Annotated in this window: 56 protein-coding genes (2 of these 56 only partly in view); 26 read left to right on the top strand and 30 right to left on the bottom strand. The window is 71.7% G+C overall.

The genetic code is table 11. From position 1 onward, the window contains the following. Positions 1–302, bottom strand: partial view of a Fur family transcriptional regulator gene (locus OG272_RS43755; protein ID WP_326574191.1) — the 5' portion only. It extends 121 nt beyond the left edge of the window; the window shows 302 of its 423 coding nt (coding positions 1–302); the start codon lies at positions 300–302; its stop codon lies off the left edge, out of view. Positions 303–695: 393 nt separating this feature from the next. On the opposite strand from OG272_RS43755, the gene OG272_RS43760 reads away from it, so the two are divergent. Continuing rightward, positions 696–1,412, top strand: a complete 717-nt coding sequence (locus OG272_RS43760) for a UdgX family uracil-DNA binding protein (RefSeq protein WP_327726524.1) — start codon at positions 696–698, stop codon at positions 1,410–1,412. A gap of 36 nt (positions 1,413–1,448) precedes the next feature. On the opposite strand, the gene OG272_RS43765 is transcribed toward OG272_RS43760, so the two are convergent. The 7 genes from OG272_RS43765 to rhaI all read right to left on the bottom strand — a co-directional run bounded on the left by OG272_RS43765 (position 1,449) and on the right by rhaI (position 10,363). Next, positions 1,449–2,243 (bottom strand): SAM-dependent methyltransferase, encoded by a 795-nt coding sequence (locus tag OG272_RS43765; RefSeq protein ID WP_326574189.1) that lies wholly within the window; start codon positions 2,241–2,243, stop codon positions 1,449–1,451. Positions 2,244–2,426: 183 nt separating this feature from the next. Beyond that, the gene (locus OG272_RS43770; RefSeq protein WP_327726523.1) at positions 2,427–3,080 is read right to left on the bottom strand and encodes a lactate utilization protein C; all 654 of its coding nucleotides are present in this window, start codon (positions 3,078–3,080) and stop codon (positions 2,427–2,429) included. Then, positions 3,077–4,642 carry a LutB/LldF family L-lactate oxidation iron-sulfur protein gene (locus OG272_RS43775; protein WP_405895846.1) on the bottom strand — a complete coding sequence of 522 codons (1,566 nt, stop codon included), beginning with the start codon at positions 4,640–4,642 and terminating at the stop codon, positions 3,077–3,079. Before OG272_RS43775 ends, OG272_RS43770 begins: the two co-directional genes overlap by 4 nt. After that, positions 4,639–5,394: a (Fe-S)-binding protein gene (locus OG272_RS43780; RefSeq protein ID WP_326585501.1), complete on the bottom strand. Its 756-nt coding sequence runs from the start codon at positions 5,392–5,394 to the stop codon at positions 4,639–4,641. The genes OG272_RS43775 and OG272_RS43780 overlap by 4 nt, the downstream gene beginning before the upstream one ends. A 148-nt stretch (positions 5,395–5,542) precedes the next feature. After that, a complete protein-coding gene (locus OG272_RS43785; RefSeq protein ID WP_327726521.1) occupies positions 5,543–6,991 on the bottom strand; it encodes a rhamnulokinase family protein in 1,449 nt (482 codons plus the stop codon). Positions 6,992–7,002: 11 nt separating this feature from the next. After that, complete coding sequence (locus tag OG272_RS43790) at positions 7,003–9,042, bottom strand: bifunctional aldolase/short-chain dehydrogenase (protein WP_405895847.1); 2,040 nt, start codon at positions 9,040–9,042, stop codon at positions 7,003–7,005. A gap of 160 nt (positions 9,043–9,202) precedes the next feature. Beyond that, positions 9,203–10,363 carry an L-rhamnose isomerase gene (rhaI, locus tag OG272_RS43795; RefSeq protein WP_326574184.1) on the bottom strand — a complete coding sequence of 387 codons (1,161 nt, stop codon included), beginning with the start codon at positions 10,361–10,363 and terminating at the stop codon, positions 9,203–9,205. Between the two features lie 259 nt (positions 10,364–10,622). Here rhaI and OG272_RS43800 point away from each other — a divergent pair, with 259 nt between their 5' ends. The 10 genes from OG272_RS43800 (at position 10,623) to OG272_RS43845 (ending at position 21,508) form a co-directional block, all read left to right on the top strand. After that, positions 10,623–12,140 (top strand): sugar ABC transporter ATP-binding protein, encoded by a 1,518-nt coding sequence (locus OG272_RS43800; protein WP_327726520.1) that lies wholly within the window; start codon positions 10,623–10,625, stop codon positions 12,138–12,140. Beyond that, entirely contained in the window at positions 12,137–13,177 is a 1,041-nt protein-coding gene (locus OG272_RS43805) for an ABC transporter permease (protein ID WP_326574182.1), read from the top strand. The genes OG272_RS43800 and OG272_RS43805 overlap by 4 nt, the downstream gene beginning before the upstream one ends. Then, positions 13,170–14,186, top strand: a complete 1,017-nt coding sequence (locus OG272_RS43810) for an ABC transporter permease (RefSeq protein ID WP_327726519.1) — start codon at positions 13,170–13,172, stop codon at positions 14,184–14,186. Before OG272_RS43805 ends, OG272_RS43810 begins: the two co-directional genes overlap by 8 nt. A gap of 119 nt (positions 14,187–14,305) precedes the next feature. After that, the gene (gene rhaS, locus OG272_RS43815) at positions 14,306–15,388 is read left to right on the top strand and encodes a rhamnose ABC transporter substrate-binding protein (RefSeq protein WP_326574180.1); all 1,083 of its coding nucleotides are present in this window, start codon (positions 14,306–14,308) and stop codon (positions 15,386–15,388) included. Between the two features lie 50 nt (positions 15,389–15,438). Continuing rightward, positions 15,439–15,759 (top strand): L-rhamnose mutarotase, encoded by a 321-nt coding sequence (locus OG272_RS43820; protein WP_326574179.1) that lies wholly within the window; start codon positions 15,439–15,441, stop codon positions 15,757–15,759. Between the two features lie 58 nt (positions 15,760–15,817). Further along, positions 15,818–17,248 carry a BNR repeat-containing protein gene (locus OG272_RS43825; RefSeq protein WP_326574178.1) on the top strand — a complete coding sequence of 477 codons (1,431 nt, stop codon included), beginning with the start codon at positions 15,818–15,820 and terminating at the stop codon, positions 17,246–17,248. A 111-nt stretch (positions 17,249–17,359) separates the two neighbouring features. Beyond that, complete coding sequence (locus OG272_RS43830) at positions 17,360–18,385, top strand: LacI family DNA-binding transcriptional regulator (protein ID WP_326574177.1); 1,026 nt, start codon at positions 17,360–17,362, stop codon at positions 18,383–18,385. Positions 18,386–18,497: 112 nt separating this feature from the next. Further along, positions 18,498–19,799 (top strand): alpha/beta fold hydrolase, encoded by a 1,302-nt coding sequence (locus OG272_RS43835; RefSeq protein ID WP_327726517.1) that lies wholly within the window; start codon positions 18,498–18,500, stop codon positions 19,797–19,799. 68 nt (positions 19,800–19,867) lie between these two features. Further along, entirely contained in the window at positions 19,868–20,620 is a 753-nt protein-coding gene (locus OG272_RS43840; RefSeq protein WP_326574175.1) for a PIG-L deacetylase family protein, read from the top strand. Positions 20,621–20,668: 48 nt separating this feature from the next. After that, positions 20,669–21,508 carry a pentapeptide repeat-containing protein gene (locus tag OG272_RS43845; RefSeq protein WP_405895848.1) on the top strand — a complete coding sequence of 280 codons (840 nt, stop codon included), beginning with the start codon at positions 20,669–20,671 and terminating at the stop codon, positions 21,506–21,508. Here OG272_RS43845 and OG272_RS43850 read toward each other — a convergent pair. Beyond that, positions 21,476–23,068, bottom strand: coding sequence for a cytochrome P450 (locus tag OG272_RS43850; protein ID WP_405895849.1), 1,593 nt, complete (start codon positions 23,066–23,068; stop codon positions 21,476–21,478). The genes OG272_RS43845 and OG272_RS43850 overlap by 33 nt on opposite strands. A 116-nt stretch (positions 23,069–23,184) precedes the next feature. On the opposite strand from OG272_RS43850, the gene OG272_RS43855 reads away from it, so the two are divergent. After that, complete coding sequence (locus OG272_RS43855; protein WP_326574172.1) at positions 23,185–23,793, top strand: TetR/AcrR family transcriptional regulator; 609 nt, start codon at positions 23,185–23,187, stop codon at positions 23,791–23,793. 132 nt (positions 23,794–23,925) lie between these two features. Then, positions 23,926–24,651, top strand: coding sequence for a DUF2470 domain-containing protein (locus OG272_RS43860; protein WP_326574171.1), 726 nt, complete (start codon positions 23,926–23,928; stop codon positions 24,649–24,651). On the opposite strand, the gene OG272_RS43865 is transcribed toward OG272_RS43860, so the two are convergent. The 4 genes from OG272_RS43865 to OG272_RS43880 form a co-directional block, all read right to left on the bottom strand. Beyond that, positions 24,619–25,872 carry a lactonase family protein gene (locus OG272_RS43865; protein ID WP_405895850.1) on the bottom strand — a complete coding sequence of 418 codons (1,254 nt, stop codon included), beginning with the start codon at positions 25,870–25,872 and terminating at the stop codon, positions 24,619–24,621. The two genes, OG272_RS43860 and OG272_RS43865, sit on opposite strands and share 33 nt — an antisense overlap. Positions 25,873–26,006: 134 nt before the next feature. After that, the gene (locus OG272_RS43870) at positions 26,007–27,170 is read right to left on the bottom strand and encodes a hypothetical protein (RefSeq protein WP_327726512.1); all 1,164 of its coding nucleotides are present in this window, start codon (positions 27,168–27,170) and stop codon (positions 26,007–26,009) included. Between the two features lie 35 nt (positions 27,171–27,205). Then, positions 27,206–28,477 (bottom strand): FUSC family protein, encoded by a 1,272-nt coding sequence (locus tag OG272_RS43875; RefSeq protein ID WP_327726511.1) that lies wholly within the window; start codon positions 28,475–28,477, stop codon positions 27,206–27,208. 170 nt (positions 28,478–28,647) lie between these two features. After that, positions 28,648–29,142, bottom strand: coding sequence for an FBP domain-containing protein (locus tag OG272_RS43880; protein WP_327726510.1), 495 nt, complete (start codon positions 29,140–29,142; stop codon positions 28,648–28,650). 165 nt (positions 29,143–29,307) lie between these two features. On the opposite strand from OG272_RS43880, the gene OG272_RS43885 reads away from it, so the two are divergent. The 3 genes from OG272_RS43885 (at position 29,308) to OG272_RS43895 (ending at position 30,997) form a co-directional block, all read left to right on the top strand. Beyond that, a complete protein-coding gene (locus OG272_RS43885; RefSeq protein WP_405895851.1) occupies positions 29,308–29,553 on the top strand; it encodes a hypothetical protein in 246 nt (81 codons plus the stop codon). A 107-nt stretch (positions 29,554–29,660) separates the two neighbouring features. Then, a complete protein-coding gene (locus OG272_RS43890) occupies positions 29,661–30,635 on the top strand; it encodes an aminoglycoside phosphotransferase family protein (protein ID WP_327732047.1) in 975 nt (324 codons plus the stop codon). 101 nt (positions 30,636–30,736) lie between these two features. Continuing rightward, entirely contained in the window at positions 30,737–30,997 is a 261-nt protein-coding gene (locus tag OG272_RS43895) for a hypothetical protein (RefSeq protein WP_326574166.1), read from the top strand. Positions 30,998–31,147: 150 nt separating this feature from the next. On the opposite strand, the gene OG272_RS43900 is transcribed toward OG272_RS43895, so the two are convergent. After that, complete coding sequence (locus tag OG272_RS43900; RefSeq protein ID WP_327726509.1) at positions 31,148–32,176, bottom strand: SDR family oxidoreductase; 1,029 nt, start codon at positions 32,174–32,176, stop codon at positions 31,148–31,150. A 162-nt stretch (positions 32,177–32,338) separates the two neighbouring features. Here OG272_RS43900 and OG272_RS43905 point away from each other — a divergent pair, with 162 nt between their 5' ends. Next, on the top strand, positions 32,339–32,995 hold the full coding sequence (locus OG272_RS43905; RefSeq protein WP_405895852.1) for a M15 family metallopeptidase: 657 nt from the start codon (positions 32,339–32,341) through the stop codon (positions 32,993–32,995). A gap of 339 nt (positions 32,996–33,334) precedes the next feature. Here OG272_RS43905 and OG272_RS43910 read toward each other — a convergent pair whose 3' ends face one another. Then, on the bottom strand, positions 33,335–34,000 hold the full coding sequence (locus OG272_RS43910; RefSeq protein ID WP_326574163.1) for an HAD family hydrolase: 666 nt from the start codon (positions 33,998–34,000) through the stop codon (positions 33,335–33,337). 134 nt (positions 34,001–34,134) lie between these two features. Beyond that, a complete protein-coding gene (locus OG272_RS43915; protein WP_405895853.1) occupies positions 34,135–35,187 on the bottom strand; it encodes a PHP domain-containing protein in 1,053 nt (350 codons plus the stop codon). A gap of 138 nt (positions 35,188–35,325) precedes the next feature. On the opposite strand from OG272_RS43915, the gene OG272_RS43920 reads away from it, so the two are divergent. Then, positions 35,326–35,562, top strand: a complete 237-nt coding sequence (locus OG272_RS43920) for a hypothetical protein (protein WP_326574161.1) — start codon at positions 35,326–35,328, stop codon at positions 35,560–35,562. On the opposite strand, the gene OG272_RS43925 is transcribed toward OG272_RS43920, so the two are convergent. Continuing rightward, positions 35,543–36,202 (bottom strand): VanZ family protein, encoded by a 660-nt coding sequence (locus tag OG272_RS43925; RefSeq protein WP_327726506.1) that lies wholly within the window; start codon positions 36,200–36,202, stop codon positions 35,543–35,545. The two genes, OG272_RS43920 and OG272_RS43925, sit on opposite strands and share 20 nt — an antisense overlap. Positions 36,203–36,497: 295 nt before the next feature. Then, positions 36,498–37,154: a DUF4230 domain-containing protein gene (locus tag OG272_RS43930; RefSeq protein ID WP_327726505.1), complete on the bottom strand. Its 657-nt coding sequence runs from the start codon at positions 37,152–37,154 to the stop codon at positions 36,498–36,500. Positions 37,155–37,350: 196 nt separating this feature from the next. Here OG272_RS43930 and OG272_RS43935 point away from each other — a divergent pair, with 196 nt between their 5' ends. After that, entirely contained in the window at positions 37,351–38,304 is a 954-nt protein-coding gene (locus tag OG272_RS43935) for a ribose-phosphate diphosphokinase (protein ID WP_405895854.1), read from the top strand. Positions 38,305–38,353: 49 nt separating this feature from the next. Here OG272_RS43935 and OG272_RS43940 read toward each other — a convergent pair whose 3' ends face one another. Beyond that, positions 38,354–38,737 (bottom strand): anti-sigma factor antagonist, encoded by a 384-nt coding sequence (locus OG272_RS43940; RefSeq protein ID WP_327726504.1) that lies wholly within the window; start codon positions 38,735–38,737, stop codon positions 38,354–38,356. A gap of 159 nt (positions 38,738–38,896) precedes the next feature. Beyond that, entirely contained in the window at positions 38,897–39,325 is a 429-nt protein-coding gene (locus OG272_RS43945) for a MarR family transcriptional regulator (RefSeq protein WP_326574156.1), read from the bottom strand. A gap of 105 nt (positions 39,326–39,430) precedes the next feature. Between OG272_RS43945 and OG272_RS43950 the strand changes: the two genes are divergently transcribed. The 3 genes from OG272_RS43950 to OG272_RS43960 all read left to right on the top strand — a co-directional run bounded on the left by OG272_RS43950 (position 39,431) and on the right by OG272_RS43960 (position 43,120). Then, a complete protein-coding gene (locus OG272_RS43950) occupies positions 39,431–40,888 on the top strand; it encodes an aldehyde dehydrogenase family protein (RefSeq protein ID WP_326574155.1) in 1,458 nt (485 codons plus the stop codon). 71 nt (positions 40,889–40,959) lie between these two features. Then, positions 40,960–42,069 carry an NAD(P)-dependent alcohol dehydrogenase gene (locus tag OG272_RS43955; RefSeq protein WP_326574154.1) on the top strand — a complete coding sequence of 370 codons (1,110 nt, stop codon included), beginning with the start codon at positions 40,960–40,962 and terminating at the stop codon, positions 42,067–42,069. A 175-nt stretch (positions 42,070–42,244) separates the two neighbouring features. Continuing rightward, the gene (locus tag OG272_RS43960) at positions 42,245–43,120 is read left to right on the top strand and encodes a hypothetical protein (protein WP_405895855.1); all 876 of its coding nucleotides are present in this window, start codon (positions 42,245–42,247) and stop codon (positions 43,118–43,120) included. Between the two features lie 13 nt (positions 43,121–43,133). On the opposite strand, the gene OG272_RS43965 is transcribed toward OG272_RS43960, so the two are convergent. After that, positions 43,134–43,724: a TetR/AcrR family transcriptional regulator gene (locus OG272_RS43965; protein WP_327726501.1), complete on the bottom strand. Its 591-nt coding sequence runs from the start codon at positions 43,722–43,724 to the stop codon at positions 43,134–43,136. Beyond that, positions 43,721–44,083 (bottom strand): DUF1304 domain-containing protein, encoded by a 363-nt coding sequence (locus OG272_RS43970; protein WP_327726500.1) that lies wholly within the window; start codon positions 44,081–44,083, stop codon positions 43,721–43,723. The genes OG272_RS43965 and OG272_RS43970 overlap by 4 nt, the downstream gene beginning before the upstream one ends. A 145-nt stretch (positions 44,084–44,228) precedes the next feature. Between OG272_RS43970 and OG272_RS43975 the strand changes: the two genes are divergently transcribed. Together OG272_RS43975 and OG272_RS43980 are read left to right on the top strand one after the other, a co-directional pair. After that, entirely contained in the window at positions 44,229–44,705 is a 477-nt protein-coding gene (locus OG272_RS43975) for a GNAT family N-acetyltransferase (RefSeq protein WP_405895856.1), read from the top strand. Between the two features lie 73 nt (positions 44,706–44,778). Continuing rightward, positions 44,779–45,171 carry a VOC family protein gene (locus OG272_RS43980; RefSeq protein WP_326574149.1) on the top strand — a complete coding sequence of 131 codons (393 nt, stop codon included), beginning with the start codon at positions 44,779–44,781 and terminating at the stop codon, positions 45,169–45,171. A gap of 75 nt (positions 45,172–45,246) precedes the next feature. Here OG272_RS43980 and OG272_RS43985 read toward each other — a convergent pair whose 3' ends face one another. Together OG272_RS43985 and OG272_RS43990 are read right to left on the bottom strand one after the other, a co-directional pair. Then, on the bottom strand, positions 45,247–45,543 hold the full coding sequence (locus OG272_RS43985; protein WP_326574148.1) for a DUF4235 domain-containing protein: 297 nt from the start codon (positions 45,541–45,543) through the stop codon (positions 45,247–45,249). A 35-nt stretch (positions 45,544–45,578) separates the two neighbouring features. Then, entirely contained in the window at positions 45,579–46,595 is a 1,017-nt protein-coding gene (locus OG272_RS43990; RefSeq protein ID WP_405895857.1) for a glutathione S-transferase family protein, read from the bottom strand. Between the two features lie 104 nt (positions 46,596–46,699). Here OG272_RS43990 and OG272_RS43995 point away from each other — a divergent pair, with 104 nt between their 5' ends. Further along, positions 46,700–47,749 carry a cation diffusion facilitator family transporter gene (locus tag OG272_RS43995; protein ID WP_327726498.1) on the top strand — a complete coding sequence of 350 codons (1,050 nt, stop codon included), beginning with the start codon at positions 46,700–46,702 and terminating at the stop codon, positions 47,747–47,749. A 99-nt stretch (positions 47,750–47,848) separates the two neighbouring features. Here the strand turns inward: OG272_RS43995 and OG272_RS44000 are convergent, their stop codons facing one another. The 3 genes from OG272_RS44000 to OG272_RS44010 all read right to left on the bottom strand — a co-directional run bounded on the left by OG272_RS44000 (position 47,849) and on the right by OG272_RS44010 (position 49,881). After that, positions 47,849–48,295 carry a nitroreductase family deazaflavin-dependent oxidoreductase gene (locus OG272_RS44000; RefSeq protein WP_326574145.1) on the bottom strand — a complete coding sequence of 149 codons (447 nt, stop codon included), beginning with the start codon at positions 48,293–48,295 and terminating at the stop codon, positions 47,849–47,851. A 106-nt stretch (positions 48,296–48,401) separates the two neighbouring features. Further along, positions 48,402–49,049 (bottom strand): LysE family transporter, encoded by a 648-nt coding sequence (locus OG272_RS44005; protein WP_327726497.1) that lies wholly within the window; start codon positions 49,047–49,049, stop codon positions 48,402–48,404. A 259-nt stretch (positions 49,050–49,308) separates the two neighbouring features. After that, entirely contained in the window at positions 49,309–49,881 is a 573-nt protein-coding gene (locus OG272_RS44010) for a MarR family winged helix-turn-helix transcriptional regulator (protein ID WP_405895858.1), read from the bottom strand. Between the two features lie 132 nt (positions 49,882–50,013). On the opposite strand from OG272_RS44010, the gene OG272_RS44015 reads away from it, so the two are divergent. Further along, positions 50,014–50,955: an LLM class flavin-dependent oxidoreductase gene (locus tag OG272_RS44015; protein WP_328505413.1), complete on the top strand. Its 942-nt coding sequence runs from the start codon at positions 50,014–50,016 to the stop codon at positions 50,953–50,955. 86 nt (positions 50,956–51,041) lie between these two features. On the opposite strand, the gene OG272_RS44020 is transcribed toward OG272_RS44015, so the two are convergent. The 3 genes from OG272_RS44020 to OG272_RS44030 form a co-directional block, all read right to left on the bottom strand. Next, positions 51,042–52,739 (bottom strand): amidohydrolase, encoded by a 1,698-nt coding sequence (locus tag OG272_RS44020; protein ID WP_405895859.1) that lies wholly within the window; start codon positions 52,737–52,739, stop codon positions 51,042–51,044. A gap of 157 nt (positions 52,740–52,896) precedes the next feature. Further along, the gene (locus OG272_RS44025; protein ID WP_326574140.1) at positions 52,897–53,889 is read right to left on the bottom strand and encodes an ABC transporter permease; all 993 of its coding nucleotides are present in this window, start codon (positions 53,887–53,889) and stop codon (positions 52,897–52,899) included. After that, a protein-coding gene (locus OG272_RS44030; RefSeq protein ID WP_405895860.1) for a sugar ABC transporter ATP-binding protein crosses the window boundary here: on the bottom strand, positions 53,886–55,086 show its 3' portion. It continues 785 nt past the right edge of the window; only the last 1,201 of its 1,986 coding nucleotides appear in the window; its start codon lies off the right edge, out of view; it ends in the stop codon at positions 53,886–53,888. Before OG272_RS44030 ends, OG272_RS44025 begins: the two co-directional genes overlap by 4 nt.

A 55,086-nucleotide genomic window follows, 5' to 3' on the forward strand; every position in this document is an offset into this window, starting at 1 on the left:
ACACCGCAGGAGCGGCACACGAGGTGATGGTGGTTGTCGCCCACACGGCCCTCGTACAGGGCCGGGCTGCCGGGTGGTTCGAGGCGGCGTACGAGTCCGGCACCGGTGAGCGCGCTGAGCGCCTCGTACACGGCCTGGAGCGATATGTGGCCCACACGATCGCGCACCCCTGAGGCGATCGCTTCGACGCCGAGGTGGTCGCCGTGCCGGACGGTTTCCAGCAGCGCCACGCGCGCGGCCGTCACCCGCAGGCCGGCACCGCGCAGCTCCTCGGCGGTGTTCGGAGGCTGGGATGCGGTCATGCGGACCAACCTACCCTCATAAACACGAACAGTTCAAGAAAACGAACCATCCAAGTTTGCCGTGCGACCCCGGCCACCGTCCGTCACCGCCGTACGAGCCCCATGGCGCCGCCCGTACGGCCTCCCACCTGGGACGATCTCCGCGCACATGCCCCGGGGCGCCGTCAATCCAGGGCGAGCAGGGCGACAGCGGGCGCGGACGGTATCCGCCGCCCGGCGGCACAGAGGTGGAGCGGTGCGGCCCAGAGGCGGAGCAGGGAGAGCGTGGCGAAGTGCGCCCGGCGGAGGAGGGGGTACCCGGGAACGAGCCCCGAGCCGGCCCCGGCGAAGCGCTCGGGTCAGGCTCCCCGTGAAGCCGCTCCGGGCAGGCTCCCGCGAAGGAGGTGGCCTCGGATGAGCCCCACGCAAGCACCCTCCCCGCGCCCGCGGGCCTACGACGGCCCGCGCCCGCGGGCCTACGACGCCGAGCCGTATCTCCCCGGCCGTGGCGGCCTCCCCGCCCACCGCCGGGCCGCGGCCGACTGCCGAGGCTGTCCGCTCCACGAGGACGCCACCCGGACGGTCTTCGGCAAGGGAGACGAGTCCGCGCGGCTCCTCCTCGTCGGTGAACAGCCGGGGGACCAGGAGGACAGACGGGGTGAGCCCTTCGTCGGCCCCGCCGGGCGGCTGTTGCGGCGGGCTCTGGAGGAGGCCGGGATCGACATGGACACGGCCTATGTGACCAACGCGGTCAAACACTTCAAGTTCACCCGGCCCCCGGGCGGGGGCACACGCCGTATCCACAAGGCCCCCGACCTGCGCGAGGTCGCCGCGTGCCGCCCCTGGCTGCTCGCCGAACTGCGCCTTGTCCGGCCCGAGATCGTGGTGGCCCTCGGCGCGACCGCCGGCAAGGCACTGCTCGGCAGCTCCTTCCGGGTCACCAAGGACCGCGGCGCGCTGCTGTCCATGCCCCCGGAGGGAGGCGGATTCCAGGGATCGCGGGGGCCGCACGTCGTGGCCACGCTCCACCCGTCCGCCGTTCTGCGCGCCGACGACCGCGAGGGCGCGTACGCGGGACTGGTGTCGGACCTGAAGGTGGCCGCGGAAGCTTTGGCCAAGAGTGAGCCGTAATTCCGGCGCCCTTCGACCCATGGTGACCCTCGACCCTTACGGCTTGCGTCCCACACCGCCGAAACTGTCCACTTCCCACGGCTCGTCGGAGCCGCCCCGCTCGGCCCGCCACTGGGCCACGGACACGAGCCCCGGCTCGCTCAGCTCCAGCCCGTCGAAGAACCGGATGAGCTGCTCGGGGGAGCGGTTGACGCGCGGGTTGTCGCTCGCCTCGTTCCAGTGCTCGACCATCACCCGCATCGCCTCGGGCCGGTACACCTCCGTGCTGTCGCCGAGCACGAGGTGACTGCCGGAGGGCAGGGCGTCGAGGAGCCGGGCGACCACGCCGTACGCGCTCTCGTCCGGCACATGGGCGGTGATGCCGAGCAGCATGAGGGCGACGGGACGGGTGAGGTCCAGCGTGTCGGCGGCGCGTTCGAGGATGGTGTCCGGGTCGCGCAGGTCGGCGGCGACGAAGGCGGTGGCGCCCTCGGGGGTGCTGGTGAGCAGAGCCTTGGCGTGGGCGAGGACGGTCGGGTCGTGGTCGACGTAGACGATGCGCGCGTCCCGGGCCGTGCGCTGGGCGACCTCGTGGGTGTTGTCCTCGGTGGGCAGCCCGGTGCCGATGTCGAGGAACTGGCGTAAGCCGGCCTCCTCGGTGAGGTGGGTGACCGTCCGGCGCAGGAAGGCCCGCTGGGCGCGGGCGATGTCGACGATCTGGGGGTTCACCCCGCGGATCTGGTCACCGACCCGCCGGTCGATCTCGTAGCAGTCCTTGCCGCCGAGCCAGTAGTTCCAGATCCGGGCCGAGTGCGGGATGGTGCTGTTGATGACCGGACGGTCAAGTGGCATGGAAACTCCCCGTGTTGACGCCTGTAGCAGCCACCCAACCTAGCAAGATCGCCATGTACTTGATCAGCGGACAGTCACGGGAACGACCGTCCACCGTCGAGATCCGGACGACCACGGCCTGGCCGCGCCGCCGGGCGGCCCCGGACGCGACGCCACGTCCAGGAGGCCCGGGCCCAGGGCCTTCTAGCCGCCGCTCCCGGTCACCAGCACCACCTCCAGGGTGCGCGGGCCGTGCACCCCCTCCACGCGGTCCAGTTCGATGTCGCTGGTGGCGGACGGCCCGGAGATCCAGGTCAACGGGCGTGTCGGATCGAGCAGTTCGAGGGCCTGCGGCACCGACGACACGACCTGTTCCGGTACGCGTACGACGCAGATGTGGTGGTCGGGCACGAGGGTGATCCGGCGGCGGCCCTGGTCGGGGGAGCCGTCGAGGACGATGGTGCCGGTCTCGGCGATGGCGAGGGCACAGGCGGTGACCACGCTGTCGACCCGGTCCAGCTCGTGCGCGGTGCTCGTGGCGCGGTCGTGCACGCGTGCCGCGTCGACCGCCTTGAGCCAGTACGGCGGCAGGCCGGGCGGGACCAGCACGGTCTGCGAACCCCGCCCGGCCAGGAGTCGCGTGAGCAGCTCCGGCAACTCCTCGTCCGCGCACCGGTGCACGATCGCCCGGTAGTCCGCCAGGTTCTCCGCCAGCAGTTCCACCGTCTCCGCCACGCTCCGCCCGCCGTGCTCACGGAGATAGTCCCGCTGAACGGCCTGCTGGTACGGCGTGTCGTCCCGTGGCACGTCGGCGAGGGCGCGCCGCACCCGGCCCAGGATCAGATCCCTGCTGCTCACTTGCCGGTGTCCTTTCCGCCGTTCGTGGATCCGGTCGTCCGTCCGCCGGTGGTTCCACCGCCGGTCGATCCTCTGCCGGTGGTTCCTCCGCCGTTCGTCCGTCCGCCGTTCGTCCGCTGCCACCAGTCCCGGAACGGCTCGGCCGGCAGCGCGGGAAGATCGCGGCTGGCGCTCCACGCCTTGCCGGGGCCCGGCAGCGTACGGGGGTGGAAGCGGCGGGTGCGGGACGCGAGCCGCTGCCCGGTGCGCAGCGCGCCGGGGTGGCTGAACGCCCAGCGGGCCGCGCGCATCGCCGCCCGCTCGGCGGCGTGCCCCTTCGCGGGCTTGAGCACGACCTTGTTGCCCTGCTCCGTCACCGGGCCGCCCTGCACGACCCGCTCCCGCAGATGCACCAGCACCTCCGGGATGTCGATGGCGACCGGGCACACCTCGTAGCAGGCACCGCACAGCGAGGACGCGTACGGCAGCGAGGCGTCGATCTCGCTTCCCGTGCCCCGGAGTTGGGGGCTGAGGATGGCGCCGATCGGGCCCGGGTACACCGAGCCGTACGCGTGGCCGCCCGCCCGCTCGTACACCGGGCAGACGTTGAGGCAGGCCGAGCAGCGGATGCAGCGCAGGGCCTGGCGGCCGACCTCGTCGGCGAGGGTGTCGGTGCGGCCGTTGTCGATGAGGACCAGGTGGAAGGTCTGCGGTCCGTCCTCGGCGGTCGTGCCCGTCCAGGTCGACGTGTACGGGTTCATCCGCTCGGCCGTGGAGGAGCGGGGGAGGGTCTGCAGGAACACCTCCAGGTCCTGCCAGGTCGGCACGATCTTCTCGATGCCGACGACGGAGATCAGGGTCTCGGGGAGGGTGAGGCACATCCGGCCGTTGCCCTCGGACTCCACGACCACCAGCGTGCCGGTCTCGGCGACCATGAAGTTGGCGCCCGAGACACCGACCTTGGCCCGCAGGAACTTCTCCCGCAGATGCAGCCGCGCCGCGTCCGCCAGCTCGGCGGGCGTGTCGGTCAGGCCCTCCGGGGCCGGGCGGCCCCACTCACCCATCTCGCGCGCGAAGATGTCGCGGATCTCGCCCCGGTTGCGGTGGATCGCCGGGACGAGGATGTGCGAGGGCCGGTCCTTGCCCAACTGCACGATGAGCTCGGCGAGATCGGTCTCGTAGGCATGGATGCCCTCGGCCTCCAGCGCCTCGTTCAGCCCGATCTCCTGCGTGGCCATCGACTTGACCTTGACGACCTCGCTCTCCCCGGTCGCCTTGACGAGATACGTCACGATCCGGTTGGCCTCGTCCGCGTCGGCGGCCCAGTGGACCGTGCCGCCCGCGGCCGTGACCGCCTCCTCCAACTGCACCAGATACCGGTCGAGATGGCGGAGCGTGTGGTCCTTGATCTGCTTTCCGGCGTCGCGCAGCGCGGCCCAGTCGGACACCTCCGCGACCGCGGCCGCGCGTTTGGCGCGGATGGTGTGGGTGGCGTGCCGCAGATTGCCGCGCAGGGTCGTGTTGTGCACGGCTTCGTGCGCGGCCTTCGGAAACGCCGGCATCCCGAGATACGTCCCGCTCATGCCGGCGGCTCCTCTTCCGTGCTCGCCAGGATCTCCGCGATGTGGACGGGCCGCACGGCGGTGCGCAGCCGCGTCATCGTGCCGCCGATGTGCATCAGGCACGAGTTGTCGGCCGCGCACAGCACCTCGGCGCCCGTCGACTCGGCGTTGCGCACCTTGTCGGCGCCCATGGCGGCCGAGACATCGGAGTTCTTCACGGCGAACGTGCCGCCGAAGCCACAGCACTCGTCGGCGCCGGGCAGCTCCACCAGCTCCAGCCCCTTCACGGCCTGGAGCAGTCGGCGCGGCCGGTCGCCCAGGCCGAGGCTCCGCAGCCCGTGGCAGGTCGGGTGGTACGTCACCTTGTGCGGGTAGTACGCGCCCACGTCGGTCACGCCCAGCACGTCCACCAGGAACTCGGTGAGCTCGTACGTCTTCGGCACGACCGGCGCCAGCGTCCGCGCCAGGGTGTCCCCCCGCCCCTCCGCCCGCGCCCGTTCGCCCATCCGCGGATACAGCTCCCGCACCATCGCCCCGCACGAGCCGGACGGCGTCACGATCGCCTCGTACTCCCGGAATACATCGGAGAACTGCCGGGCCAGTGGCTCGGCCTCCCGTCGGTACCCGGTGTTGTAGTGCGCCTGCCCGCAGCAGGTCTGACCCATCGGGAAGTCGACGTCGACACCCAGCCTGGTCAGCAGTTTCACCACGGCCCGGCCGGTGTCCGGATAGAGCGTGTCGTTGACACAGGTCAGGAACAGGGCGACACGCATCGCGGCTCCTCGGGGGTCGGTCATCGGATGAGTGCAGAGTACGACGTGAGCACGCCGAGGGCGAGGGGCTTCGCCCGCGGATCGGCGGGCTCGGGTGAACCCTTGCGCCGATCGCCGCCGGAAACGGCCCCGCCGGGGAGGACCCGGCTCACCGCTCGGTGAGCCGGGCCTCCGCCGCGCGCCAGGCCGCCGGGTCGCCCTGCGGCTCGTACCGCACCAGCGGCTGGGTGCGGGCGAGGAGCTGCCGCATCGAGGCCCGGTCGCCCACCAGGCCGTGGGTGCGGGCCTGGACGAGGACGTTGCCCAGGGCCGCCGCCTCCGCCGGTCCCGCCACCACCGGAAGCCCGCAGGCGTCGGCGGTGAGCTGGCAGAGCAGGGCGTTGCGGGTGCCGCCGCCGACGATGTGGACGACGTCCACGGGGTGATCGGCGAGGGCCTGGGCCTCGGTGACGGCCCGCCGGTGGGCGAGGGCCAGTGAGTCGAGGATGCAGCGGGTGATCTCGGCGGGCGTCCCCGGAACGGGCTGCCCCGACTCCCGGCACGCCTGCGCGATCCGCTCAGGCATCCGGCCGGGCGCCAGGAACGCCGCGTCCCCGGCGTCCACGACCGACCGCCGCGCGGGCACCGTCGCGGCGGCGCGCAGCAACTCGCCGAGATCCGGGTCCCCCCACTCCCGTACGCACTCCTGGAGCAGCCACAGCCCCATGATGTTCCGGAGGTAGCGGACCGTGCCGTCGAGCCCCAGTTCGTTGGTGAAGTTGGCCGCCCGGCTCGCCTCGGTCAGCACCGGGGCCTCCAGCTCCAGGCCGGCCAGCGACCAGGTGCCGGTGCAGATGTACGCGAACCGCTCCCCGGCCGCCGGGACGGCCGTCACCGCCGAAGCGGTGTCGTGCGACCCGACCGTCGTCACCGGCACCGGGCCCGTCAGCCCGGTCTCCTCCAGCACCTGCTCCTGGAGCAGCCCCGCAGGATCCCCGGGCCGCCGCAGCGGCGCGAACAGTTCCAGATCGATCCCGAGCCGCTCGGCCACGTCGGAGGCCCAGCCACGCGTCCGGGGGTCGATCAGCTGCGTCGTCGAGGCGTTGGTCAGCTCGGTGCCCTGCTCGCCGGTCAGCCAGTACGTCAGCAGATCGGGGATGAGCAACAACCGCTTGGCGTAGGCCAGTTGGGCGGACGAGCGGGCGGCGACCAGCTGGTACAGGGTGTTGAAGGGCGCGTACTGCAACCCGGTCGCCGCGTACAGCTCGGCGGCGGGCACCGTGGCCCACACCTTCTCCGCGACACCCTCGGTACGGGCGTCCCGGTAGTGCACCGGATTGCCCAGGAGGGCCCCGTCACCGTCGAGCAGCCCGTAGTCGACGGCCCAGCTGTCGATCCCGACGGAGTCGACCTGCCCGGCGGCCTTCAGCCCGTCCAGGACCCCCGCGTACAGCGAGAGCACGTCCCAGCGCAGCCCCTCGGGCGTCCGCACCGGCCGGTTCGGGAACCGGTGGGCCTCCACGAGCTCCAGCGAGTCCCGTCCCGCGCGGCCGACCATGACCCGCCCACTGGACGCACCGAGGTCGACCGCCGCGTACGACTTCACGGCCGTGCTCATCACAGTCCCGCTCATCGGAGGAAGGCGGCGGCCACGCCGGCGTCGACCGGGACGTGCAGACCGGTGGTGTGCGTCAGCTCCCCGCCCGTCAGCGCGAACACCGCGTTCGCCACGTGCTCCGGCAGCACCTCGCGCTTGAGGATGGTCCGCTGGGCGTAGAACTCGCCCAGCTTCTCCTCCTCGATCCCGTAGGTCGCCGCGCGCTGGGCACCCCAGCCGGCCGCGAAGATCCCCGAACCACGCACCACGCCGTCGGGGTTGACCCCGTTGACGCGGATGCCGTGCTCACCCAGCTCGGCGGCCAGCAGCCGCACCTGGTGCGCCTGGTCGGCCTTGGTGGCGGAGTAGGCGATGTTGTTGGGCCCGGCGAAGACGGCGTTCTTCGAGGCGATGTAGACGATGTCACCGCCCAGCCCCTGCGCGATCATCACCCGGGCCGCCTCACGCGACACGAGGAACGATCCACGGGCCATGATGTCGTGCTGCAGATCCCAGTCCTTCGCCGACGTCTCCAGCAGCGGCTTGGAGATCGAGATACCGGCGTTGTTGACGACGAGGTCGACCCCGCCGAAGGCCAGCGCGGCGGCCTTGAAGGCCGCACCGATCTGCTCCTCGTCCGTCACGTCGACGGTCACGGCGACGGCCTTGTCGGCCCCGCCCAGCTCCTCGGCGACGGCGGCGGCGTTCTCGGCGTTCAGATCGGCGACGACGACACAGGCCCCCTCGGCGACCAGCCGATGGGCGATGGCCTTCCCGATCCCGCTGCCCGCACCCGTGACGAGCGCGACCCGCGTGGCGAGCGGCTTCGGCCTGGGCATCCGCTGGAGCTTGGCCTCCTCCAGCGCCCAGTACTCGATACGGAACTTCTCCGACTCCTCGATCGGCGCGTACGTCGACACCGCCTCGGCGCCCCGCATCACGTTGATCGCGTTGACGTAGAACTCGCCGGCCACCCGCGCGGTCTGCTTGTCCTTGCCGAAGCTGAACATGCCCACGCCGGGGATCAGCACGATCGCCGGGTCGGCGCCGCGCATCGCGGGGGAGTCGGGGTCGGCGTGCCGCCGGTAGTAGGCGGCGTACTCCTCCCGGTACTCGGCGTGCAGTTCCTTGAGCCGGGCGATCGCGGCGTCGAGATCGGCGGTCGGCGGAAGATCCAGCACCAGCGGCCGGACCTTCGTACGAAGGAAGTGGTCGGGGCACGAGGTCCCCAGGGCGGCGAGCCGCGGGTGCTCCGCACTCGCCAGGAAGTCGAGGACGACCTCCGCGTCGGTGAAGTGCCCGACCTGCGGCTTGTCCTGCGAGGCGATCGCCCGGACGTGCGGCGCCAGCGCGGCGGCCCGCTCCCGGCGCTCCGTGGCGGCGAGCGCGGCGTACCCCTCGACGGCGGGCCCGAACGGCTCGGCCTTCCCGCGCTCGACGAGGAACTGCTCGGCCGTACGAATGATGTGCAGCGAGTTCTTCTCGCACTCCTCGGCGGTGTCACCCCAGGCGGTGATCCCGTGCCCACCCAGCACACACCCGATGGCCTGCGGGTTCTCCCGCTTGATCGCCGCGATGTCCAGCCCCAGCTGGAACCCCGGCCGCCGCCACGGCACCCACACCACACTGTCCCCGAAACACTCGGCGGTCAGCTTCTCCCCGTCGGCCGCACAGGCGAGCGCGATTCCGGAGTCGGGGTGCAGATGGTCGACATGGGCGGAGTCCACCAGCCCGTGCATGGCGGTGTCGATCGACGGCGCCGCCCCGCCCTTCCCGTGCAGGCAGTAGTCGAACGCGGCCACCATCTCGTCCTCGCGCTCGACACCCGGGTACACGTCGACGAGCGCCCGCATCCGGTCGAGCCGCAGCACGGCCAGCCCCGCCTCGGTGAGCGTCCCGAGGTCGCCGCCGGACCCCTTCACCCACATCAGTTCCACGTCACCCCCGGTGACGGGATCGGTGTCCGTCCCCTTGGCGGACGTGTTACCACCGGCGTAGTTGGTGTTACGCGGATCGGCACCGAGCCGACGGGACCGGGCGAGAAGGGCAGCGGCTTCGGGATGGGTTGCCATACGAGATCAATCCTTACAGTGACGTTTGTACGAAGGGGGACTGCGGCGCCCCGTCAGGGGCGCGGGGAACTGCGCGACCAGCCACGAACCGGCCCGCAGCCCGCGACCGGCGGAATCCGGCAGGCGAGAGGCGGCAATCGGCTTCAGCCCAGCGCAGCGGTCACGCCCCCCACCCCGCCTGCTCTCCACCGACCCGCTCCTCGACGATCTTCGAGGCCCACCCGGACCGGCGGTACGCCCCCATGGGGTCCGCGTCCAACCCCATCTCCTCGCGCACCTCACGAAGCAGCGGCCGTACATCCGTGTTGTACGCGTCCATCACCACGGCGTTGGCCTCGAGTACGTCCCCGGCCCGCTGGGCGGAGCGCAGCGCGTCGCCGTCGACGAGCAGCGCCTTCGCCGTGGCCTCCTGCACGTTCATCACCGACCGGATGATCGCCGGGATCTTCGCCTCGATGTTGTGGCACTGGTCGAGCATGAACGCGACCTCGGGGGTGAACCCACCCCCACGCACGACCTCGTACATGATCCGGAACAGCTGGAACGGGTCGGCCGCGCCCACCATCAGGTCGTCGTCGGCGTAGAACCGCGAGTTGAAGTCGAACGCGCCGAGCTTCCCCTCCCGCAGGAGCGTCGCCACGATGAACTCGATGTTCGTCCCCGGCGCGTGATGCCCGGTGTCGACGACCACCTGCGCCTTCTCGCCCAGCTTCAGGCAGTGGGCGTAGGCGGTACCCCAGTCCGGCACATCGGTCGTGTAGAACGCCGGCTCGAAGAACTTGTACTCCAGCAGCATCCGCTGCTCGTCCCCGAGCCGCTCGTACACCTCGGCGAGCCCTTCGGCCAGCCGGTCCTGCCGCTCACGTATGTCGTCCTGGCCGGGATAGTTCGTACCGTCCGCGAACCACAGCTTCAGGTCCCGGGACCCGGTCGCGTCCATGATGTCGACGCACTCCAGCAGATGATCGACGGCCTTGCGCCGGATCGCCGCGTCCGGGTGGCAGATGCTGCCCAGCTTGTAGTCGTCGTCCTGGAAGGTGTTGGAGTTGATCGCGCCGAGCTTCACACCCCGCTGCTCGGCGTGCTTGGCGAGCGCCGCGTAGTCGTCGACCTTGTCCCAGGGGATGTGCAGGGCCACGGTCGGGGCCACGCCGGTGAACTCGTGGACCTTGCCGGCGTCGTCCAGCTTCTCCCAGGGATTGCGCGGAACCCCCTGTTGGGCGAACACCTTGAAGCGGGTTCCGGAGTTTCCGTACGCCCACGACGGCGTCTCGACGGCCTGGGTCTTGAGGGCGGCCTTCACCGCGGCGAGCTCGGTCACGTCAGGGCTCCTACCGACTTCGATGTCTGAAACGATTCAGTACCGGAAACTATGAGCGGCTCGCCGGACTGTCAACCCCCCAGGTCAACACCGTTCTCCGTGACCCGGTCGTGACCTCAACGGTCGAAAGAATTTCGACCGAAACCCATTGACGTGACCTGCGACTGGTGCCTAACGTCCCGGCAACCCAGTTGAAACCTTTCACGGCGCAGTGAGGCAGCTTCTCCGCTAGCCACCGGCCGTCGTCGAGGAGCCCCCAATGACCCACCGGTCCGACACGGGTCCGGCCCCCGTTCTCGCATTGAAGGGCATTTCCAAGTCCTTCGGCGCCGTACGCGCCCTGCGGGACGTGTCCCTCGAACTGTTCCCGGGCGAGGTGCACGCACTCGCCGGGGAGAACGGCGCGGGCAAGTCGACCCTGATCAAGAGCCTCGCAGGGGTGCACCGACCGGACTCCGGTCAGCTGCTCCTCGACGGCGACCCCACGGTCTTCCACGGCCCGGCCGACGCCCGGGACGCGGGCATCGCCGTCATCTACCAGGAGCCCACGCTCTTCCCCGACCTGTCGATCGCCGAGAACATCTTCATGGGCCGCCAGCCCCGGCGCGCCCTCGGCCGTATCGACCACAAGGCCACCCACACGGCGACCCTCGCGCTGATGCAGCGGCTCGGTGTCGAACTCGACCCCGACCGCCCGGCGCGCGGCCTGTCCATCGCCGACCAGCAGATCGTCGAGATCGCCAAGGCGCTCTCCTTCGACGCCCGCGTCCTGATCATGGACGAGCCGACGGCGGCCCTCACCGGCAGCGAGGTGGCCCGGCTCTTCGGCGTCGTCCGCACGCTGCGCGAGCAGGGCTCCGCCGTCCTCTTCATCTCGCACCGGCTGGAGGAGATCTTCCAGATCTGCCAGCGGGTCACCACCCTCCGTGACGGCGCCTGGATCTCCAGCGAACCGATCGACGGCATGACCGAGGACGACCTGGTCCGCCGCATGGTCGGCCGCGACCTGGAGGAGCTGTACCCGAAGCAGGAGGTCGAGCCGGGCGACGTCGCGCTGAGCGTGCGCCGACTGACCCGCGAGGGCGTCTTCACCGATGTCTCCTTCGAGGTCCGCCGCGGCGAGATCGTCGGCCTGGCCGGCCTCGTCGGCGCCGGCCGTACGGAGGTGGCGCGGGCCGTCTTCGGCATCGACCGCTGGGACGCGGGCGAGGTCGACATCGACGGGAAGGCGCTCACCAACGGCGCCCCCTCCACCGCGATGGCCGCTGGGCTCGCCCTGGTCCCCGAGGACCGCCGCGCCCAGGGCCTGGTGATGGACATGTCCATCGAACGGAACATCGGCCTCACCGGACTCCGTACGACCGTCAGGGCCGGGCTGATGGACCGGGGCGCCGAGCGCAGCCGCTCCCTCGACTGGGCCGTCAAGCTCCAGGTCAAGTACGCCCGGATCGCCGACACCGTCAACACCCTGTCCGGCGGCAACCAGCAGAAGGTCGTCCTCGCCAAGTGGCTCGCCACCGGGCCGAAGGTGCTGATCGTCGACGAGCCCACCCGGGGCATCGACGTCGGTACGAAGGCCGAGGTGCACCGCCTCCTCAGCGAGCTCGCCGCCGACGGCGTGGCCGTGCTGATGATCTCCTCCGACCTGCCCGAGATCCTCGGTATGGCCGACCGCGTGCTCGTGATGCACGAGGGCCGGCTCACCGCCGAGATCCCTCGCTCCGAAGCCACCGAGGAATCCGTGATGGCCGCAGCCACCGGGAGGGCCGCCGCATGACGGTGACCACCCCTCAGAACACCCCCGTCGCCGAGGTGCCCAAGTCCAGCGGCACCCGGCTCGTGGACCGCGTCTTCAAGATGCGTGAACTCGCCATCCTGGTCGTCTTCCTGGTGATGATCGTCGTCACCCAGCTGGGCAACAGCGAGTTCCTCACCGAGCAGGGCATCAAGGACCTGCTGCTCAACGCGACCATCCTGGTGCTGGTCGCCGTCGGTCAGTCGCTGGTCGTCATCACCAGGAACGTCGACCTGTCGGTCGGCTCCACCCTCGGCATCAGCGCCTTCGCCGCCGGTACGTACCTCCAGGGCGGCGGGAACGCGGTCGTGGCCGTGGCTCTCGCGGTCCTGATGGGCATCGGCTTCGGTCTGCTGAACGGCCTGCTCGTCAGCCTCGGCCAGGTGCCTGCCCTCGTCGTCACCCTCGGCACGCTCTACATCATCCGGGGCATCGACTCGATCTGGGTCGGCTCCCGCCAGATCGTCGCCTCCGGCCTCCCGGACGGCTTCGTCGACTTCGGCTCCGGCGGCATCTACGCGGTGCCCTATCTGGCACTGATCGCGGTGGCGGTGCTGGTGGCGACGGCGTACTACCTGAAGCACTTCGGCAGCGGCCGCGAGCTGTACGCGCTCGGCTCCAACCCGGAGGCCGCCCGGCTCGCCGGTATCCCGGTGCGCAAGCGGATCCTGGTCGCGTACACCTTCTGCGGCGCCCTCGCCGGCCTCGCCGGAGCGCTGTACCTGGCCCGCTTCGGCAACGTCGACTCCAGCACCGGCAACGGCTACGAACTCACCGTCGTCAGCGCGGTCGTGGTCGGCGGCGTCGTCTTCACCGGCGGCTCCGGCAGTGTCTACGGCGCGGCGCTCGGCGCTCTGCTGCTGACCTCCATCAACAGCGTGCTGCCCGCCCTCGGCGTCAGCTCGGTGTGGGTGCTGGCCATCAACGGCATCCTGCTCATCCTCGCCATCGCCGTGGACCGTGTGGTCGCGCTGCGGGTGGCCACCGCCCTGAAGAAGAGGAACGCCCGCCATGGCTGATTCCACCCTGTCGCGCGCGATCCGCTGGGACACGGTGGTCGGCGCCCTCCTCATCGTCGTGCTCCTGCTGTCCTTCACCACGGTGGACGGCTTCGGGAACGCGCTCAACCTGTCCTTCCTCATCGGCAACACCCTGCCGATCGCGCTGGTCGCTCTCCCCATGACCCTTCTCGTGGTCGCCGGCGAGATCGATCTGTCGGTCGCCTCCACCGCCGGCCTGTCCGGCGCGGTGATGGGCGCCCTGTGGAACCAGGGCCTGACCATCGAGGCGATCATCCCGATCTGTCTGGCCCTCGGCGTGGTCTGCGGACTGATCAACGGCCTGCTGGTCACCCGGCTCGGCCTGTCCTCCCTCGCCGTCACCATCGGTACCCTCGCCGCCTACCGGGGCATCGCGCAGATCGTGCTCGGCTCCGACGCGGTGACCGACTTCCCCACGCAGTACCTGGACTTCGCGGCCGGCCGGATCGGCGACAGCTTCGTCCCGCAGGCCTTCATCCCCTTCCTGGTGCTGCTCGTGGTCGCCGTGGTCGCCCTGCACCTCACCCCGTTCGGGCGCTCCCTCTACGCGACCGGCGCCAGCGAGGAGGCCGCGCGCTTCTCCGGTATCCGCGTCAAGCGGCAGAAGCTGATCCTCTTCACGGTGACCGGCCTCATGGCCTCCCTCACCGGCATCTTCTGGGCACTGCACTACGCCAGTGCCCGCTACGACAACGCGACGGGGCTCGAACTGTCCGTCGTGGCCGCCGTACTGCTCGGCGGCATCGACTTCGACGGCGGCAAGGGGACGCTCGGCGGCGCGATCGCCGGAGTGTTCCTGCTCGGCACCCTGCAGAACGTGATGAGCCTGCAGGACGTCTCGGCGCAGTCGCAGATCGTCGTCACCGGCGTCCTGCTCGTGCTGTCCGTGCTCGGGCCCCGGGTGGCACGGCAGGTCGCCCTCGCGAGGGCGGGACGAAAATCCGCCGGCGATACCACCGCAAAGGCCGTCGGTAGATCCGTCGCCTGAAAGCCGCCGGTCGTCAGCGGCCGGTCGCGCCCACGCGGCGGAGCCGCACCTCACTACAGCCCCGCGCCCCTGAAAGACAGGGGCGTGACACCACTCCTCCTCGTAAAGGAACCCTCGTCATGCGCAAGGCAACCCTCCGTCGTTCCTGTGCGGCGCTCGCCGCCGTCACCTCCTTCGCCCTCGCCGCCACCGCCTGTGGCGGCACCACGAAGAGCGACGTCAAGGACGACTCCGCCTCCGCGGCGGCCACCGGCAAGGCCGACCCGAACGCCGAGCTGAAGAAGGGCCTGACCGTCGGCTTCCTGCCCAAGCAGGTCAACAACCCGTACTTCACCTCCGCCGACAAGGGCGGCGAGGCGGCCCTGAAGGAGCTGGGTTCCAGCTACAAGGAGGTCGGCCCGTCCAGCGCCACGGACACCTCCGGCCAGGTCAACTACGTCAACACGCTCACCCAGCAGCAGGTCGACGCCATGGCCGTCTCCGCGCAGGACCCGGGTGCCCTGTGCACCGCGCTCAAGCAGGCCATGAGCAACGACATCAAGGTCGTCACCTACGACTCCGACACCAAGCCGGAGTGCCGCAACGCCTTCGTCTCGCAGGCCAGCGCCGAGGACCTGGGCCGCACCGAGGTCCAGCTGCTCGCCGAGCAGATCGGCTACAAGGGCGAGATCGCGGTCCTGTCGGCCGCGCAGACGGCGACCAACCAGAACACCTGGATCGAGTTCATGAAGGACGAACTCAAGGACGCCAAGTACAAGGACATCAAGCTCGTCAAGGTCGTCTACGGTGACGACGACGCCCAGAAGTCCTTCCAGCAGACCCAGGGCCTGCTCCAGGAGTACCCGAACCTGAAGGGGATCATCTCCCCGACCACGGTCGGCATCAAGGCCGCCGCCCAGTACCTGTCGGGCTCGAAGTACAAGGGCAAGGTCAAGCTGACCGGCCTCGGCACCCCCAACGACATGCGCAAGTACGTCAAGGACGGCACGGTCGAGGGCTTCGAGCTGTGGGACCCGGCGAAGCTCGGCGAGCTGGCCGCCCGTACCGCGGTGGCGCTGGTCTCCGGCCAGATCACCGGCAAGGAGGGCGAGACCTTCACCGCCGGTGACATGGGCGAGTACACCATCGGCAAGGACGGCGTCATCAGCCTCGGCAAGCCGACCGTCTTCACCAAGGACAACATCGACAAGTTCAACTTCTGATCCGCGACCCCGCGTTACAGCCACCCCCCTCACCCCAGGAGCGGTATCTCATGCAGCGCGTCTGCTTCCTCCTCAAGGTCCGTGCGGAACGGATCGACGAGTACCGCGAGCGGCACGCCGCCGTGTGGCCGGAGATGCTTCAGGCGCTCTCGGCCACCGGCTGGCACAACTACTCCCTCTTCCTGCGCGACGACGGCCTGCTCGTCGGCTATCTGGAGACCGAGGACTTCCAGGCCGCCCTGGCCGGCATGGAGGCCGCCGAGGTCAACGCCCGCTGGCAGAAGGAGATGGCGCCGTTCTTCGAGTCCCTCGACGGCGCCCGGCCCGACGAGGCCATGAAACCCCTCACCGAGGTCTTCCACCTCGCCTGACCCCCCACGCCGCAGCACCCTCCCCCTCCCCACCTCGCTCGACAATGGAGTCCCCGAGATGAAGAGACGTACGCTGCTCGGCGCCGCACTCGCCGGTGCCGTGGTGACCCCCGTCCTCGGCGTCACCACCGCCCGCGCCGCCGACCCCGGTCCTTCGGTCACCCTGACCGGCACCACCACGCTCGACACCCAGGCCCTCTTCTTCGTGTCGTACAACGGCCTGGTCAACAACAACGCGTTCCAGAAGAACGCGATGCTTACCTACAAGGGCTACCAGTACGCCGTCTGGTACACCGCCGACCGCAACGCCGTCGTCGGCCGCCGTGTGTTCGGTTCGAACACCTGGTCCACCGTCAAGGTCGGTCACACCCTGCGGTACGACGACTCCCACAACGTCATCTCCATGGGCATCTCCAAGGTCGACGGCCGACTGCACCTCAACATGGACTCCCACAGCGACGGCTTCACCTACGTCAAGTCGGTGGCCGGCCTCATGGACAACCCCGGCGGACTGAGCTGGACCACGAGCCGCTTCGGCGCCCCCCAGTCCACCCTCGACGGGCTCGCGCTCACCTCGCAGTTCACCTACCCGCAGTTCATCTCCACGCCCGAGGGCAAGCTCCAGCTGAGCTACCGCGTCGCCATCTCCGGCAACGGCCGCAACGCCATCGCCGAGTACGACGGCACGTCCTGGACCAACCTCGGCGAGTGGACCAGCTCCACCGGCACCTACACCAGCGAGCACGGCTCGAGCACGGCCCGCAACATGTACCTGCACGGCATCGACTACGACGCGAACGGCCGTCTGCACTCCTTCTTCACCTGGCGTGAGCAGAACGGCGCCGTGATGTGCAACAGCGGCGGCATCACCAACCACGACACCGGCTACGTCTACTCGGACGACCGCGGCCGCACCTGGCGCAACAACGCGGGCACCGTCGTCGGCACCACGGGTAGCTCCGACCGGGTCTCCGTCACCGACAGCGGTCTGGTGATCGACTCGCTGAACCCGGACCACTCCCTGATGAACCAGGAGAGCCAGTGGACCGACTCGGCGGGACGCCCTCACGCGATCATCAGCTACGTCCCCGGCCGTTTCGGGCAGTGCACGACGAACTACGTCACCGACCGCACCAACAACGGCCGTGCCTTCCACGTCCGCAAGAACGCCTCCGGCACCTGGCAGAAGACCGAGATACCGGTGCCGCTGAACTCCAGCCAGCGCACCAAGCTGTTCCTCGACAAGTACAACAACGCCTACGCGATCTTCCCCTTCCTCCGGATCGCCGGCGCTTCCGCGGCCTCGGGGTATACGGACTGGACGATGCTGTACGACGGTGTCGGCGCCGGCCTGAACGCCTTCGGTGAAGTCGTGTTCGACGAGAGCCGGATCGGTCAGGACCACTTCCTGTCGGTCATGTATCAGGTGAAGTCCAGCGGAACGACGCCCTCGGCGCTCCGCTCCCTGAACTTCAGCCTGCCCGCGTGATCTGACGCAGTCCCCGTGGCGGGTGTGCCCAGGTCGCAGGCTTTCTGTGACGGGCACGAAGGTAATGTGAGGGCGCACCCGCCGCCCCAGCCCTTTTGGAGGTCCTGCCCGATGGCCCAGTCGGTGGGTATCAAGGACGTTGCCCGCGTCGCCGGCGTCTCCGTGGGTACGGTCTCGAACGTGATCAACCGCCCGGACACGGTGGCGTCCGAGACCCGTGCCCGCGTGTTGTCCGCGATAGACCGCCTCGGCTATGTCCGCAGCGAGTCGGCGCGCCAGCTGAGGGCCGGGCGGAGCCGCATCATGGCGTTGCTCGTGCTCGACATGGGCAACCCCTTCTTCGTCGACGTCGCGCGCGGTGCCGAGCGGGCCGCGCGCGACGCCGGACTGGGCGTGATGGTCTGCAACAGCGCGCAGAGCGCGGGCGAGGAGGCCGAGTACCTCTCGCTCTTCGCCGAACAGCGGGTGCGCGGTGTGCTGCTCACCCCGGCCGACGCGACCGGACGCAACATCGAGGCGTTCCGCCGCCACGGCATCCCCTTCGTCCTCGTCGACCGCGTCGCCGAGGGCACCACCGAGTGCTCGGTCTCCGTCGACGACGTCGCGGGCGGCGCGCTCGCCGTCCGCCATCTGGTCGACGCGGGCCACCGTTCCATCGCGTACGTCAGCGGACCGGCGGGCCTCAACCAGGTCCGCGACCGCCGTACGGGTGCCCTGGGCGCCCTGCGGGAGGCTGGACTCGGCGCCGACGCGCTGCGCGAGCTGCCCACCGAACGCCTCGACGTGGCCGCCGGCCGCGACGCGGGCGCCCGGCTCCTCGGCCTCGCCGACCGCCCGACCGCCGTCTTCTGCGCCAACGACCTGCTCGCCCTCGGCGTGCTCCAGGCCATGTACGCGGCCGGCGTGAGCGTTCCCGAGGACCTCGCCATCGTCGGCTACGACGACATCGAGTTCGCCGCCGCGGCCGCCGTCCCCCTCACCTCCGTACGGCAGCCCGCCGTCACCATGGGCGCTCTGGCCGCCGAACTCCTCCTGGAGGAGACCGAGGCCGACACGGCGCCCGCCCCGCACGAGCACCGACGGGTCGTCCTCCAGCCGGAGCTGGTGGTGCGGCGCTCCAGCCTCTCGGCACGCTGAGCCGTCGTTCAGTAGGGCTGCCGGGAATTTCTTGATCCACGGGGGTCGGCCGGGCGAAGAATCTGTGCTGGACTGGACCACGGCCCGGAATCCGTCCGCTCAGGGAGCCCTGTTGTCCGTCAGCTACCGCCAGCCCGGTGTCGTCCTCACCGACCGCCGCTTCACCGTCCCCCTCGACCACGACGACCCGGCGGGGGAGCGGATCGAGCTCTACGCGCGCGAGGTCGTCGCGAGCGACAAGGCGGACGCCGAACTGCCGTGGCTGGTCTATCTGCAGGGCGGCCCCGGCTTCGGGGCCAACCGCTTCGTCGGCCGCGAGGCGTGGCTGGACCGGGCCCTCAAGGAGTACCGGGTCCTGCTCCTCGACCAGCGCGGCACGGGTGCCTCCACCCCCGCCAACCGCCAGACCCTCCCGCTGCGCGGCGGCCCCGGCGAACAGGCCGACTACCTCGCCCACTTCCGCGCCGACTCCATCGTCCGTGACTGCGAGGCCATCCGCCGCCAGGTCACCGGCGGCGCCCCCTGGGCCGTCCTCGGCCAGAGCTTCGGCGGCTTCTGCGCGGTCACCTATCTGTCCCGCGCGCCCGAGGGCCTGAGCACCGCCGTCATCACCGGCGGACTGCCCTCCCTGGACGCCAACGCCGACGACGTCTACCGGGCGGCCTACCCGCGTGTCGAACGCAAGGTCGCCGCGCACTACGCCCGCTACCCGCAGGACGTCGAGCGGGCCCGGCGGATCGCCGATCACCTGCTCCAGCACGACGTCGTCCTCCCGAACGGCTACCGGTTCACCGTCGAGGCCTTCCAGTCCCTGGGCATCCTCCTCGGCCGCGGCGACGGCAGCCACCGGCTGCACTTCCTGCTGGAGGACGCCTTCGTCCGCACCCCGCGGGGCCCCGGCCTGTCCGACTCCTTCCAGGAGCAGGCCCAGGGGCTGCTGTCGTACGCGGGCCACCCGCTGTACGCGCTCCTCCACGAGGCGATCTACGGACAGGACCCGGGCGCCACGGACTGGGCGGCGGAGCGGGTGCGCCACGAGTTCCCGCAGTTCGACGCCGCCAAGACACTGACAGGCGACGGCCCGCTGCTGTTCACGGGGGAGTCCGTGCACCCCTGGATGTTCGACAACGACCCCGCCCTGCGCCCGCTGCGCGAGACCGCGGAGGACCTGGCGACGCGGCGGGGCTGGCTCCCCCTGTACGAACCGGATCGTCTCGCCGTCAACGAGGTCCCGGTCGCCGCCGCGGTCTACCACGACGACATGTACGTCGACACGGCCCACTCCCTGCGGACCGCCCGCGCCATCCGGGGCCTGCGCACCTGGGTCACGGACGAGTTCGAGCACGACGGCGTACGCGCCGGCGGGCCGAGGGTGCTGGACCGGTTGCTGGCGCTGACGCGGGACGAGGAGTGAGCGACGGCGGCTGAGCCGGGCCGTGTCCGTCCGGCGCGGTCGCCGGCGCCGCGGGCTACTGTGCGGGCATGACCGACCCGCGGAAGGACCAGCCGGACCAGCTCAAGCCCATGCCCGACGACTGGCGACGCGCCCTCGCCGTCGTGGCCCACCCGGACGACCTCGAGTACGGCTGCTCGGCGGCGATCGCCGCGTGGACCGACGAGGGCCGCGAGGTCGCCTACGTCCTGGCGACGCGGGGCGAGGCGGGCATCGACACCCTGGAGCCCGCGCGGTGCGGCCCGCTTCGGGAGCGGGAGCAGCGGGCGAGCGCGGCCGTCGTGGGCGTGTCGGAGGTCGAGTTCCTCGACCACGAGGACGGTGTCATCGAGTACGGCCCCGCCCTGCGCCGGGACATCGCGGCGGCCGTCCGCCGGCACCGCCCCGAACTGCTCATCACCCTCAACCACCGCGACACCTGGGGCGGGGTCGCCTGGAACACCCCCGACCACGTGGCGGTGGGTCGCGCCACGCTCGACGCCGCCGGCGACGCCGGAAACCGCTGGATCTTCCCCGAACTCGTCGAGCAGGGCCTGGAACCCTGGAACGGCGTCCGCTGGGTCGCCGTCGCGGGGTCCTCCACCCCCACCCACGCCGTCGACGCCACCCCCGGCCTGGACCGCGCGGTCGCCTCCCTCCTGGAACACCGCACCTACCTGGACGTGCTGACGAAGGAGGACCCCGAGACGTACGTACGCGACTTCCTCACCGGCTACGCCCGCACCACCGGGGAGCGCTTCGGGGGCACACCGGCCGTGGCCTTCGAGGTGTTCGCCCGCTGACCGCCGCGCACCCGCAGGCCCCTCGGCGATTCTCGTAGGGTGAACCGTATGGAACAACGATCCGGTGAGCCCCTCCCTCTGCATGACCTGCGCGAACTGCGCGCGGACTGCGCCGGCTGCTTCGGCCTGTGCTGCGTCGCCCTGCCCTTCACCGCCTCGGCCGACTTCGCCGTCGACAAGGCCGCGGGCAAGGCGTGCGGAAACCTCGGGGAGGACTTCCGGTGCGGTATCCACACCCGGCTGAGGGACGAGGGCTTCACCGGCTGCACGGTCTACGACTGCTTCGGCGCCGGGCAGAAGGTCTCCCAGGTCACCTTCGGAGGCGAGAACTGGCGTGCGGGCGGCCGCGAGCACGCCCGGCGGATGTTCGACGTGTTCCCCGTCGTGCGCCAACTCCACGAACTGCTCTGGTACTTGACCGAGTCGCTGACCCTGCCCGCCGCCCGCCCGGTGCACGCCGACCTCCGCCGGGCCCTCGACGAGACCGAGCGGCTGACCCGGCGGACGGCCGAGGAACTGGGAGAGCTGGACGTCGCCGCGCACCGGCAGCGCGTCAACGAGCTGCTGCTGAGGGTCAGCGACCTCATGCGAACGGGCGCCGGACGCAAGCGGAACCGGCGCGGCGCCGACCTCATCGGCGCGCGCCTCAAGGGCGCCGACCTCAGAAAGGCCAACCTGCGCGGTGCCTACCTCATCGCAGCCGACCTGACCGGCGCCGATCTGCGCGGCGCGGACCTGATCGGCGCCGACCTCCGTGACGCCGACCTCACCGACGCGGACCTGACCGGCGCCTTCTTCCTGACCCAGCCCCAGCTCAACGCGGCACGCGGCAGCGCCGGGACCCGGCTGCCGACGTCAGTCACCCGCCCCGGTCACTGGACGACGTGACGGCGATGAAGGCGACGGCGACGACGGCACCCGCGGGGCGCCGGGCCCCGTGCCCACCCGCCGCTCCACGTTCAGCCGCAGCCCGTCCGGCATCAGCGTCAGCCGCTCCGCCACCCGCAGCCGGTACGCCGGCTCCGGGCTCAACTCGTATCGGCGCAGCATCAACCCCAGCACCAACGTGGCCTCGTGGAGCGCGAACTGGCGGCCGATACAGGCCCGCGCACCCGTGCCGAACGGCTTGAACGTGTGCGGGGCCCGGGCGCGTACGGCCGCCGCGTCGAAGCGGTCCGGGTCGAACCGCTCGGCGTCCGCGCCCCAGACCTCCGGATCCCGGTGCAGCATCGCCGTCAGGACCAGCGCCCAGGCGCCCCGCCGCATCGGATGGACCCCGCCGAGCACGGTGTCCTCGCGGGCCTCCCGCGAGAAGGCGGGCGCCGTCGGCCACAGCCGCAGCGCCTCGTCCAGTACCCGGCGCACATATCGCAGCCTGGCCACCTGCTCGTAGCCGGGCCGCACCGTGTCGCCCCACACCCGGTCCACCTCGGCGCGGGCGCGGGCGGCCAGGTCCGGATGCCGGGCGAGGTAGTGCAGGGCGAAGGACAAGGCGCCCGAGGTGGTCTCGTGCCCGGCGATCAGGAAGGTGATGACCTGGCGTCGGACGTTCTCGGCGGACAGCCGCTCCCCGGTCTCCGGATGCGCGGTCTCCAGCATCCGGTCGAGCAGGTCACCGCCACCGTCACCGGCGCCACCGTCACCGGCGCCGCTGCCACGAGCGCGACCCCCGCCACCGCTGCCGGTGCCGCCGTCACCGGAGGACCGCCGCGCCCGTACCACCGCGTCGACGGTTTCGTTCAGGTACGCCATGTCCGTCCGGTTGTGCCGGGCGGCGCCCCGCAGCAGCAGCGGTACCAGCGGGTCGGGGACGACGTTGCGGCGCTGGGCGTACGTCAGGGTGCCGACCATCGCGGCGACGAAGGGATGCGGCCGGGTGCGCTCGAAGGAGCCGAAGTCGTGGCCGAAACCCGTGCGGGCGATCGTCTCCAGCGTCAGCTTGGTCATGTCGCCGGGTACGTCCACGGTGTCGCCCGCCGCACCCGCCCGGTCCCAGTGCTCCATCAGCCGCTCGGCGACGTCGAGCATCATCGGGTGGTAACCGGCCATGGCCTCCCGGCTGAAGCCGGGGGCGAGGACGTCGTGCGCGAGCTGCCAGTTGGGCTCGTGGTTGTACGCGGTGAAGAGCCCGTCCCCGGCCACCGGGCGCAGATTCGCGACCCCCAGGCCCACATGCTTGGCGAACCGCGACTCGTCCGCCAGCTCGGCCGCGAGCCCGGCGCCCCCGACGAACACGATCTCCTTGCCGAACGCCTTCCGCCGGAAGATCGGCCCGAGCCGCCGCCCGAGGCGCAGGGAGTCCTGGATCGGCGTCCGCACGTTCGTGCCGAGCGCGTCGCCGATCACGGGCAGCCGGTACGGCGGGTGCGGTATGCGGTGCAGCTCGGGCCAGCCCAGCTCCGCGCTGCGGAAACCCCTGGCGGTCGCGGTCCCCGTCGTCGCCGTCATGACCACATCTCCCTCGCGCGTACGCCGTGCCGAAGCCGCCGCGGCTGTTGTACTCGGGTTCAATAGCGGGCTCAGTCTCGTCCCGTTGTTGAACCCACGTCAAGTAAGGTGACGGCATGGCAGCCGGACAGGAAGAGCGCCCGCGTCGTCGGCTCAGTACCGGGGAACGGCGGGAGCAGCTCCTCGCGGTCGGGGCCCGGCTCTTCTCGGAGAGCCCGTACGACGACGTCTGGATCGAGCAGGTGGCCGAGATCGCCGGCGTCTCCCGCGGGCTGCTGTACCACTACTTCCCGAACAAACGGGACTTCTTCGCGGCCGTCGTGGAGCGCGAGAGCGAGCGGATGCTGCGGATCATGACCCCCGCTCCGGGCCGGTCGGCGCGCGAGCGGCTCGCGGCCGGGCTCGACGCGTTCCTCGCGCACGTCGAGGAGCACGCCCACGGCTTCCGGGCCTTCCACCGTGCCGACGCCACCGGCGACCAGGCCGTGCGCAAGGTCTATCAGCGGGCGCTGGCCGCGCAGGAGGCGCAGATCCTGGCGGCGCTGGCGTCGGACGCGGAGTTCGCGGCGGCGCTCGACGGGCGGCCGGAGATGCGGCTCGCCGTGCGCGGATGGCTGTCGTTCACGACCGCCGTCTGTCTGGAGTGGCTGAGGGGCTCGGAGTTGACCCGGGAACAGGTGCGGGACCTGTGCGCACGGGCGCTGTTCGGGGTGCTCGCGCCCTGAGTCCGGCCCGCTCGCGAACCGCCTGCGGTGCGCCGCGGCGAACCGGGAACGCACGGAAGGGCGGGCGGTGGTTGGCGTACGCCCCGATCTTCGATAGGTTAGGCAAGGCTTACCTAATGAGGGAGGTTTGGGATGGGTGACCGTCACACCTGGACGGCCGCGCCCGCCGCGGCGGAGCGTGCCCGCTCGGTGCTCGCGGCGGCGTGGTCCTGCGCGGTGACCGCCGAGGGCGGCCGCGAGGAGTTCGTCGGCGCGCACACCGTCACCGAGGACGGCCGGGTGATCCTGCGCGTCCCCGAGGACAGCACGCTCGTCGCCGCCGCGATCTGCGCACCGCGCGGCGAGCCGTCCGCCGTGCTGGAGTTCGCCGACGTGGCACCCGTCCCCGTCCGCAGTCGTATCCGGGCCCGGCTCTGGATCGCCGGCTGGTTCGCGCCCAAGGACGGCGACCTGGAGTTCCGGCCCACCCGCATCGTGCTGCGCGAGCCGTCCGGCGCGGTCGTGGTCGACCTCGACGACTTCGCCGCCGCCCGGCCGGATCCACTGGCCACGGCCGAGTCCCGGCTGCTGACCCACCTCGCCGACGCGCACCCCGACGCCGTCGAGCGCCTCACCCGGCTCGTCCCGCACGACAGCCTGCACGGCGCCGTCCGCGTCCAGCCGCTCGCCGTCGACCGGCACGGCCTGACCCTGCGCGTCGAGCGGGCCCGCGGCAACGGCGACGTCCGGCTGACGTTCCACAAGCCCGCCGACGACATGGCGCAGCTCACCGAGCGGATGCACATCCTGCTCTCCCAGGCGAGCGCCGCGTCCTGCCCGCGCGCCCTACAGCGGCAGCGCACAGACGGCGACGGGTGACGCGAACGGCCCGCCCGCGCTCCGCAGTCCACCGGTCTCCGGGTCGACCCGGAAGACGCCGACCGCGCTCGACCGCTGAAGCGCGGCGAACAGCAGGCCCCCGTCCGGTGAGAGGGCGATCTGACGCGGGAAGTCCCCGCCGACCGGCACGGTGTCCAGCAGCTTCAGCCGCGCGCCTGACGCCTCGACCGCGTAGCGCGTCAGGCTGTCGTGTCCCCGGTTGGCGAGATACGCGTACGAGCCGTCCGGCGTCACCACCAGCTGCGCCGGGTAGTTCGTGCCCGAACCCGTGCCCGTGGACTGCGGATCGCCCGGGGTGAGCCGCCCGCTGCCGGGATCGTAGGCGCAGACCACGACCGTGTTGTCGACCTCGTTGGCGAGATAGGCGTACCGGCCTCCCGGGTGGAAGGTGAGGTGCCGGGGCCCCGCGCCCGACCGGGTGCGCGTCCGCGAGACCTCGGCGAGCGTGCCCCGGGACTCGTCCAGGCGGTAGGTGTAGACCGTGTCGGTGCCCAGATCGACGGCGAGGACATGACCGCCGTCGGGGCTCGTGATGATCTGGTGCGCGTGCGGCCCCTCCTGCCCCGGGCCCGGCGCCGGACTGCTGTGCACCACCAGATCCGTGCGCTCGCCCAGTGCGCCCGACGCCTGAACCGGATGCACGGCGACACTTCCCGAGCCGTAGTTCGCGCTCAGCAGCCACCGCCCGCTCGGATGCACCGACAGCTGGCAGGGTGCCTCGCCGCCGCTGCTCCGGGTGCCGAGGACCTTACGGTCGGACAGTCGTACGGCGGTCACCCCGCCCTCCGGCCGCTCGTTCACGGCGTACAGCGTTCGGCCGTTCGGGTGTACGGCGAGGTACGACGGGTCGCCGACACCGGTGATCGTCCCCTTGCCCGCGATACGGCCACTGCGGGCGTCGTACGTCGCCACACCGATACCGGTGCCGCCCCCCTCGGCCGAGGTGTACGTGCCGATGTAGAGGGGTCGGGGGCCGGTGGGGGAGGGCGAGGCGGTTGCGGACTCGGTTCCCGTCTCCGTCTCCGCCTCCGCCGATGGGGCCGTCGGGGCGTTCGGAGCGGGCGAGGACGACGTGGACCCGTTCGTCCCGTCGGAGCCCGCGCAGCCGGCCAGGGCGGCCGTACCGGCCGCCCCCGCCATCAGACTCAGGACATGGCGCCTGCTCCAGCCGCCTCGGTCCCCAACCGCCTCACTCGTCATAGGTGCACCTCGGGTGTCGCTCGTCTCGGCCGTCACCACCTTGACGGGTACGAGCGCCCCGGCGCAAAGACGGCGGCGGGCGTCGCGCGCCATGCGACACCCGCCGTCGTCCTCGCGCCGGCCGTCGGGACCGGCTACCAGTCGCCGTCCTGGATCGGACGGCCCGGCGCGTCACCTAGCGGCTTGATCTGGCCGGGGGCGGGTGCCTGCCATGGGTCGAGGTCGTCGCCGAGCCAGTCGCCGACCGGCTTCACCGTGCCGAGGGCGTCGGCCGGGGCGAGGTCGTGGGCGTCCTGGTCGTCGTCGTAGTACTCGAACCACGGAAGCCCGGCCCGGGTGTAGGCCGCGCGGTCCACGGGCGACGGCGGCGGGGCCTCCCCGGTGATCCGGCGCCACTCGGGCGGCGTGACGAGGTGCACGAAGATCCGCCCGGCCGGCTGCTCGGCCCAGCTGCCGCGCGGCCAGGTGTCCCGGTAGACCTCCTGACGCATCGAGCCGCCGACCCCGAGGCCCATCGCGGCCGGAGCCCGGGAGGGGGCCGCGGGCGCGCCGCGCATCGGGGCAGCGCCGGGGGCCGCCATCGGGTACGCGGCACCCGGAGGCATCGGCCCGCCCGGCGCAGGGGGCAAGGGGGCGCCGGTGGACGGGGGCGCCATCGGGACGGCACCCGGCGGCGGCATCGGCACCGCGCCCGTACCGCCGTAGCCGCCATAGCCGCCGACCGGGCCGATGTTCCGCTCCCGCTCGGCGCGCAGTCGCTCCTCCCGCCGCCACACGGCGAGCTGCTCGTCGTTCAGCGGGAACGACTGCAGCTGGACCCCGCCGAACACCTCCTCGCCGGTGACCTGGCCCTCGACCGTGGCGCCCAGCCCGAGGGGGACGGCCACGAACTGCCTGACCGTGCCCTTGCCGGAGTTGACGCCGTCCAGCCACGGCTGACGCGGCAGCACCACGTAGTTCTGCGGATCACGGGAGAGCGTGCCGCTCCACGGCTTGCCCGACACCGCGCACACCTTGCCGACGCCGACCTGGAGCGCGGCCGGTTCCGTGGAACCGCCGAAGTGCAGCCACATCGCCTCGCGCAGGTACACGGGGAGCATCACGCCGCCGCGCGCCCGCATCTCCTGCGGAGCGGTGTGCGGGTGGTCCTCGACCCGGCGGATCGGGAAGTCGCCCAGGCCGGGCGGGAGTTGGTGCGTGCCCGTCTCCGGCAGACGCAGGGTCCGCTGGAAGCGCACCTGTACACCGCCCGGCAGATGCAGTGTGGTCCCGTCGATCCGCACGGCGCCTTCGGCCATTCCGCACGCTCCCCTCGATATCGCTTCGTGCTGTGTCACTTGGTAGGACGTGACTTAGCACGACCGGCGAGGCCCGACCGGTTCCGCCGAAGGGGGCGTGGGATGCGCACGCGGTCGCGGAGGCGCGTGAGCCGGGGTGAGCGCTCGCGCTGTTCACGGGTGCAGCGGTCGAGCTCCTCCAGGAGCCGCTGGGAGCGGTGCTCGGTGTCCAGCTCGTCCAGTATGCGGTTGACCTCCGTCAGCACGGCACCGTGCAGTTGCCAGTGACCGGGGTCCCGCTGGACCCCTTCGAGGAGCAACTGCGCCAGCTTGTCGCGGGTCGCGGTGGCTGTCGACAGCTCGGCGGCGAGCCGGTCCTCCGCGGACTCGGCGCTCCGGCTGACGTCGGTCGTGACCAGCACCGCGAAGCTGACCACGGCGTCACCGATCTCGGCGAGCAGCTGCTCGATGGCCGCCCCCACCTGGGCGGAGAACAGCGGACTCGGCTCGCGCTCACGGGCGAGGTCGGTCAGGGTGCGGGCCAGCACCCTGAGGACCACCGTGCAGATCTCCAGCGTGTCCAGCCCGGTGCGCAGCACCACCCGGTGCAGCAGACCCTCCCGTACACGCGGATTGAGCTTCAGGCTGTCCTCGGCCTGCTTGAGGGCCGCGTCCACCTCGACGATGTCGAAGTCGAGTTCCCGGGCCTCGTGGAGCCGGGCCGCCGCGGCCTCCGCCGGGGTGCGGCCCGCGGCCTCCTCGCCGACGCGGATCATCAGCCGCCGCATCCGCCGGGCCAGGTCCTCGATGGACTCACCGGCCGCCTCCACCCACACCGGGGGGGCGAGCAGGAGGTTGAAGGCGAGCCCGACGACCGCGCCGATCAGCGTCTCCACAACCCGCGCCCACGCCGTGTCACCGACCCGGGTCACCCCGAGCACCAGCATCGCGCTGATCGCCACCTCGGGCACGAACTCGCTCACCCGCACCAGATGCCCCACCGCGAGCGAGGCCAGGATGATCAGGGCGAGGCTCCACCAGGTGAGGCCGACCAGGACGCTGAAGCCGATGGCGATGACCACGCCGGCCACCACCGAGTTCACCCGTCGGATCCCGGTGGTGAGCGTGGCGTAGAGGGTCACCTGCACGACGAGGAGCGCGGTCAGCGGAGCCGTCAGGGGCGCCGCCTCCGGACTGAGCTGCAACGCCACCACATAGGCCACCGTGGCGGCCGCCGCCGACCGCACCGACTGCACGATCACCGGGTCCTGCCGCCATTTGGCGACCCGGGTGCCGATCAGGTCCCACACACCACGTACGTCTCGCATCCTTGCGCTGTTCCCGTTCCGCCGCTCCACCGAACTCCTGACCGAGGACAGTAGTCACCTGGGTCATTCGGCAGAAGGCCGGTGGACGAGGAGGTCAGGGCGCCGGAGGTGGCGACAGCCCGCCATCCGTCTCCACGACGTCGAGGCGGCGCGGATGCCGGAGCGGTAGGTCAGCCGTACAGCTTGTCCAGGAAGGCGGACAGATTGCCCACCGTCCGGGCGATCTGCTCGTCCGTCGTGAGGCTCTCCTCGAACCGGCTGCCCGCGTCGAGGGCCTTCTTGCCCCGCACATACAGCGAACAGGCCAGGTCGGCGCACATGTACAGGCCTACGGAGTTCCCCTCGCGCCCGGCCGCGCCCGCCTTACGAGCCGTCATCAACGAGACGCCGCCGCCCCGGTGAGTCGTCAGACACAACGAGCACATGCTGCGGTGCAGAAAGCCGCGCTGCGCGGAGGGGAAACGCAAGGTGACACCGACGAGCCGCCCACCGCGCTCGGTGACGAGATAGCTCCGGTCGGGCGCGCCCGGGTCACGCCAGCCGAGGAAGTCCAGGTCCCCCCAGGGCCGTTGCTCCAGATCACGCGGCACGGAGATCCGCTTCGCCTCCCCCTTCGAGCAGTTGACGAACGAGGTGCGGATGTCCTGCTCGGTGAGCGACTTCATGGTGGGTCCTCCGGTGAAGGGGTTATGTGTCCGGACCTGAAACCTAGTGGCACTAGGTATTGCCCTAAGGTACGTGTCTCTCTGGGGAGGGGCCAATGGTTTTCTGGCGCACAGGCGCGGGCGGTGGTGGCGCCGCCGGCGAGGAGGGCCAGGGGGCGGGCCTCGGTGGCGGTCGACGGTGCCGCCTTCGTCCAGCACCGGATCGCCGCCGAGGCCGACGAGGTGTGGGCCCTGCTGGACGTCGGCGCCCGTGTCTACGTCCGCGGTGACGGCTTCCGCAGGGCACCCGGCGTCCGTGAGGCCCTCCGTACGATCCACGCCGAGCGGAACCCCGGCGCGGACTCCGGACCGTGGCTGGAGGACCTGATCGCCTCGGGCCGCTATGGGGAGGACGTCTGCGCGGCCGGATGAACCGGGACCCGGTCTCCCCGCCGCCGGAGCGTTGAAAAGCGGTTTCAGCCGTGCCGGCCCACCTGGCAGAGTGGGCCGGCACGGCTGTACGCGACGAGGGGGCCACGGTGGACGACGGGGAGCGCGCGCGGCGTGTCCTGGCGGCGGCGGGGCTGCCGCCCGAGAGCCTCGCGGAGCGGCTGCCGCTCGATGGCGGCACGTACAACACGGTCGAAGAGCTGCGCCTCACCGACGGCACCCGGCTGATCGTCAAGGTCCCCCCGCCGTCCACCACCCCCGGCCTGGCCTACGAGAGCGAACTCCTCGGTGCCGAGATCGAGTTCTGCCGGGCCGCCGAGAGCGTCGGCGTCCCCGCGCCCCGGGTGGCCGGAGCCGCCCTCGACGAGACCGCGCCGACCGGCCGCCACCTCCTGCTCACGTACTGCCCGGGCGGCGGATGGGACGGACTGGAGCCCACCCAGGAGGCGTCACTGCGGCGCGAGTTGGGCGGTCTGGTGGCCCGGCTCCACCGGGTGACCGGCCCCGGGTTCGGGTACCCGTCCGGCACGTTCGGCCCCCTCGCCGCCGACTGGCGCACCGCCTTCACCGCCATCTACGACGGTGTCCTCGCCGACGCCCGCCGCTTCCGGGCCTGGCTGCCCCTCCCCGTGGACGAGGTGGCCCGTACCGCGAAGGCCGCGTACGACGCCCTCGACGAGGTGACCGTGCCGCGGCTGGTCCACTTCGACCTGTGGCAGGGCAACATCCTCGTCGAGCGCGGGGAGACTCCACGTGTCGGTGGTCTGATCGACGGTGAGCGCATGTTCTGGGGCGACCCGGTCGCGGACTTCGTCTCGCTGGCTCTCCTGGGCGACATCCGGCAGGACGCCGATTTCCTGACGGGCTATCAGGAGGCTGGCGGAGAAGTCGAGTTCACGGCTTCGGTCCGCAGGCGCTACGCCCTCTACCGCAGCTACCTCTACCTGATCATGCTGGTCGAGGTGGTGCCGCGCGCCCTGGACGACGGAGACGTCGCCTGGCGGCGGGAGGCGGTGGCGCCGCAGCTGACGGCGGCCCTGGACGAACTGCGCGACCTTTCCTGACGGGACGCACAGGACCGGACGCACGCGACCACGGGACACCCGGGTTTGAGTCGATCGGGCGGAGGTACTCGCGCCCGGTGGACGACAGGAAGGAGCACGCCGTGACCGATCACCGGCTGGAGGGTCCCGGCGAGCACGAGGACCCCGTACCGAGGGACATGCCCGACCAGCAGGCGAACGGGAGCGAGGACCCGTGGGAGGTGGCTCGGACGCGCGTCACCGACGACGAGCGGGACATCGACGCGGCCGACGACACCGCTGACCTGCCCGACACGGACGAGGCCGGCACCGGCCGACAGGGCGCACCGCGATCGGGCGCCGTCAATCCCGAGCAGCCCGTACCCGACGAGCCGTCCGGCTGACCCCCGGCCCCTGGTCCTTCTGGTCCTTCGGTCCAGGGCATTCCCGAGACTCGGCGCCTCCCCGGTGGGACCCGGGGAGGCGCCGTCACGTCTGCCGCGTGCTCACGGGCGCACCCGGCCTCATGGGCGGCCTCGGCCTCGGCCTCGGCTTCAGCCGACCTTCCGCCCCCGCAGCGGCTCCGTCTCCGCCCCGGCGCCCTGCCGCAGCCCCTCCAGGAACTCCTCCAGCACCTCCACCGCTGTGCGCTCGGGCCGCCAGTGGAGCTCGTCACGAGCCCTGCTGCAGTCCATCAGCGGCAGCCGCAGGACGGCGTCGAAGAGATGCGGTGAGGCGGGCAGCAGCCGCAGGTTCCACGCGGCGGCGACCGCCGAGCGGGCCGCGACCCGGGGCAGCTTCACCGGACGGGCGTCCAGCACCTCGCTGAGCAGCGTGGCGTCCACGGGCGACTCCGCCGCGAGGTTGAAGGCACCGCGGACGTCGGTGTGCAGCGCCAGCCGGTACGCCTGCGCGGCGTCGTCGGTGTGCAGCGTCTGCACCTTCAGCCCGGGAATGTCCGGCAGGAACGGCAGCAGCTCGGGCCGGGCCAGCTGTCCCGGCAGGAAACGCCCGCCGAAGATGCGGCGCTGCTCGCTCGCCGACTCCCGCTTGAACAGGAAGGCGGGCCGCATCCGCACCACCCGCACCCCGGGGTTCTCGTGCTCGAAGGAGTCCAGGGCACGCTCCAGATACGCCTTCTCCCGGCAGTACGCGGCGTCCGGCCAGCCGTGGGTGGGCCACGACTCGTCGACCGCGTGACCCTTCGGTCCCGGTGAGTAGGCGCCGACCGACGAGGCGTGTACCAGCGTCGGCACCTCGGCCGCCGCCACCGCCTCGAAGACCCGCATGCTGCCCAGCACGTTGGTTCGCCAGGTCGCGGCGGGATCGTGCGTCGGCTGGAACGCCCAGGCGAGATGGACGACCGCGTCCGCCCCCTCGAACTCCTTGACCAGATCGGCCTCCTCGGATCCCACGTCCACGGCCGACCAGTCCGTCTTCGCGGGCGCCCACTCGGGAACCCGACGGGCCAGTCCCCGTACCTGGCCTACCTCCGCGTCCTCCGCGAGCAGACGCACCAGACTCGTCCCCACATTGCCGGTGGCGCCGGTGACCACGATCCTGCCGCCGGATTCTCCGTTCACAGCCGACTCCTCTCGCGCGTTCCGTTCCTCCAGGGCCGCCCACGAGTACCCGGGCGCCGCCGATGCACGCGACCGCAACCGGCCACACCCCCGGGGACGGGCCGGGCCACCGTCCTGGCCGATTCCGGCGGGAACCGGCCGACCGCACGAGATGATCAGCTCATGACCGAGATCATCCTGATGTCCGACCCGAAGGTGGCGGCCGTACCCGTCCACGACCTGGACGAGCCGCTCGTCGACGTACGCCGGGCCGGCCCCTTGCTGGTCGACGAGCGCAAGGCCGACGCCACGGGCGCCTACGCCCATCTGCGCGTCGGCGTGCTCGACCGGCTGGTCAAGGCCCAGACCCTGCTGCCGGACGGGCTGCGCCTGCTGTTCGTCGAGGGCTACCGGCCGCCGTCCCTGCAGCGCGCGTACTTCGAGGAGTACGCGGCCGAGCAGCGCGCCCTGCACCCCGACTGGCCCGCCGACCGCATCCACGCGGCGGCCAGCCGCTACGTCTCCCCGCCCGGGATAGCCCCGCACTCCGCGGGCGCCGCCGTGGACCTGACCCTCGTCGACGCCGACGGCCGTGAAGTGGACTTCGGTACACGGGTGAACGCCAGCCCCGAGGAGAGCGCCGGCGCCTGCTGTACGGGGGCGGACGGCATCTCCGCCGAGGCCCGCGCCCACCGCGAGACGCTCGGCGCCGCCCTCACCGCGGCCGGCCTGGTCAACTACCCCACCGAGTGGTGGCACTGGTCGTACGGCGACCGCTACTGGGCCCTGATGACCGGCGCTCCGGCAGCGCTGTACGGGCCGCGCGAACTCGGTGCCTGAGCGCTCCCGGCGCTCCTGACCGCTTCCCGGCGCTCCTGCCCGCTTCCGAGGCACCCGAGCGCTTGCGGAAAGGGAGAAGCCCCGACCGGGACGGGGGAATCACGGTCGGGGCGGTCTGTGTGTGGGTGCGGATGGCGGTCGCCTCTCGGCGAAAGGCTCCACAGGGCTTCAGCCGAACGATCGTCCCTGTGGGCAAAAGGTGAGGCCCGGGGACACTGTCCCATCCACACCCACAGCTGATTTAACGGGAAAGTATCAGCGGGTGTTCCTTCCGTATCCGGACATTGCCGGTGATCTGCGTCACGTCGCGCAAGGCGGCCCACAGCGGCCGTCACCAGGTCATTCCTCCCGGCCCAGCGGGCTCTCCTCCAGTGCGGCCAGCAGGTGGGCCGGATTCCGGAACACCGCCTCAGCGCCGGCCGCCTCCAGTTCGGGCCGGGGAATGCCGCCGCAGAGCACCGCCACGCAGTGCACCCCCGCCCGGGCGCCGGCGCGCATGTCCCAGACGGTGTCCCCGACGAACACCGACCGCTCGGCCTCCGCCCCCGCCAGCTCCAGGGCCTGCTCGACCGGATCCGGCGCGGGCTTCCCCTCGGCCACGTCATCGGCGCTCGCCGTCGCCGTGATGGCGTCGTCGGCCCCGATCGCCCGCCGCAACGCGGCCAGCTCCGTCCCGCTCGCCGAGGTCGCCAGCACCACGCTCCAGCCCTGCCCGTCGAGCCGCCGCAACAGCCGCCCCGCGTCCGGCAACGCGGGCAGCCGGTCGAAGTACGTCCCGTACAGCGCCTTGTGCGCCGCACTCAGCGCGTCCTTCTCCTGCGGATCCCGCTCCTCACCCAGCAGATGCGTGATCAGATCCCCGGACGGCAGCCCCACCGCCCGATGGATGTCATGCATGGCCACCTGATGCCCACCCTGCCGAAACGCCTCCCACCAGGCGACGACATGCACATGGTTGGTATCGACAAGGGTCCCGTCGACATCGAAAACAGCAGCCCTACCCATGGCACACCTTCCTGGAAACTCCGACACACGCGCCCTTCAGAGGCGCGGGGCTGTATCCATATGCGGCTCCGCCGCGTGGGCGCGACAAGCCACGACGCACCCGCACACGCCAACGCAACGAACCCCCCGAGCTCCTAGGCACCCCCCACCCCCACCCGACCAGGAACCTCCCGGTCCCGAGCCCACCCGAGAAGCTCCTCCACCCCCCACGTCGTCACCACCCGCTCCGCCGGCACCCCGCACTCCTCCGCCCGAGCACACCCATGCACCTGCCACGTCAACTGCCCCGGCGCATGCGCATCCGTGTCGATCGAGAACAACACCCCCGCCTCCACCGCGGCCCGCAACAGCCGCCGAGGCGGATCCAGCCGCTCCGGCCGGGAGTTGATCTCCACGGCCGTCCCCGTCTCCGCGCACGCCGAGAACACCGCCTCCGCGTCGAACTCCGACTCGGGCCGCCCTCGCCCGGTGACGAGCCGCCCCGTGCAGTGCCCGAGCACATCGGAGTGCGGATCACGGAGCGCGGCGACCATCCGCCGGGTCATCGCGCGCGCGTCCATCCGCAGCTTGGAGTGCACGGACACCACCACCACGTCGAGCCGGTCCAGCAGCTCGGGCTCCTGGTCCAGCGAACCGTCGTCGAGGATGTCGCACTCGATGCCGGTGAGCAGCCGGAACGGTGCCCACGTCTCGTTCAGCGCGGCCACCACGTCGAGCTGCTCCCGCAGCCGCTCCGGGGACAGGCCCCGGGCGACGGTCAGCCGGGGGGAGTGGTCGGTGAGCACCGTCCACTCGTGGCCGAGGCGCGCGGCGGTCCGGCCCATCTCCTCGATCGGGCTGCCGCCGTCCGACCAGTCCGAGTGCACATGGCAGTCTCCCCTGATCAGCTCCATCAGCTCCATCAGCTCCGCGCCACCGCCCGTGAGCGGGGCCTCGGCCTCCTGTTCCAGCTTGCGCAGATAGCCCGGCACCTCACCGGCCAGCGCCTCGCGCGCCACCTGAGCGGTCTTCGGCCCGACCCCCTTCAACGACTCCAGCGAGCCGGTCGCCGCCCGCTCGGCCACGTCGTCCGCCGGCAGCGCGCCGAGCACGGCGGCGGCCGTACGGAACGCGCGCACGCGATAGGTGGGGGCCCGGTCACGTTCCAGCAGGAAAGCGATCCGGTCCAGGGCCTCGACGGGATCCATGGCACCTCCAGCCTCCCGCTTCCAGCGTCGCCCAGCCCCCGGGTACCCGCACGGCGGCCGTACGATCACGGGCGGGCCGGACTCACCCGCCCGGACCTCACCCGGCACCGATGGCCGGAACCGCTCTACGCTCTAGACATGACCGAAAGCGCGAGCCCCTACATTTCCCACCCTCGGGTCATGGTGCTCGGGGTCCAGCCCGGTACGCCGCCGTTCCGGATCGTGGAGATCGACGGCCAGGTGGTCGGCGAGGCGAAGACGATGACGGACGTGCTGCGGGCCGCCGCCGCCTTCGGGGTCGTCGTCCACGACCTCGACGACCCCGACCAGGTTCGCTGGGTGGGTGGCGACAAACTCACTTGGACCCTGCGCTAGCCCCCTTGCGGCCGACGCGCAGCCGCTGGGTCCAGCGGCCGCGCGGAGCCTTCGGCCGGGCCGGGTCCTTCCGCTGGGCCGGCGCCTTCCGCCGGGCCTGCGCGGCCTTCGGTTCGCGCGGGGCTCGCGCGTGCACCGCCCGGCCGAGGCGCCGGCCCAGCAGCAGATAGCCCAGCAGCGCACCCGTCGTGTTGAGGATGACGTCGTCGATGTCGAACGCGCGTCCGGTGACGAGCGCGCCCTGCACCAGCTCGACCAGCAGCATCATCAGCGCGGTCAGGGCGGGCACACGCAGCAGGCCGCGCGCGCCGGGCGCCAGTACGGGCAGCAGGATCCCGAACGGCAGGCCCAGCAGGATGTTCCCGCCGACCTGTTTGAGCGCGTCGCGGGGGTCGGGATGGTGCCAGTAGAGCTCCAGGGAGCTGCCGGGGCGGAGGTTGCTGTGGGTGAGCGCCTCCGACGCCGGGGACGGCTGGAGGGTGAGCCCGGCCAGCACCGCGCCGAACGCCACCATGACCATGAAGGCGAGCGCCATCGCCAGCAGCCGCAGGGGCAGCGGGAGTGGTCGTCGACCCTGTGGGGCCGCCGGGGAACGGCGGCCGGAGGTCGTGGAACGGGAACGTGCCGTGGTACGGGCCATGCAACCCTCCCGATTTCAACTTCCCTCTGTCCCAAGGTGGTTACCCCCGATGCGGCCCATGACTCCCGCCGGTGCGAGAAGTCGTCAGCCGGCCTTCGCCGGGTTTTCCCTCGCCCTTCCTGGGCACTCCGGGCGGGGAGCGACAGAGGTCCGCTCCCGTTCGAGGGGCGCCGACGAGGCGCCCGGGAGTGGGCGGGCGCGGGAGGGCGCGGACGTGCGGAGTCGGCGGACGAGCCGACGTACGACGCGCCCTCCCCGAACCCGGGGAGGGCGCGGGGAGGACGCCGGTGACCGGTCAGGACCCGTACGTCACCTTCACCTCCTTGAAGCCGAGGGACTTCAGCAGCCCTTCGAGCATGTCGGTGGTGTTGGCCTCGGCGCGGTCCGTGAGCTTGCTGTCCTTCGCGGCGTCGCCGATGTGCTTGACGGCGAGGCGCTGCACGGCCTGTTCGCTGTTGGGGTTGTCGGAGAACAGATCGCCGAAGCGGTCGAGCAGCCCGCGCTGCTTGGAGACGGCGTAGGAGTGCTCGGTGTCGAGGGCCGGCTTGCCCAGCTGGGCGTGCGGGAGGTTGATGGTGGCCGACGTGCGGTCGTCGTTGACCTTCACGTCGTTCTCGCCGACCTTGCCGAGGTCGACATAGGCGTCGACGGTGCCCGCGCCGACGTACAGCGTGCGGGTGCCGCGGATCGCGTCCGGCAGGTACTTGGCGTCCTTCTCCAGGTCGACGACCACCTGGAAGTTGCCCGAGGCGGCGTCGTATCGGCTCATGTCCTGGATGGACTTCAGGAGTGTCGGCCCCGAGCGGTCGTGCTCCTCGGTGCCGAACACGTCGTCCAGCCCCCCGAAGACCAGCATCCGCAAGGCGGCCAGCAGCACCACGATGAGGATGACCACGGCGGTGAGCAGCTTGGCCCAGCCGGGCAGACGCGTGCGCTTGATGGACGTCGTCATGTCGACGGTCCTCCTTCCTCTTTCAACGAATGCCCTCAAAGGCCAAGGGAGAACGCCGGGTCGGTGATTGTCCGCACTTCGCCGTAGAGCGGGGGTGCGGCTCGTCCGGGCCGCCGTAGCGAATCGGCGTATGCCGGGCGGCCAGTAGCATGAGCCGCGCAACCCGTAATGATCATGTTCATACGAGGAGCCGACCGTGCGTGACATCGCCGTCTTCACCGGCAGCGCCCATCCCGAACTCGCCGACGAGGTGTGCGCGCACCTCGGGGTACCGCTGAGCCCGTCCCGGGTGAGTCGGTTCGCCAACGACTGTCTGGAGGTGCAGCTCCAGGCCAACTGCCGGGAGAGGGACGTGTTCCTGATCCAGCCGCTGGTCGCGCCGGTTCAGGAGCATCTCGTCGAGCTGCTGCTGATGTGCGATGCGGCGCGCGGCGCCTCGGCGGGCCGGATCACCGTGGTCATGCCGCACTACGCGTACGCCCGCTCGGACAAGAAGGACGCCCCGCGGATCTCCATCGGTGGCCGGCTGGTCGCCGATCTGATGGTGTCGGCGGGCGCCAGTCGCGTGCTCGCCATGACCCTGCACTCACCGCAGGTGCACGGCTTCTTCTCGGTGCCGGTCGATCATCTGCACGCGCTGCGCGAGCTGGCCGCGCACTTCCGGCGGTACGACCTGACGCGTACGACGGTCGTGTCACCGGATCTGGGCAACGCCAAGGAGGCGGCGGCGTTCGCGCGGATGATCGGCGCGCAGGTCGCCGCGGGTGCCAAGCAGCGGTTCGCGGACGACCGGGTGAGCATCAGCTCGGTGATCGGCGAGGTCGCCGGTCGGGATGTGATCGTCCTCGACGACGAGATCGCCAAGGGCAGCACCGTCCTGGAACTCCTGGAGAGGCTGAGGGAGTTGGGGCCGCGCTCGATCCGGGTGGCGTGCACCCACGGACTCTTCGCGGCGGGGGCGCTGAAGCGGCTGAGCGAGCAGCCCGACATCCTGGAGATCGTCTGCACCAACACCGTGCCCGTCCCGGTGGAGGAGCGCACCGAGAAGCTGAAGGTGCTCTCCATCGCCCCCGCGCTCGCGGAGGCCGTGCGCCGCATCCACAACGGCGAGTCCGTCAGTGCCCTGTTCGACGCGCCGGCGAGCGAATAGGGCGAAGAGGGCGAAGGGCGAAGAGGGCGAAGAGGGCCGGCGGGCAGGGTCATAACGTGCCGGACGCGGCCTCGGGCTGCTCCAGGGCCGCGTCCAGCGACGGGGCGGGCGGCAGCAGCCGGGCCAGGCCGGTGACCTTGAGGACGCGCAGGGTGAGCGGGTGGGTGCAGACCAGGCGCAGCTCGCCGTCGCGGTCGAGCACCCGCTGCCGGGCCCGGTAGAGCAGCCGTAGTCCGGAGCAGTCGAAGAACTCGACGTGCCTCAGGTCGATCACGATCCGGGCGCCGGGGCGGCCCGTCGCCGCGTCGAGGTGCGGAATGATCTCCACCGCCGCCGCGATGTCGATCTCGCCGTGCAGTTCGAGCACGGTACGGCCGCGGTCCGTGCGGACGCGCAGGTACCCGATCGTGGGCGGTGTGGGGTCGCTCGACACGACGGCATCGCCTCCAACCGGACTCTGTGAGGACAGGCGCGAGGGCAAGTCCCGTCCCCGCTCTGCAAGTTACCCTCGTTGGAGTGAATTTCAGCATGTTCGATTGACATATGTCTTCGATTTCTCCGGCAATCGGTCCGGAGTTGTGCGCAGAGCCCCCTAGGACAGGGCGTGCCACGCCTTCGACAGTGCCAGCCGGAACTGGTCGGCCTGGTGCGCGGTGAGGTCGCGGATCATGCGTTCCTCCAGGTCGCGCATGGGCTCGGCGTAGTGGGCGAGCAGCTCGCGTCCCTCGTCGGTCAGCAGGATCAGCAGCTCGCGCCGGTTGCGCGGGTTGCGCTCCCGGCGCACGAGTCCGCGGTTCTCGAGACTTCGTACGAGATCCGCGATGGACTGGGCCGTGACGAACGAGTCGCGGGCGAGCTGGGCGGCCGAGAGCCCGTCGTGCCGCTCCAGGACGGTGAGGGACGTGTACTGCAGGGCCGTGATCCCGGCCGGTTTCACCAGCTCGTCCAGGCGCGAGCGGACAACGAGCTCAACCTGCTTGACCATGTAGAGGAGGGAGGGAGGTGCCTTGGTGCCGACCATGGGGTCAGCGTAAGGCATTGACAGGAAACCTGTGTGTAATGAAACTGCGAACCAACAGGAATCCTGTTGGTTGAAGACTTAGCGATCAAGGCTGAGGAGTGGGCAATGACGACCACCTTCGAGAGCGAGCCCGGGCGGCTGTTCATCGGTGGACAGTGGCTTGAGGCGACTGACGGGGCACGCGCCGACGTGATCGACCCGTCCACGGGCCAGGTGGTCACGACGGTCGCGGAAGCGGGTGCCGCCGACGTCGACGCCGCCGTGCGCGCCGCGCGCGAGGCCTTCGACAACGGCGCGTGGTCCGGACTGAGCGGTCGCGAGCGCGGCCGGATCCTGAACCGTGTCGCCCAGCTGATCCGGGAGAACGCCGACGACATCGCGGCCATCGAGAGCCGTGACGTCGGCAAGCCCATCATGCTGGCCCACGCCGTGGACGTGACGAACGCGGCCAACGACTACGAGTACTACGCCTCCCTCGCCTGGTCGCTGGACGGCTCCGCCCGTGACGTTCCGGACAACCGCCTCGCCTACACCAGGCGCGGCCCGATCGGTGTGGTCGGCGCGATCACCCCGTTCAACTTCCCGCTGATCCTGGCCGGCTCCAAGATCGCCCCCGCGCTCGCGGCCGGCAACACGGTCGTGCACAAGCCGGCCGAGGAGACCCCGCTCAGCGCCCTCTACATGGCCGGGCTCCTGAAGGAGGCCGGCGTCCCGGACGGTGTCTACAACGTCGTCACCGGCACGGGCCCCGTCGCGGGCGAGGCGTTGCTGCGCAACCCCGGCGTCGACAAGATCGCCTTCACCGGTTCCACCGCGACCGGCCGGCACGCGGCGAGCGTCGCCGGCGAGGGCCTGAAGCAGGTCACCATGGAGCTCGGCGGCAACGCGGCGCACCTCGTCTTCGAGGACGCCGACATCGAGAAGGCCATCGGCGCCATCATCAAGGGCTTCGTCTTCAACACCGGCCAGTTCTGCATGGGCGGCCCCCGCCTGCTGGTCGCCCGCCCGCTCTACGACACCGTGGTCGGCATCCTCGCCGACGCCGTGCCCGGCGTGCCCCTCGGCGACCCCCGGCAGCCCGAGACCGTCATCGGCCCGATGGCGGGCGAGCGGCATCTGAAGAAGGTCGAGGAGTACGTCGAGCTGGCCCGCAAGGAGGGCGGCCGCATCGTCTGCGGCGGCGAGCGCCTCGACCTGAACGGCGGCTACTACTACAAGCCCACCGTCATCGCCGACCTCGCCAACGACTCCCGGGTCGTCCAGGAGGAGGTCTTCGGACCGGTCCTCACCGTGCAGCCCTTCGACTCCGAGGACGAGGCGGTCGAGCTGGCCAACTCCACGCCGTACGGACTGGCCTCGGGCATCCAGACCACCAACCTCACCCGCGCCCACCGCGTCGCCGACCGCCTCCAGGCGGGCATCGTCTGGGTCAACGACTGGCCGATGCTCGACCCCGCCGTGCCCTTCGGCGGCGTGAAGGCCTCCGGCTTCGGCCGCGAGTACGGCCCCGAGGCCCTGGAGTCCTACACCAAGGTCAAGTCCGTCGTCGTCTCGCTCGACTGAGCGCCTCCCCGGGATCACTCGTGAGCCGCGGGACCGCTCCGGCGGCTCACGGACAGACAAGGAGTTCGAGAATGTCCACCACCACACGCGCCGCCGTGGTCGAGTCCGGGGGCGCCCCCTTCACCCTCTCCGAGGTCGTCCTCGACCAGCCGGGCCAGGGCGAGGCCCTGGTCCGCATGGTCGCCGCCGGGCTGTGCCACACCGACCTCGGTGTCGCCAGCGGCGGGCTGCCCTTCCCGCTCCCCGGGGTCCTCGGCCACGAGGGCGCCGGTGTCGTCGAGGCCGTCGGCCCGGGCGTCACCTCCGTCGTGCCGGGCGACCACGTCGTGCTGTCCTTCACCTCCTGCGGCGCCTGCCACAACTGCCGTGACGGGCACCCGGCGTACTGCGCCACCTGGCTCCCGCTGAACCTGCTCGGCGGCCGCCGCGCCGACGGCACCAGCACCATCAGCCGCGACGGCCAGGACCTCGGCGGCCACTTCTTCGGCCAGTCCTCCTTCGCCGAGCGGGCCCTGGTCGACGAGCGCAGCCTCGTCAAGGTCGACCCGGACGTACCGCTGGACTCCATCGCCCCGCTGGGCTGCGGCGTGCAGACCGGCGTCGGTGCCGTCTGGAACGTCCTGGAGCCCCGCGCGGGCAGCACGATCGTCGTCCTCGGCGCCGGAGCCGTCGGCCTCTCCGCCGTGATGGCGGCGGCCCTCACCCCCGCGACCACGGTCATCGCCGTGGACAAGGTCGGCGAGCGCCTGGAGCTGGCCAAGGAGCTGGGTGCCACGCACACGGTGAACGGCGGCGAGGTCGCCGACCTCACCGAGGCGATCATGGAGATCACCGGCGGCCGCGGCGCCGACGGCGTCGTCGAGACCACCGGCAGCGTCTTCGTCCTGCGCAAGGGCGTCGACTCCCTCGCCGCGCGCGGCACCCTCGTCATCGTCGGCGCCCCGCCGTTCGGCACCGAGGTCTCCCTCGACGTCAACGGCATGCTCGGCGGCAAGCGCGTCGTCGGCCTCACCCTCGGCGACAACGAGATCCAGACCGCCATCCCGGTCCTCGTCCAGCTGGTCAAGGAGGGCAAGCTCCCACTCGACCGGCTGATCAGCCGCTACAAGTTCGAGGACATCGACCAGGCGGTGGCGGACATGAGCGGCGGCAAGAGCATCAAGCCGGTGCTGACCTTCTGACGTCGCCGGCGTTCCGAGGAGCCGTCTCCCGCCGGGGCGCGTCCTCCCCCGCGTGACCCCGGCCCTGTGGGTGACCTGCTGTCCAGGTCACCCACAGGGCCGTCGAACGTCCTTGGCCCCTTCGGCGTCGTAGGGGGAAGGACACTGAGTTCGTGGACGAGCACGGGGGTTGGAGATGCGCAGGGGACTCGCGGCAACGGTGATCGTGGCGGCCGTGGCGGCCGTGGCGGCGGTGGGGTGCGGCGCCGGGAGCGGGGGCGACCTCGTGGTGACCGGGACGGCACCGGCCACGCCGTACGCCGGGCCGCTGTACGTGCCGCACCAGGAGGTCGACGAGGACGGCGTCGAGGCGATCAGGACCGAGTCGGGCGCGGCAGGCCGGGCGCTGGAGTGCGACGGCGAGATCTACGAGGGCGGCGGCGGGCCCGGCGGCTGGGGCAGGGACGATGGGGGAAAGACACCCGAGGAAGGGCTTCGGGCGTACTTCGACATCGAGGTGCCCGACGTCCCCGAGGAGGGCTACCGCCTGGAACGCCGGGAGAAGGACCGGGCCCTCTTCTCGTACGACGTCGACGGCAGGACCAAGGTCGCCGTGATCGTCGCCAAAGACCGCGAGGGCAGCCCCGGCTGGGGGCCGGAGACCAGTGCCTCCTGTGACCCGGCCGAGCTGCCCGCGAGCTTCACCGACTCCCGGGCGTACGAGATCTGGACCGACCGCGACGGCGACCGTGTACCGATCACCGAGGTGCACACCTCCGTGGGCTCGGAACACTGCGACTGGCAGAAGGCCCACTTCCTGTCGAGGGGCGGCGACGCCGACGGGAAGGGCCGGCTGTACGGCCGCGACCCCGAGGGCGTCCTGCCCGACGGGATGCTCACCTCCGCCTACGACGGTGACGTCCCCATGCCCGTGCACGCGCGCGACACCGGGTACCGCCACGAGGACCGGGCGCTGTGGCTCGTCGAGCGCGACCCGTCGAAGGTGTACGTCCGCACGCCCGACGGGGTCGAGGTCTGGCCCGAGGTGGCGAAGGGCATGGGCTGCGCCTGAGCCGACGGCGTGTTCACCGGCTGCGGTGCAACGCCACCAGCAGCTGCCACGCCTGGTCGGCGATCTCCTGAGGGGTGCCGTCGAGGAGGCCGTGCAGCCAGTCGGCGAGAACCCCCGCGAAGGTGGCCGCCACGGCGGAGGCCACCAGCGGGGCGTCCGCGGCCCCCGCGAGCTCGCGTTCGCGGAGGCTGTAGGCGCGCAGGTCCCGGTGCAGCACCCGGCCGAGCGGGCCGCCGCCACCGGGCGCCAGCAGCGCGCGGTACAGGGCCGCGTGCGGAGCCAGCCCGGCGAAGAACTCCGGCAGCGCGGCGGGCGCCCGCACCGGGTCGGGGCGCCCGCGCCAGGCGTGCAGGGCCTCCACGGCGTCGCGCACGACATCGGCGCAGGCGTCGACGGCCAGCGCCTCCAGGTCCGGGTAGTGCACGTAGAACGTGGCCCGGCCGACCCCCGCCCGGCGGACCAGCGAGGCCACGCCGACCTCGTGCAGCGGGTGCCGGGCGCATTCGTCGAGGAGGGCTTCCCGCAGCCTGGCCCTGGTGCGGGCGGCCCGGGGGTCCGCCGTGGCCCGGGGGTCGTCCGTGGCCCGGGGGTCGTCCGGGGTCATCCCGCGACGAGGACGGCGGCCAGGGCGAGCGCGCCCGGGAGCGCCTGGGCGACGAGGATGCGGCGGTTGGCGGTGGCGGCGCCGTACACACCGGCGACGATCACGCAGGCGAGGAAGAAGATCTGCGCGCGGTAGCCGGTCGGGTCACCGGCGATCAGGCCCCACACCAGTCCGGCGGCGAGGAAGCCGTTGTAGAGCCCCTGGTTGGCGGCCATCGCCGCCGTCCGCTTCGCCATCTCCGGGTCCAGCCCGTGGAACGACATCCCCGGCTTCTTCTGCCACAGGAACATTTCCATCACCAGGATGTACGCGTGCAGCACCGCCACCAGCGCGACCAGCACGTTCGCCAGGATCTCCATGGTCAGCAGACTCCGTAGTCACTCGATGCCCCGGAACTTCCTGGACAGGTGTCCACTATAGCTGGACGGCTGTCCAGGAAGTCCACCCGGGGTGCCCACGATCGTCGCCGACGGGTTGTCAGAGCCTGCCGCTAGGTTCCCGTCCATGAGTGAGCAAGAGGTGATCGTGCGGCGCGCCCGCGCCGAGGACGTACCGGGGATCGTCGTCTCCAGCTCCTGGCTGTTCGCCGAGGACGGCGGGGAGCGGGACCCGAGCCTGGACGTGGACTGGCCGCGCCGGCACGGCGCCGAGGCCTTCACGGCCGCCCTCCACGACCCCGGCCGGCTGCTGCTGGCCGCGCTGCACGACGGCGAGGTGGTGGGCCATCTGTCGGGCTCCCTGTCCGGACCCTCCGCCATGCGGCCCGTCGGGTCGGCCACCCTCATGGCGCTCTACGTCCGTCCCGCGCACCGGCGCGCCCGGGTCGGTGCCCGGCTGGTCGACACCTTCCTGGCGTGGGCCCGGGAACACGGCGCGGTGCACGCGGAGGTGACCGCCTCGGCGGCCAACGCGGACGGTATCCGGTTCTACGAGCGGGAGTCGTTCCGGCCCCAGGCGCTCACGCTGCGGCTGAACCTGTAGTCGGCGGGTACCCGGGGAGCGTATGGGCGGCGGCGGACCGTCCCCCGCGCCCGGGATCCCGTACGGAGGAGACATGGCACTGGTACAGGCGGGCCTCGTGGTGCTGGACTGCGCCGAGCCGGAGAAACTCGCGGTGTTCTACAAGGAACTGCTCGACGCCGAGGAGACGGACGCGACCGCCAACCGCGTCGAGATCGAGGGCGCCTGCGGCGCCCGCATGGCGTTCCGCCGGGACGTCAACGCCACCCCGCCGAGCTGGCCCCGACCCGAGAACTCCCTCCAGGCCCACCTGGACTTCTACGTCGACGACCTGGACGAGGCCGAACGGCTGATCGTCTCCCTAGGCGGACGCCCGGTGGACACCAAGGACGCGAGCGGGCCGTTCGAGGAGCGCGGCTACTCCGACCCGGCCGGCCACTCCTTCACCCTGCGCCGCGAACACCCCACGGCCCCCAAGCAGGGCTAGCACCCTCCCGGCACGGCCAGGTCCGGGGCCTGTTCCGGCGATCCGCGAGGGAACCGCCGGAACAGGCCCCGGACCTCAGTCCCGGCCGCCCTTCTCGGTGGTCGGCCACACCCCGGTGGAGCGCTCGATGGCCTTCGCGCCCGTGCGGTCCACCGCGCTGCGCACGACCGCGAAGATCGCGCCCTGCACGGCCGCCGCGAGCAGGACCTCGCCCCAGCCGCGGTCCCGGTCCAGCGCGTCGGGCGCGTCGTCCTCGTGCCGGATCAGCTTCCAGGTCTTGCGGAACGCCAGCGAGGCCAGCGCACCGCCCGCCCAGCCGAGGGCGAAGCCGAGGGGCTGATAGGCCAGGGGGAGCTTCTTCTTCTTGGACATCTGGTCTTCCTCCTTCACGTCGTGAGGTCGCCCGGTCAGGGACGACCCTGCGGGGCCACGACCTCGGCCGCGGGCACCGGCCCCGGAGCCGTGCCGTCGCCGAACGGGCTGCCGCCCAGGTCCTCACGCCCGTGGGGCGTGAGCCAGCCCGCCAGATCGGGCCCCAGCGGCACCACGGCGGTCGGGTTGATGCCCGTGTGCACCTGGTAGTAGTGCCGCTTGATGTGGTCGAAGTCGACGGTGTCGCCGAATCCGGGGGTCTGGAAGAGGTCACGGGCATACGCCCACAGCACCCGGTCCTCCGCCAGCTTCCAGCGGTTGCACTTGAAGTGACCGTGGTAGACGGGGTCGAAACGCACCAGTGTGGTGAAGAGCCGGATGTCCGCCTCCGTGATCGTCTCGCCGACGAGATAGCGCTGTCGTGCCAGCCGCTCCGACAGCGCCTCCAGCCGCCGGAACACCCCGGCGCAGGCCCCCTCGTACTCCTGCTGGCCCGTGGCGAAGCCCGCCCGGTACACCCCGTTGTTGAGGTCCTGATAGACCTCCTCCATCACCGTGTCGATCTCGTCGCGCAGGGCCGCCGGATACAGGTCGGGCGCGCCCTCGCGGTGCAGGTCCGTCCACTCGGTGGCGAGGTCGAGGGTGAGCCGCTGGTAGTCGTTGGTGACCAGCTCGCCGCTCGGCACGTCGACGATCGCCGGGACGCTGACACCGCCCGGGTAGCCGCTCTCCCGTGCGTCGTACGCCTCCTTCAGGAACCGGATGCCGAGCACCGGGTCGCGGTCGTCCGGGTCCAGCGTGAACCGCCAGCTGCGGTCGTCCTGGATCGGGTCGGTGACGGCCATCGACAGGGCGCCCTCCAGACCCAGCAGCCGCCGCGAGATCACCGCCCGGCTCGCCCAGGGGCAGGCCCGGCTGACCACCAGCCGGTAGCGGCCCGCCTCCACCGGCCAGCCGTCCCGGCCGTCGGCCGTGATCCGGTCCGTGAAGTGGCTACGGGACCGCTTGAACGCCTTCCTGCCGTACGCCTCGTTGCCCTCGCCGACACTCATGCCGTCCGTCCTCCCGGTCCGTCCGGATACGTATGCCCTGATGAGTTCCCCGATTTCCGCGACCCCCACGGTGTGAGCGCGACCGGTCGGGGCAATCGGCGAAGGTGACCCGGACATCAGCAGACACCGAGACGACGGACGACCAGGGCGGGGCGGTTCTCGAAGGACCGGGGACCCGTCAGGAGGACCGGGAGGACAAGGCACGCGCGGACCACAGGACCCGGATCACCGTCCTCGTCGCCCTCGGCGCCAACCTCGTGATCGCCGTCGCCAAGACCATCGGCGGACTCCTCGCCGGATCACCCGCCCTGCTCTCGGAGGCCGCCCACTCGGTCGCCGACAGCATGAACGAGGTCTTCCTCCTCGCCGCGCTGCGCCGCAGCCGTCGCCCCGCCGACAGCCGGCATCCCTTCGGCTACGGCAAGGAGCGCTTCTTCTGGTCCCTGCTCGCCGCCGTCGGCATCTTCGTGATGGGCGGCTGCTTCTCCTTCTACCAGGCGTTCCACGCCCTGACGACCGGAAGCGAGGAGTCCTACGACGGTTACGTCGTCGGCATCGCCGTCCTCGGCGTGGCACTCCTGTCCGAGGGCGCCTCACTGCTGCGCGCCCTGCACCAGGTGCGCCGGCAGGGCGGCGTCGGCGGACTCCGGGACCCGGCGCTGCGCACGGTCGTCGCCGAGGACGGCACGGCGGTGCTCGGGGTGACCCTCGCGATCGCCGGGATGGCCCTGCACATGGTGACCGGGCAGGTGATCTGGGAGGCGTCCGCCTCCTTCGCGATCGGGGCGCTGCTCGTGTACGTCGCCTACTGGCTGGGCCGGGACGCCCGCGAACAGCTCATCGGGGTCGCCGCGGACGCCGAACCGAGCCGGAAGATCCGCTCCCTGCTGGCGGCGCAGCCCGAGATCGACAGTGTCGAGGCCCTGCTCACCATGCAACTCGGCCTGGACTCCACCCTCGTGGCCGCCCGCGTCGACCTCGTACCCGGCCTGGACAGCGAGGAGGTCGAGGAGGTCGCCGTCCGCATCAAGCGCTCCATCGCCCACGTCGTCCCGGAGGCCGACCAGATCTTCCTCGACGTGACGGACAAGGCGGGGCAGGGGGAGCGGACAGGGGAAAGCCCCGCCGCGACGGGGGAACGCGGCGGGGCCTGAGACTCGGGTGCCCGGTGCGCGAGGGATCATGCGCGACACGTCGAAGAAATTCCTCCGAGCATCCCGGCACCCACGACACGCCCTACGACCGGCGGGTCCTCACCCTTCCACCGGCTCCAGCACGAAGACGGGAATCTCCCGGTCGGTCTTCTTCTGGTAGTCCGCGTACGCCGGGTACGCGGCGACCGCCCGGTCCCACCACTCGGCCTTCTCGTCCCCGGTGACCTCACGCGCGGTCAGGTCCCGGCGTGTGGGCCCGTCCTGGAGCTCCACACGCGGGTCGGACTTGATGTTGTGGTACCAGACCGGGTGTGTGGGCGCGCCGCCCAGCGAGGCCACGGCCGCGTACCGCCCGTCGTGTTCCACCCGCATCAGCGGGGTCTTGCGGAGTTTCCCGCTCTTCGCGCCGCGCGTCGTGAGCACGATGACCGGCAGACCCGTGTCCATCAACGTCGTCCCCTGCGTGCCGCCCGAGCTCTCGTACAACTCGACCTGCTCGCGCACCCACTGAGTGGGGCTGGGCACGTACTCGCCCTCAAGAGGCATGGCAACCGTCCCTTGCTCTCGCGTACAGACTGTCCCCCGCATTCAACACCTGCCTGTCCCGGAATCATCCTCATCGCGCCACACGCACGCGGCACTTGCACACCTTTCACGCACCGGATGCCGGCCCCGGCGTGAGCACCGCCAGTACCGCCAGCACCGCGATCACGGCACTCGACAGCAGCCCGGTGACCAGCTGTCCCCGGTGTCCGGTCAGGGTCCGGCCGAGGAGTGCGCCACCGCCCGCGAGCAGCAGTTGCCAGCTCGCGGACGCGAGGAACGCGGCAAGGACGAACACCGTCTGGTCCAGGGCGCTCACGGCGTCGGTGGCGCGGCTGCCGAGCACGAGCGCCGCGAAGTAGACCACCGTGGTGGGGTTGAGGAGGGTGATCCCCAGGAGGGCGACATAGGCGTGTGCCGGGCTCACCGGGTCCCGCCGGGGGCGGGTGGCGAGCCGCCGGGCGCGGTACCGGCGCAGGGCCGTGACCGCGCCGCGTACGGCCAGGGCGAGGAGCACCAGGGCGGAGGCCCAGCGCAGGGGCACCAGCACCGGTCGCAACGTGGCCGCGAGGGCGGTGCCGCCGAGGGTGGCGAGCAGGGCGTACAGTCCGTCGGCCGTCGCGACGCCGAGCGCGGCGCAGGCTCCGGTGCGCGGGGACGTACGGGCGGTGAGGGAGACGAGGTAGGTCGCGACCGCTCCGACGGGGATGGCGATGCCATAGCCGGCGAGGAGGCCCGCGACGAGCGCGGCCGTCACGACCGGGGCGGAGTCGGCCCCCACGGTCGGCCGGGCCGCTGCTGACCCCGCACCGACGACGCGGTGACGAGGGACAGCGGCAGGAAGGCGTCGATGAGGAACATGGGCGGATCCTGGGGCCGGGCGCTCCGCGCGCGCAAACGAATTACCGGCAGCTCTTGACCATGGTTCCGTGCCTGCCTATTTTGTTTGCATCCAAACGAAATGGGGTCGGAGGTGGCGGCGTGGGTGGACACGGTCACCGCCGGCCGTGCGGGCGTCAGGCCTTCGGGCGCCGACCGCTGCGACGGGGCGCCGGCGCGGCGCCGTTCAGCAGGGTGCGGCGGCGCTCCTCGCCGTGCTCCTCGACCTGGAGCACGACACTGCGCAGCCCCTCCGCGAGACTCCGGCACTCCGCGTCGCTGAGCTGCCCGGTGACGAAGGACTCCTCCTCGTTGAAGGCCGGGAACACCCGCCGCATCAGCTCCTCACCCTCGTCGGTGAGGGCGAGCAGTACCAGCCGGCCGTCCGTCGGGTGGGCGGCCCGGCGCACCAGCCCGCGCGACTCCAGCGTGCGCGCCACGCCCGTGAGCGTGCCCTTGGAGATGCCCGCCTCCTCCGCGACGTGCCGGGTCTCGGACTCGCCCCACACCCACACCACCCACAGCACCACGAAGGCCGTCCAGGTCAGGTCGGAGCCGCGCAGTACGGAGTTCTCCAGGTGCTGCCGCACCGCCGAGGCGGCCCGGTAGATGTTCGCCACCGCCGCCATCTGGTCCCGGCGGATGGGGAAGTCCCCCAGCTTCGCCGCGGCGAGCTTCTCGGCTTCGGTGATGGATCGCTGGCCGGGCACGGGCGCTCCTTCGCTCTCACGGCCGGACCGGACGGCCCTGTGCGGCCACCCCGGTCCCGGCCCGTCGTTCGTGCGGACATTCGGTCGTTCGGTCATTCGGGACCAAATTGTACGGAGAAGAGGGAATCCACCATGAGCACCACCCCCCGCATGCTGCTGGTCCTCAGCGAGAACTGGACGCTCACCGGCGGCCGGGCCGACCTGCCCGCCGCCGTACGGTGGGCGCGCGAGGCCGAGGACGCCGGGTTCGACTCCGTCATGGTCAGCGAACACATCGTGCTCGGCCCCGACGCCGCCGTCGACGGCATCATGGGCAATCCCCGCGACTACGCCCTCCCCGGCAATCAGGACCCGTACACCCCCTGGCCCAACTCCCTGCTGCTCCTCGCCTCCATCGCCTCCGTCACCGAGCGCCTGCGACTGGCCGCCGCGGCCGTCCTCGCCCCGCTGCGTCACCCCCTGCTGATGGCCCGGGAACTCGGCACCCTCGATCTGCTCAGTGAGGGACGGCTGCTGGTGCAGCCCACGGTCAGCTGGAGCAAGGACGAGTACGACGCGCTCGGCGTGCCCTTCGGCAGGCGCGGCCGGCTCCTCGACGAGCACCTGGAGGTCTGGGCGAAGGCCTGGGGACCGTCCCCGATCTCCCACGACAGTGAGCACTACCCGTTCCGCGACGTCTACTTCGAGCCGAAGGCGTACCGCCCCGAGGGCCCGAGGCTGTGGTTCGGCGGACAGCGCCTGCACGGTCCCGTGCTGCGCCGGCTGGTCGAGTACGGCCACGGCTTCCACCCGCTCGGGCGGCCGACCCCCGAGGACCTTAAGGCGCTCGACGCGGCGATGGCCGCCGCCGGCCGGGACGCCGCCGACCTGGAGATGATCGGCGGCACCCAGGCGGTCTTCCCCGACGACCACGCCCCGGCGGACCTCGGGGCGGCCCTGGCCTCGATACCGGAGCAGCTGGAGCAGGGGTTCACCACCTTCTGCGTCAAGCCGAACCAGTTCATCGACGACCCGGACGGGGTGGGCGCCTTCTGCGCGGAGGTCATGCGGCGGGTCACGGCGCTGACGGGCTGACGGGCTGACGGGCTGAGGGGCGGACGGGCGGCACAGCGGGGCCGGCGCCGCTCGTGCGGCGCCGGCCCCGCCGTGCGTGCCCCGGTTCAGCGCTCGAAGACGACCCCGCCGTCGAACACCGTCATGTCGACCTGGATCCGAGTGATGTCACGCGGGTCGACGTCCAGCAGCGGCCGGTCCAGGACACACAGGTCGGCCACCTTGCCCACCTCCACGGACCCCTTCCACTCCTCGGCGAAGTCCTGCCGCGCGGGGTTGATCGTGTACGCCCGCAGCGCCTCGGCGAGTTCCACGCGCTGCTCCGGTCCGCTGACCCGGCCGCTGGCCTTCGACTCGCGCAGCAGCATCCCGGCGACACCCTGCCGCCAGTCGGGCTCGGTGATCGGCGCGTCCGAGCTGGCGCACACCGCGACGCCCGCGTCGAAGGCCGAGCGCGCGGGCCACTGGTACGCCGACCGTTCCGTGCCCACGACCTCCGCCATCAGGTCGGAGATCGTCCACTTGATGGCCGGGTTCATGTTGACGCCGTAGCCCTGCGTGGCCAGTCGGCCGAGGCTGTCGGCACCGATGAAGTCGCCGTGGATGACGTAGTGCCGGGCGTCCGGGCGCGGCGCGGCCTTCTGCGCGGCCAGGAACGCGTCCACCACGATGTCGATGGCCCGGTCGCCGGTCACATGGACGCCCAGCTGGTAGCCCGCCTCGTGGGCGACACGGATCATGTCGAACAGCTCGTCGACCTGGAGCTCGGGCGTGCGCCCGTGCACGCAGAGGGAGCCGTGGCCGCCGTCGAGGTAGGGCTCGTTCATCCAGGCCGTACGGTTCGGGGGCACCCCGTCGGCGAAGATCTTCACACCGATGGCGTTCAGCAGCCGGGGGTCGGCGGACTCGGGGCGGTGGAGTTCGGCGAGGCCCTTGCGGACGTCGTCGGCGGAGCCGCCCATCGGCGCGGGCAGGAGAAGGACGCTGACCCGCGCGTGCAGACCGCCGGTCGCGGCCAGGTCGGCGTACGCGGTCCAGTTCTCGGTGCTCAGCCCGCCGAACAGGGTCTCGGAGCCACCGGGGCCGAGGCCGGGCTCGGTGTAGCTGGTGATGCCGCGCGTGTGGAGTTCGGCGACGACGTTGCGGATGGCCTGGCGGCGCTGGGCGACGGTGGGGGAGGGCAGAGCGGCCTGGAGCAGGACACCGGCGGCCTCGCGCAGGATGCCGGTGGGCCGGCCGTCGGCGTCGCGGTCGATGACACCGCCGTCGGGCGCGTTCGTGTCGGCGTCGATCCCGCACCGGCGCAGCGCCGCGCTGTTCGCCCACACCATGTGCTGCGAGAAGTCGGTCAGACAGACGGGGTGGTCGGGCGCCACCGCGTCCAGGTCGGCGCGGCGCGGGAGACGGCCCGGATCGGCGAGGCACTCGGCGAGATAGCCGGCGTCCCAGCCCAGGCCGACGATCCACTCGCCGGGCGCGGCGGCCCGCGCCGCCGCGCCCACCGCCCCGGCGATGTCGGCGATCGACCCCACCGTCGGGTGGCCGACGTCGAGGGCGAACGGCGGCCTGCCCAGGCCGTACGCGGCGCCGTGCAGATGCGAGTCGTTGATGCCCGGCAGCACGGTCCGCCCGGCCAGCTCGACGATTCTCGTCGTCGGCCCGGCCAGCGCGCGCATCTCGGCGTCCGTGCCGACCGCGACGATCTCCCGGCCGCGCACGGCCACACCCTCGGCGACCGAGAAGCCGGCGTCGACGGTGATGACCTGACCGCCGGTCAGGACGAGGGAGGGGGAAGTGTCGCTCACGAGGACCTCTCTGGGGTGTCTGAACAAGCGGGGGAGGCTGCGGCGTCTGAACGAGCAGGGGAGGCTGGGGCGTCTGAACGAGTGGGGGAGGAGAAGGGAAGGGAGAAGGGGGAGAGCGGGGAACGGGCGGGAGCCGAAGGCGCGGGCGCGTTGTCGGTCACCGGGTCGCGCGGGGACCGAAGTAGGCGAGCGCGGCGCCCGCCACCAGGGCCACACCCTGGGCCATCTGCTGCCAGAACGTCGGCACGCTCAGCAGTGTCAGCCCGTTCTGCAGACAACCCAGGAACAGCACGCCGAGCAGGACCCCGAGAACCGAACCGGAGCCGCCGCTCAGCGCCACCCCGCCCAGCAGCACGGCCGTGAGCACGGTCAGCTCGAAGCCCGTGCCCGAGGTGCCCGCGACCACGCTGTCCAGCACGGACGCCTTGATCGCCCCGGCCAGCGCGGCGGCCGTACCCGTGACCACGAACAGCGCGAAGGGCGTACGGCGGACGTCGATGCCGGAGAGGTACGCGGCCTCCCGGTTGACCCCGATGGCGAACACATGCCGCCCGGTCGGCGTGTACGCCAGGAACAGCGCCCCGGCGACCAGCACGACGGCGGCGATGACCACGGGCGCCGCGATCCCCGCGATCCGAGCCCCGCCCAGCCACGCGAAACCGTCGCCGAACCCGCTCAGCGGCAACGGGAAGAGCTGCTGCGCCAGTCCGCGCACGGCCGCCAGCATGCCCAGCGTCACGATGAACGGCGACAGCCCCAGGTAGCAGCAGAGCACCCCGTTCACGGCGCCGACCGCCGCGCCGACGGCGAGCGCTCCGAGGACGGCTACCACGGGGGACTGGGCCTGCTCACCCGCGAGCCAGCCCGCCGTCAGGGCCCCGAGCGCCAGCGTCGAGCCCACCGACAGATCCAGGTAGCCGCTGATGACCAGCAGGGCCAGCGGCACGGCGACGATCGCGAGGGCGGCCGCGTCGGTGGCGATCCCCCGCAGGTTGCCGGCGTCGAGGAAGCTGCCGGTGGACAGCTGGAACACCAGCACCAGCAGGGTGAGGACGACGAGCAGGGGATGGCGGCGCACCGTCGTCAGTCCGTGCGCGGCCAGCGCGCGCGGGCCGGGGACGACGCGCTCGGCGGCGGTCACGGTGGTCATGCTGCTCCTTCGTGGGACGGTGCGGTCTCTGCTGCCGGGCCCGCGTCGTGCACGGCCGCCAGCAGGGACTCCTCGGTGAGGTCGGTGCCGGAGAGCTCGGCGATGATCCGGCCCCGGTCGACGATCAGACAGCGGTGGGCGAGCACGGCCGCCTCCTCCGGGTCGCTGGAGGCGAACAGCACGGCCGTGCCGCGCTGTTCGGCGAGCGTGGCGACGACGTCGTAGATCTCCTGACGGGCGCCGACGTCCACGCCCTGGGTCGGCTCGTCGAGCAGCAGCACGTCGACGGCTCGCGCTTCGTTGATCCAACGGCCGAGCAGCAGCTTCTGCTGGTTGCCGCCGGAGAACGCGGAGGCCGGCAGTCCCGGGCGCGCGGGCCGCAGCCCCACCGCCTCGGCGAGCGAGCCGAACACCCGCCGCTCCGCCCCGAGCGCCCGCACCCCGCGCCGGGCGAGCGTCCGCACGCTCGGCAACAACACGTTGTCCTGCGCGCTCAGCCCCGCGAAGAGTCCCTGCGCCCGCCGGTCGGCCGGCACGAGCGCGATCCGGGCGGCGAGTGCGTCGGCGGGCCGGACGGGCGAGACGGCCCGCTCGCCGACGCGGACGGTTCCTCCGGATGCCCGACGCCTGCCGAACAGCGTCTCCAGCACCCGCGTCCGCCCGGATCCGATCAGCCCGTACAGCCCCACGATCTCGCCCTCACCGACGGTCAGGTCGACAGGGCCGAAGCCGGGGCCGCACAGACCTCGGACGGTGAGGCGGGCGGGGAGGGGGATACCGGGCGTGGGGCGGGCAGCGGCTGCGCCGGATGCGGCGGTCGGACGTGCCGCCGGCCTGTCGAGGCCGGGCGGACGCCCTCCCTCGACGGACCGCCGGGGGAGGGCGTCCGCCCCCGGCGACGGAACGTCCTCGCGGTCGCCATGACCGGCGTGGCTGTGCTTCCCGCGACGAGGGACGTCAGGATCCGCGTCCCCCGCGTCCCCCGCGGCCCCGGTGCCAGGGCCGCCCGCAGCCGCCGTAGAGGGTGCGTCCGATGCCCCAGGCCCGGACTCAGAGCCTCCCGCCCCCGCGCTCGCGCCCGCGTCGGTCGTCGGCCCGTTCGCCGGGCCACGCGCTGCGGCCAGGCGGCCCTCGGCGGCATCCGCCGACACCGCTCCCCGTCCTCCCGTGATCGCCTCCACCAGGTCCCGGCGGTTG

This window comes from Streptomyces sp. NBC_00104 (genome assembly GCF_045160825.1).
Taxonomy (GTDB): Bacteria; Actinomycetota; Actinomycetes; order Streptomycetales; family Streptomycetaceae; genus Streptomyces.

What these genes read in the sequence shown, in the direction of transcription:
- OG272_RS43800 (WP_327726520.1), top strand. Translation starts at nt 10,623, where the DNA reads ATGACCCACCGGTCCGACACGGGTCCGGCCCCCGTTCTCGCATTGAAG.
- rhaS (WP_326574180.1), top strand. Translation starts at nt 14,306, where the DNA reads ATGCGCAAGGCAACCCTCCGTCGTTCCTGTGCGGCGCTCGCCGCCGTC.
- OG272_RS43775 (WP_405895846.1), bottom strand. Translation starts at nt 4,642, where the DNA reads ATGAGCGGGACGTATCTCGGGATGCCGGCGTTTCCGAAGGCCGCGCAC.
- OG272_RS43925 (WP_327726506.1), bottom strand. Translation starts at nt 36,202, where the DNA reads ATGGCCCGTACCACGGCACGTTCCCGTTCCACGACCTCCGGCCGCCGT.
- OG272_RS43945 (WP_326574156.1), bottom strand. Translation starts at nt 39,325, where the DNA reads ATGGTCGGCACCAAGGCACCTCCCTCCCTCCTCTACATGGTCAAGCAG.
- OG272_RS43840 (WP_326574175.1), top strand. Translation starts at nt 19,868, where the DNA reads ATGACCGACCCGCGGAAGGACCAGCCGGACCAGCTCAAGCCCATGCCC.
- OG272_RS43905 (WP_405895852.1), top strand. Translation starts at nt 32,339, where the DNA reads ATGACCGAGATCATCCTGATGTCCGACCCGAAGGTGGCGGCCGTACCC.
- OG272_RS43760 (WP_327726524.1), top strand. Translation starts at nt 696, where the DNA reads ATGAGCCCCACGCAAGCACCCTCCCCGCGCCCGCGGGCCTACGACGGC.
- OG272_RS43825 (WP_326574178.1), top strand. Translation starts at nt 15,818, where the DNA reads ATGAAGAGACGTACGCTGCTCGGCGCCGCACTCGCCGGTGCCGTGGTG.
- OG272_RS43955 (WP_326574154.1), top strand. Translation starts at nt 40,960, where the DNA reads ATGTCCACCACCACACGCGCCGCCGTGGTCGAGTCCGGGGGCGCCCCC.
- OG272_RS44000 (WP_326574145.1), bottom strand. Translation starts at nt 48,295, where the DNA reads ATGCCTCTTGAGGGCGAGTACGTGCCCAGCCCCACTCAGTGGGTGCGC.
- OG272_RS43930 (WP_327726505.1), bottom strand. Translation starts at nt 37,154, where the DNA reads ATGACGACGTCCATCAAGCGCACGCGTCTGCCCGGCTGGGCCAAGCTG.
- OG272_RS43790 (WP_405895847.1), bottom strand. Translation starts at nt 9,042, where the DNA reads ATGGCAACCCATCCCGAAGCCGCTGCCCTTCTCGCCCGGTCCCGTCGG.
- OG272_RS43990 (WP_405895857.1), bottom strand. Translation starts at nt 46,595, where the DNA reads ATGAGTGTCGGCGAGGGCAACGAGGCGTACGGCAGGAAGGCGTTCAAG.
- OG272_RS43975 (WP_405895856.1), top strand. Translation starts at nt 44,229, where the DNA reads ATGAGTGAGCAAGAGGTGATCGTGCGGCGCGCCCGCGCCGAGGACGTA.
- OG272_RS43915 (WP_405895853.1), bottom strand. Translation starts at nt 35,187, where the DNA reads ATGGATCCCGTCGAGGCCCTGGACCGGATCGCTTTCCTGCTGGAACGT.
- OG272_RS43765 (WP_326574189.1), bottom strand. Translation starts at nt 2,243, where the DNA reads ATGCCACTTGACCGTCCGGTCATCAACAGCACCATCCCGCACTCGGCC.
- OG272_RS43920 (WP_326574161.1), top strand. Translation starts at nt 35,326, where the DNA reads ATGACCGAAAGCGCGAGCCCCTACATTTCCCACCCTCGGGTCATGGTG.
- OG272_RS43810 (WP_327726519.1), top strand. Translation starts at nt 13,170, where the DNA reads ATGGCTGATTCCACCCTGTCGCGCGCGATCCGCTGGGACACGGTGGTC.
- OG272_RS43980 (WP_326574149.1), top strand. Translation starts at nt 44,779, where the DNA reads ATGGCACTGGTACAGGCGGGCCTCGTGGTGCTGGACTGCGCCGAGCCG.
- OG272_RS43970 (WP_327726500.1), bottom strand. Translation starts at nt 44,083, where the DNA reads ATGGAGATCCTGGCGAACGTGCTGGTCGCGCTGGTGGCGGTGCTGCAC.
- OG272_RS43870 (WP_327726512.1), bottom strand. Translation starts at nt 27,170, where the DNA reads ATGGCCGAAGGCGCCGTGCGGATCGACGGGACCACACTGCATCTGCCG.
- OG272_RS43845 (WP_405895848.1), top strand. Translation starts at nt 20,669, where the DNA reads ATGGAACAACGATCCGGTGAGCCCCTCCCTCTGCATGACCTGCGCGAA.
- OG272_RS43910 (WP_326574163.1), bottom strand. Translation starts at nt 34,000, where the DNA reads ATGGGTAGGGCTGCTGTTTTCGATGTCGACGGGACCCTTGTCGATACC.
- OG272_RS43785 (WP_327726521.1), bottom strand. Translation starts at nt 6,991, where the DNA reads ATGAGCACGGCCGTGAAGTCGTACGCGGCGGTCGACCTCGGTGCGTCC.
- OG272_RS44015 (WP_328505413.1), top strand. Translation starts at nt 50,014, where the DNA reads ATGAGCACCACCCCCCGCATGCTGCTGGTCCTCAGCGAGAACTGGACG.
- OG272_RS43985 (WP_326574148.1), bottom strand. Translation starts at nt 45,543, where the DNA reads ATGTCCAAGAAGAAGAAGCTCCCCCTGGCCTATCAGCCCCTCGGCTTC.
- OG272_RS43965 (WP_327726501.1), bottom strand. Translation starts at nt 43,724, where the DNA reads ATGACCCCGGACGACCCCCGGGCCACGGACGACCCCCGGGCCACGGCG.
- OG272_RS43875 (WP_327726511.1), bottom strand. Translation starts at nt 28,477, where the DNA reads ATGCGAGACGTACGTGGTGTGTGGGACCTGATCGGCACCCGGGTCGCC.
- OG272_RS43855 (WP_326574172.1), top strand. Translation starts at nt 23,185, where the DNA reads ATGGCAGCCGGACAGGAAGAGCGCCCGCGTCGTCGGCTCAGTACCGGG.
- OG272_RS43960 (WP_405895855.1), top strand. Translation starts at nt 42,245, where the DNA reads ATGCGCAGGGGACTCGCGGCAACGGTGATCGTGGCGGCCGTGGCGGCC.
- OG272_RS43830 (WP_326574177.1), top strand. Translation starts at nt 17,360, where the DNA reads ATGGCCCAGTCGGTGGGTATCAAGGACGTTGCCCGCGTCGCCGGCGTC.
- OG272_RS43880 (WP_327726510.1), bottom strand. Translation starts at nt 29,142, where the DNA reads ATGAAGTCGCTCACCGAGCAGGACATCCGCACCTCGTTCGTCAACTGC.
- OG272_RS43805 (WP_326574182.1), top strand. Translation starts at nt 12,137, where the DNA reads ATGACGGTGACCACCCCTCAGAACACCCCCGTCGCCGAGGTGCCCAAG.
- OG272_RS43850 (WP_405895849.1), bottom strand. Translation starts at nt 23,068, where the DNA reads ATGACGGCGACGACGGGGACCGCGACCGCCAGGGGTTTCCGCAGCGCG.
- OG272_RS43860 (WP_326574171.1), top strand. Translation starts at nt 23,926, where the DNA reads ATGGGTGACCGTCACACCTGGACGGCCGCGCCCGCCGCGGCGGAGCGT.
- OG272_RS43820 (WP_326574179.1), top strand. Translation starts at nt 15,439, where the DNA reads ATGCAGCGCGTCTGCTTCCTCCTCAAGGTCCGTGCGGAACGGATCGAC.
- OG272_RS43950 (WP_326574155.1), top strand. Translation starts at nt 39,431, where the DNA reads ATGACGACCACCTTCGAGAGCGAGCCCGGGCGGCTGTTCATCGGTGGA.
- OG272_RS43780 (WP_326585501.1), bottom strand. Translation starts at nt 5,394, where the DNA reads ATGCGTGTCGCCCTGTTCCTGACCTGTGTCAACGACACGCTCTATCCG.
- OG272_RS43865 (WP_405895850.1), bottom strand. Translation starts at nt 25,872, where the DNA reads ATGACGAGTGAGGCGGTTGGGGACCGAGGCGGCTGGAGCAGGCGCCAT.
- OG272_RS44025 (WP_326574140.1), bottom strand. Translation starts at nt 53,889, where the DNA reads ATGACCACCGTGACCGCCGCCGAGCGCGTCGTCCCCGGCCCGCGCGCG.